52 protein-coding genes (1 of these 52 cut by a window edge) are annotated in these 56,557 nt (G+C 69.0%); 27 read left to right on the forward strand and 25 right to left on the reverse strand.

Annotated elements, in window-relative coordinates; translation table 11 throughout:
- Positions 1-111 precede the first annotated feature (111 nt).
- Positions 112-1,458, reverse strand: coding sequence for an APC family permease (locus tag ABIB15_RS08955; RefSeq protein WP_354477156.1), 1,347 nt, complete (start codon positions 1,456-1,458; stop codon positions 112-114).
- A 155-nt stretch (positions 1,459-1,613) separates the two neighbouring features.
- Here ABIB15_RS08955 and ABIB15_RS08960 point away from each other — a divergent pair, with 155 nt between their 5' ends.
- The 4 genes from ABIB15_RS08960 to ABIB15_RS08975 all read left to right on the forward strand — a co-directional run bounded on the left by ABIB15_RS08960 (position 1,614) and on the right by ABIB15_RS08975 (position 5,826).
- Positions 1,614-2,537: a 2-hydroxyacid dehydrogenase gene (locus tag ABIB15_RS08960; RefSeq protein WP_354477159.1), complete on the forward strand. Its 924-nt coding sequence runs from the start codon at positions 1,614-1,616 to the stop codon at positions 2,535-2,537.
- 76 nt (positions 2,538-2,613) lie between these two features.
- Positions 2,614-3,324, forward strand: a complete 711-nt coding sequence (locus tag ABIB15_RS08965; protein WP_354477162.1) for a FadR/GntR family transcriptional regulator — start codon at positions 2,614-2,616, stop codon at positions 3,322-3,324.
- 6 nt (positions 3,325-3,330) lie between these two features.
- A complete protein-coding gene (locus ABIB15_RS08970) occupies positions 3,331-4,713 on the forward strand; it encodes an alpha-hydroxy acid oxidase (protein ID WP_354477164.1) in 1,383 nt (460 codons plus the stop codon).
- 252 nt (positions 4,714-4,965) lie between these two features.
- Positions 4,966-5,826 (forward strand): fumarylacetoacetate hydrolase family protein, encoded by an 861-nt coding sequence (locus ABIB15_RS08975; RefSeq protein ID WP_354477167.1) that lies wholly within the window; start codon positions 4,966-4,968, stop codon positions 5,824-5,826.
- A 230-nt stretch (positions 5,827-6,056) separates the two neighbouring features.
- Here ABIB15_RS08975 and ABIB15_RS08980 read toward each other — a convergent pair whose 3' ends face one another.
- Positions 6,057-7,493, reverse strand: a complete 1,437-nt coding sequence (locus ABIB15_RS08980; RefSeq protein WP_354477170.1) for a helix-turn-helix domain-containing protein — start codon at positions 7,491-7,493, stop codon at positions 6,057-6,059.
- A 136-nt stretch (positions 7,494-7,629) separates the two neighbouring features.
- Here ABIB15_RS08980 and ABIB15_RS08985 point away from each other — a divergent pair, with 136 nt between their 5' ends.
- Both ABIB15_RS08985 and ABIB15_RS08990 read left to right on the forward strand, forming a co-directional pair.
- Positions 7,630-9,501, forward strand: coding sequence for a phosphoenolpyruvate carboxykinase (GTP) (locus ABIB15_RS08985; RefSeq protein WP_502908931.1), 1,872 nt, complete (start codon positions 7,630-7,632; stop codon positions 9,499-9,501).
- A 23-nt stretch (positions 9,502-9,524) separates the two neighbouring features.
- On the forward strand, positions 9,525-10,106 hold the full coding sequence (locus tag ABIB15_RS08990; RefSeq protein WP_354477173.1) for a dihydrofolate reductase family protein: 582 nt from the start codon (positions 9,525-9,527) through the stop codon (positions 10,104-10,106).
- Here the strand turns inward: ABIB15_RS08990 and ABIB15_RS08995 are convergent.
- From ABIB15_RS08995 to ABIB15_RS09010, 4 genes are read right to left on the reverse strand one after another with little or no spacing between them, the layout of a single operon-like run.
- Entirely contained in the window at positions 10,103-11,260 is a 1,158-nt protein-coding gene (locus ABIB15_RS08995; RefSeq protein ID WP_354477176.1) for a glycoside hydrolase family 1 protein, read from the reverse strand. The genes ABIB15_RS08990 and ABIB15_RS08995 overlap by 4 nt on opposite strands.
- A gap of 11 nt (positions 11,261-11,271) precedes the next feature.
- Positions 11,272-12,090, reverse strand: coding sequence for a carbohydrate ABC transporter permease (locus tag ABIB15_RS09000; RefSeq protein WP_354477178.1), 819 nt, complete (start codon positions 12,088-12,090; stop codon positions 11,272-11,274).
- Between the two features lie 2 nt (positions 12,091-12,092).
- Complete coding sequence (locus ABIB15_RS09005) at positions 12,093-13,043, reverse strand: carbohydrate ABC transporter permease (protein ID WP_502908932.1); 951 nt, start codon at positions 13,041-13,043, stop codon at positions 12,093-12,095.
- 2 nt (positions 13,044-13,045) lie between these two features.
- A complete protein-coding gene (locus tag ABIB15_RS09010; protein WP_354477180.1) occupies positions 13,046-14,314 on the reverse strand; it encodes a sugar ABC transporter substrate-binding protein in 1,269 nt (422 codons plus the stop codon).
- Positions 14,315-14,445: 131 nt separating this feature from the next.
- On the opposite strand from ABIB15_RS09010, the gene ABIB15_RS09015 reads away from it, so the two are divergent.
- The gene (locus ABIB15_RS09015; protein ID WP_354477183.1) at positions 14,446-15,057 is read left to right on the forward strand and encodes a TetR/AcrR family transcriptional regulator; all 612 of its coding nucleotides are present in this window, start codon (positions 14,446-14,448) and stop codon (positions 15,055-15,057) included.
- Positions 15,058-15,416: 359 nt separating this feature from the next.
- Here ABIB15_RS09015 and ABIB15_RS09020 read toward each other — a convergent pair whose 3' ends face one another.
- From ABIB15_RS09020 to aceA, 3 genes are all read right to left on the reverse strand, one after another.
- Positions 15,417-16,901 (reverse strand): HNH endonuclease signature motif containing protein, encoded by a 1,485-nt coding sequence (locus ABIB15_RS09020; protein WP_354477186.1) that lies wholly within the window; start codon positions 16,899-16,901, stop codon positions 15,417-15,419.
- A 205-nt stretch (positions 16,902-17,106) separates the two neighbouring features.
- A complete protein-coding gene (gene aceB / locus ABIB15_RS09025) occupies positions 17,107-18,726 on the reverse strand; it encodes a malate synthase A (RefSeq protein ID WP_354477189.1) in 1,620 nt (539 codons plus the stop codon).
- A gap of 52 nt (positions 18,727-18,778) precedes the next feature.
- On the reverse strand, positions 18,779-20,083 hold the full coding sequence (gene aceA / locus ABIB15_RS09030; protein WP_354477191.1) for an isocitrate lyase: 1,305 nt from the start codon (positions 20,081-20,083) through the stop codon (positions 18,779-18,781).
- A gap of 165 nt (positions 20,084-20,248) precedes the next feature.
- On the opposite strand from aceA, the gene ABIB15_RS09035 reads away from it, so the two are divergent.
- Both ABIB15_RS09035 and ABIB15_RS09040 read left to right on the forward strand, forming a co-directional pair.
- Positions 20,249-21,679 (forward strand): helix-turn-helix domain-containing protein, encoded by a 1,431-nt coding sequence (locus tag ABIB15_RS09035; protein WP_502908933.1) that lies wholly within the window; start codon positions 20,249-20,251, stop codon positions 21,677-21,679.
- A 49-nt stretch (positions 21,680-21,728) separates the two neighbouring features.
- On the forward strand, positions 21,729-22,655 hold the full coding sequence (locus ABIB15_RS09040) for an LLM class F420-dependent oxidoreductase (RefSeq protein ID WP_354477195.1): 927 nt from the start codon (positions 21,729-21,731) through the stop codon (positions 22,653-22,655).
- A 42-nt stretch (positions 22,656-22,697) separates the two neighbouring features.
- Here the strand turns inward: ABIB15_RS09040 and ABIB15_RS09045 are convergent, their stop codons facing one another.
- A complete protein-coding gene (locus tag ABIB15_RS09045; RefSeq protein WP_354477197.1) occupies positions 22,698-24,161 on the reverse strand; it encodes a dihydrolipoyl dehydrogenase family protein in 1,464 nt (487 codons plus the stop codon).
- A 110-nt stretch (positions 24,162-24,271) separates the two neighbouring features.
- Here ABIB15_RS09045 and ABIB15_RS09050 point away from each other — a divergent pair, with 110 nt between their 5' ends.
- The 3 genes from ABIB15_RS09050 to ABIB15_RS09060 are packed head-to-tail and all read left to right on the forward strand — an operon-like array spanning position 24,272 to position 26,534.
- Positions 24,272-25,252 carry an ATP-binding cassette domain-containing protein gene (locus tag ABIB15_RS09050; protein WP_354477200.1) on the forward strand — a complete coding sequence of 327 codons (981 nt, stop codon included), beginning with the start codon at positions 24,272-24,274 and terminating at the stop codon, positions 25,250-25,252.
- A complete protein-coding gene (locus tag ABIB15_RS09055) occupies positions 25,249-26,094 on the forward strand; it encodes an ABC transporter permease (protein WP_354477203.1) in 846 nt (281 codons plus the stop codon). Before ABIB15_RS09050 ends, ABIB15_RS09055 begins: the two co-directional genes overlap by 4 nt.
- Before the next feature lie 41 nt (positions 26,095-26,135).
- A complete protein-coding gene (locus ABIB15_RS09060; protein WP_354477206.1) occupies positions 26,136-26,534 on the forward strand; it encodes an SRPBCC family protein in 399 nt (132 codons plus the stop codon).
- A gap of 21 nt (positions 26,535-26,555) precedes the next feature.
- Here the strand turns inward: ABIB15_RS09060 and ABIB15_RS09065 are convergent, their stop codons facing one another.
- On the reverse strand, positions 26,556-27,065 hold the full coding sequence (locus tag ABIB15_RS09065; RefSeq protein ID WP_354477209.1) for a DUF3817 domain-containing protein: 510 nt from the start codon (positions 27,063-27,065) through the stop codon (positions 26,556-26,558).
- A 41-nt stretch (positions 27,066-27,106) separates the two neighbouring features.
- On the opposite strand from ABIB15_RS09065, the gene ABIB15_RS09070 reads away from it, so the two are divergent.
- From ABIB15_RS09070 to ABIB15_RS09095, 6 genes are all read left to right on the forward strand, one after another.
- On the forward strand, positions 27,107-27,538 hold the full coding sequence (locus ABIB15_RS09070; RefSeq protein WP_354477211.1) for a nitroreductase/quinone reductase family protein: 432 nt from the start codon (positions 27,107-27,109) through the stop codon (positions 27,536-27,538).
- Positions 27,539-27,652: 114 nt separating this feature from the next.
- Positions 27,653-28,378, forward strand: coding sequence for a flavodoxin family protein (locus ABIB15_RS09075; RefSeq protein WP_354477214.1), 726 nt, complete (start codon positions 27,653-27,655; stop codon positions 28,376-28,378).
- A 17-nt stretch (positions 28,379-28,395) separates the two neighbouring features.
- A complete protein-coding gene (locus ABIB15_RS09080; protein ID WP_354477217.1) occupies positions 28,396-28,713 on the forward strand; it encodes a hypothetical protein in 318 nt (105 codons plus the stop codon).
- Positions 28,710-29,579, forward strand: a complete 870-nt coding sequence (locus ABIB15_RS09085) for an alpha/beta hydrolase family protein (protein WP_354477220.1) — start codon at positions 28,710-28,712, stop codon at positions 29,577-29,579. The genes ABIB15_RS09080 and ABIB15_RS09085 overlap by 4 nt, the downstream gene beginning before the upstream one ends.
- The gene (locus tag ABIB15_RS09090; protein ID WP_354477223.1) at positions 29,576-31,396 is read left to right on the forward strand and encodes a glycoside hydrolase family 15 protein; all 1,821 of its coding nucleotides are present in this window, start codon (positions 29,576-29,578) and stop codon (positions 31,394-31,396) included. The genes ABIB15_RS09085 and ABIB15_RS09090 overlap by 4 nt, the downstream gene beginning before the upstream one ends.
- Positions 31,397-31,441: 45 nt before the next feature.
- Positions 31,442-32,386 carry a hypothetical protein gene (locus ABIB15_RS09095; RefSeq protein ID WP_354477226.1) on the forward strand — a complete coding sequence of 315 codons (945 nt, stop codon included), beginning with the start codon at positions 31,442-31,444 and terminating at the stop codon, positions 32,384-32,386.
- A 28-nt stretch (positions 32,387-32,414) separates the two neighbouring features.
- Here ABIB15_RS09095 and ABIB15_RS09100 read toward each other — a convergent pair whose 3' ends face one another.
- The 3 genes from ABIB15_RS09100 to ddaH form a co-directional block, all read right to left on the reverse strand.
- Positions 32,415-33,620: a kynureninase gene (locus ABIB15_RS09100; RefSeq protein ID WP_354477229.1), complete on the reverse strand. Its 1,206-nt coding sequence runs from the start codon at positions 33,618-33,620 to the stop codon at positions 32,415-32,417.
- A gap of 76 nt (positions 33,621-33,696) precedes the next feature.
- Positions 33,697-34,923 carry an ornithine--oxo-acid transaminase gene (gene rocD / locus ABIB15_RS09105; RefSeq protein ID WP_354477232.1) on the reverse strand — a complete coding sequence of 409 codons (1,227 nt, stop codon included), beginning with the start codon at positions 34,921-34,923 and terminating at the stop codon, positions 33,697-33,699.
- Positions 34,920-35,693, reverse strand: a complete 774-nt coding sequence (gene ddaH / locus ABIB15_RS09110; RefSeq protein ID WP_502908936.1) for a dimethylargininase — start codon at positions 35,691-35,693, stop codon at positions 34,920-34,922. The genes rocD and ddaH overlap by 4 nt, the downstream gene beginning before the upstream one ends.
- 213 nt (positions 35,694-35,906) lie before the next feature.
- Here ddaH and ABIB15_RS09115 point away from each other — a divergent pair, with 213 nt between their 5' ends.
- Entirely contained in the window at positions 35,907-36,344 is a 438-nt protein-coding gene (locus tag ABIB15_RS09115; RefSeq protein ID WP_161884852.1) for an Lrp/AsnC family transcriptional regulator, read from the forward strand.
- 6 nt (positions 36,345-36,350) lie between these two features.
- Here the strand turns inward: ABIB15_RS09115 and ABIB15_RS09120 are convergent, their stop codons facing one another.
- From ABIB15_RS09120 to ABIB15_RS09155, 8 genes are all read right to left on the reverse strand, one after another.
- Positions 36,351-37,199, reverse strand: a complete 849-nt coding sequence (locus ABIB15_RS09120; RefSeq protein WP_354477240.1) for an ABC transporter permease — start codon at positions 37,197-37,199, stop codon at positions 36,351-36,353.
- Positions 37,189-38,208 carry an ABC transporter ATP-binding protein gene (locus tag ABIB15_RS09125; protein ID WP_354477242.1) on the reverse strand — a complete coding sequence of 340 codons (1,020 nt, stop codon included), beginning with the start codon at positions 38,206-38,208 and terminating at the stop codon, positions 37,189-37,191. The genes ABIB15_RS09120 and ABIB15_RS09125 overlap by 11 nt, the downstream gene beginning before the upstream one ends.
- A complete protein-coding gene (locus ABIB15_RS09130; RefSeq protein WP_354477245.1) occupies positions 38,205-39,269 on the reverse strand; it encodes a LolA family protein in 1,065 nt (354 codons plus the stop codon). Before ABIB15_RS09130 ends, ABIB15_RS09125 begins: the two co-directional genes overlap by 4 nt.
- Before the next feature lie 94 nt (positions 39,270-39,363).
- Entirely contained in the window at positions 39,364-39,819 is a 456-nt protein-coding gene (locus tag ABIB15_RS09135) for an SRPBCC family protein (RefSeq protein ID WP_354477248.1), read from the reverse strand.
- A gap of 48 nt (positions 39,820-39,867) precedes the next feature.
- A complete protein-coding gene (locus ABIB15_RS09140) occupies positions 39,868-40,338 on the reverse strand; it encodes a Dps family protein (protein ID WP_354477251.1) in 471 nt (156 codons plus the stop codon).
- 63 nt (positions 40,339-40,401) lie between these two features.
- Positions 40,402-41,826: a DUF2252 domain-containing protein gene (locus tag ABIB15_RS09145; RefSeq protein ID WP_354477254.1), complete on the reverse strand. Its 1,425-nt coding sequence runs from the start codon at positions 41,824-41,826 to the stop codon at positions 40,402-40,404.
- Between the two features lie 35 nt (positions 41,827-41,861).
- The gene (locus ABIB15_RS09150; RefSeq protein ID WP_354477257.1) at positions 41,862-42,224 is read right to left on the reverse strand and encodes a GntR family transcriptional regulator; all 363 of its coding nucleotides are present in this window, start codon (positions 42,222-42,224) and stop codon (positions 41,862-41,864) included.
- Complete coding sequence (locus ABIB15_RS09155) at positions 42,221-43,060, reverse strand: endonuclease/exonuclease/phosphatase family protein (RefSeq protein WP_354477260.1); 840 nt, start codon at positions 43,058-43,060, stop codon at positions 42,221-42,223. Before ABIB15_RS09155 ends, ABIB15_RS09150 begins: the two co-directional genes overlap by 4 nt.
- A gap of 70 nt (positions 43,061-43,130) precedes the next feature.
- Here ABIB15_RS09155 and ABIB15_RS09160 point away from each other — a divergent pair, with 70 nt between their 5' ends.
- On the forward strand, positions 43,131-44,144 hold the full coding sequence (locus tag ABIB15_RS09160) for an isopenicillin N synthase family dioxygenase (protein ID WP_354477264.1): 1,014 nt from the start codon (positions 43,131-43,133) through the stop codon (positions 44,142-44,144).
- Positions 44,145-44,478: 334 nt separating this feature from the next.
- Here the strand turns inward: ABIB15_RS09160 and ABIB15_RS09165 are convergent, their stop codons facing one another.
- Positions 44,479-47,949 (reverse strand): proline dehydrogenase family protein, encoded by a 3,471-nt coding sequence (locus ABIB15_RS09165; RefSeq protein WP_354477267.1) that lies wholly within the window; start codon positions 47,947-47,949, stop codon positions 44,479-44,481.
- Between the two features lie 128 nt (positions 47,950-48,077).
- Between ABIB15_RS09165 and ABIB15_RS09170 the strand changes: the two genes are divergently transcribed.
- The 4 genes from ABIB15_RS09170 to ABIB15_RS09185 all read left to right on the forward strand — a co-directional run bounded on the left by ABIB15_RS09170 (position 48,078) and on the right by ABIB15_RS09185 (position 51,230).
- The gene (locus tag ABIB15_RS09170; RefSeq protein ID WP_354477270.1) at positions 48,078-48,992 is read left to right on the forward strand and encodes a LysR substrate-binding domain-containing protein; all 915 of its coding nucleotides are present in this window, start codon (positions 48,078-48,080) and stop codon (positions 48,990-48,992) included.
- Positions 48,993-49,001: 9 nt separating this feature from the next.
- Positions 49,002-50,567 carry a phytoene desaturase family protein gene (locus ABIB15_RS09175; RefSeq protein WP_354477273.1) on the forward strand — a complete coding sequence of 522 codons (1,566 nt, stop codon included), beginning with the start codon at positions 49,002-49,004 and terminating at the stop codon, positions 50,565-50,567.
- Positions 50,568-50,642: 75 nt separating this feature from the next.
- On the forward strand, positions 50,643-50,951 hold the full coding sequence (locus tag ABIB15_RS09180; protein WP_354477276.1) for a hypothetical protein: 309 nt from the start codon (positions 50,643-50,645) through the stop codon (positions 50,949-50,951).
- Positions 50,952-51,029: 78 nt separating this feature from the next.
- A complete protein-coding gene (locus tag ABIB15_RS09185; RefSeq protein WP_354477279.1) occupies positions 51,030-51,230 on the forward strand; it encodes a hypothetical protein in 201 nt (66 codons plus the stop codon).
- Between the two features lie 43 nt (positions 51,231-51,273).
- On the opposite strand, the gene ABIB15_RS09190 is transcribed toward ABIB15_RS09185, so the two are convergent.
- Positions 51,274-51,816 (reverse strand): thioesterase family protein, encoded by a 543-nt coding sequence (locus tag ABIB15_RS09190; protein WP_354477282.1) that lies wholly within the window; start codon positions 51,814-51,816, stop codon positions 51,274-51,276.
- A 431-nt stretch (positions 51,817-52,247) separates the two neighbouring features.
- Positions 52,248-53,165, reverse strand: a complete 918-nt coding sequence (locus ABIB15_RS09195; protein WP_354477284.1) for a DNA-3-methyladenine glycosylase family protein — start codon at positions 53,163-53,165, stop codon at positions 52,248-52,250.
- 129 nt (positions 53,166-53,294) lie between these two features.
- On the opposite strand from ABIB15_RS09195, the gene trhO reads away from it, so the two are divergent.
- The 3 genes from trhO to ABIB15_RS09210 form a co-directional block, all read left to right on the forward strand.
- Positions 53,295-54,158, forward strand: coding sequence for an oxygen-dependent tRNA uridine(34) hydroxylase TrhO (trhO, locus tag ABIB15_RS09200; RefSeq protein ID WP_354477287.1), 864 nt, complete (start codon positions 53,295-53,297; stop codon positions 54,156-54,158).
- A gap of 55 nt (positions 54,159-54,213) precedes the next feature.
- A complete protein-coding gene (locus tag ABIB15_RS09205; RefSeq protein ID WP_354477289.1) occupies positions 54,214-55,161 on the forward strand; it encodes an alpha/beta fold hydrolase in 948 nt (315 codons plus the stop codon).
- Positions 55,162-55,236: 75 nt separating this feature from the next.
- On the forward strand, positions 55,237-56,557 hold the 5' portion of the coding sequence (locus ABIB15_RS09210; protein WP_354477292.1) for a heavy metal translocating P-type ATPase. The gene runs 575 nt beyond the window's last position; only the first 1,321 of its 1,896 coding nucleotides appear in the window; it begins with the start codon at positions 55,237-55,239; its stop codon lies off the right edge, out of view.

Genomic DNA, 56,557 nt, shown 5'->3' on the forward strand with positions numbered 1-56,557 from the left:
CTGGGGCCTCCAAAGTTCGACTGTGGATAGGCCAACCTCCGCAGGCTGGTAACCCACGTCTACTCGAACGGGGGCCCCAGCCTCAAGAGGTAAGCGCCGTACTCATATCGTCTAGGGCGCGGCGGGGTCGACGGGGTCATCACCCTCGAGTTCCGCCGCCTCGAGCTCGGCTTCGGCCGCGACATTGCGCACCCCGCGGGGGCGGCCGACCCGCACCCACATCCCGAACAGGGCACCGGCGATGAGGAGCGTCGCTGCGAGGCTCACGAGCGGGTATCCGCGGGCAAGGTTTGCGATGAGAGTGAACCCGACCACAACTGCCCCGAACACGTTGAGCACGAAGTATCCCCGGCGTCCGTCCTGCTTCGAGAACCTGGCCATCGCGGCCAGGCCCGCGAGAAAGCTGATGAACACCGCCACGGCGTAGAAGAGCACCAGCACCTGGTCGCGCCCGCCGCCGACAACGACGATCAGCATGGCGAGAGCGCCGAACAGGGCGACTCCCCAGTAGGGGGTGCGCGCCCGATTGGTGCGGCCCAGCGCGCGGGGCAGGATGCCGATGTCGTGGCCGTTGCCGATCGAGCGCTCGGCGAGCGCGGCGAGCAGGCCGGGGCCCGCCTGGAACGACGAGCTCGCGGCGGCGAGCAGAAGCAACGCCGTGACGAGTTGGAAGGCCGCGAACACGGGCGCAGGCGCCGCGATCCTGGCCAGCTCGGCGACGAGGGTCGAGTCCGCCGACGGCAGCGCGATCTGCAGCCGGGAGATCTCGACCGCGAGACCGATCGTGATCGTGCCGACCACGCCCAGCGTGAGCCAGAGGGTAAGTTGGCCGAATCGGCGGCGGCCCTCGTTATCGAGCTGCCCGAGCTGGGCGATCGCCGACGACGGCGCCTCCACGCCCGTCGCGAGGGCCATTGCCACGGGGAATGCGAGCAGCACCGCAAAGATGCTGGCCCCGCCGGGAGCCGTCACCGCAGCATCCGTCGGCGGCTGGGGGTCGGCGCCGAGCCCGTAGACCAGCACAATGGCGGCGACGACAATGAACGAGATCGTCATGACCGCGAAGACGACCCGCCCGAGGTGCCCGAATAGCGTGATTCCGCCGACAACCACCACGAGCCCGAGGGCGAGCGCGAGCCGCATCGGCGCGAGCGCGGGGAGGTAGGCGATCACAGCCGACGCCCCCGCCGACACGCTGATCGCGATGGTGAGCACGAAGTCGACGATGAGCGCGCCGATCGGCAGGAAGGACCAGGCGTCGCCGAAGGCCTCGCCGACCGCGCCGGCCGCGCCGCCGCCACCGGGGTAGCGGGCGATGAGCTGGCGGTAGTTGACGATGACGACCGCGACGATGCCCACGACGAGCCCCATGGTCGGAACGAGCAGGGTCAGGTCGCCGTCGAGGGCGCGCAGGGCGGCCTCGACCGCATAGGCCACCGACGAGACGGGGTCCGCCATCACGGCGAACGCGAACGCAATAAACAAGATCGGGCGCGATTGCAGGCCTGGTCGCCGGCGCATCCGTGGCCCATCTCCAGCGGGCACGGGAGCCCTTTCGCTCGGACGAGGCGGGGCGGTCGCCTCATCGCGAGCCGAGAGGTAGCGTGACCGTCGTGGAGAGAACACTGACCATCGCCCTGCCCGACGCGGAGATCGCCCGGCGCCTGTCTCTGCCGCCGGACGGCGTGCGCACCATCGTCTGGGATCTCGGCGACCCCGACCCCGACGTAGCGATCGACCTGCTTGTTCTGCGCTACATGATCCCCCCAGCCGAGCTGCGCGGGTTGGATTCGGTGTCGGTGAGGGTCGTGCAGAGCCAGACTCTCGGCTTCGACGGGGTGAGCGAGTCACTGCCAGCAGGCATCGTCTACTGCAACGCGGTCGACGTGCACGAGGCCTCGACCGGCGAACTCGTCCTGGCGCTCATCCTCGCGAGCCAGCGCGGCATCGGCGAGGCCGTGACGGCGCAGTCGCGCGGCGAGTGGGCGCACGCGCAGCATCCGGGGCTCGCGGGCAAGACGGTGCTGCTGATCGGGGTCGGCGGGGTCGGCCGCGAGATCGAGACGCGCCTGGCACCGTTCGACGCGCGCATCGTGCGTGTCGGCAGGTCGGCGAGGACGGATGCCCGGGGCGAGGTGCACGGCATGGAGTCGCTTGCCGCGCTGGTGCCGGAGGCCGACATCGTGGTGCTCGCCGTCCCCCTTACCGACGACACGCGCCACCTGGTCGACGCGGAGTTCCTCGGGCGGCTGCGTCCCGGCGCGCTCGTGGTCAACGTCGCGCGCGGCCCCGTGGTCGACACCGCCGCCCTCATGGACTGGCTGGCCGCCAGCCGCGGTCGGGCGGCGCTCGACGTGACCGACCCGGAGCCGCTGCCCACCGACCACCCGCTGTGGAGCCTGCCGGGGGTCATCGTCACCCCGCATCTCGGGGGCCATACCGACGCCATGGCCGGCCGCGTCGACCGGGTCGTGCGCGAGCAGGTGCGCCGGCTGCAGGCGGGCGAGGCGCCGCTCAATCCGGTGCTGGGCGGGTAGCGCTCTCGACGGCACCCCATGTATGGTGTGGTCAGACCACATGACCGAACCATGCGGTCCGGAGCGAGGGAGCACCGTGCCGTCCACCGATCGCCGCGCCTGGCAGGACGTGCTCGCGCGCATCGAGGGCGACCTCGTCGCCGGCACCATCGGCCCGGGCGACCGCCTTCCCCCCGAGCGCACCCTCGCGACCGAGCTCGGCGTCGGCCGCTCATCGGTACGCGAGGCCCTGCGGGTGCTCGAGGTGCTCGGTCTGATCCGCACCCAGACCGGCTCGGGCCCGCGGGCCGGCGCGATCGTCGTTGCCCGTCCCTCCGGCGGCATGGCGGCGCTCATGCGACTTCACGTCGCCGCCGGAGGTTTCGATGTCGCGGATGTCGTCGCGACGAGGCTCGTGCTCGAAGCCGCCGTCGTGACCGCGCTGGCCGAGTCGAGAGCCGTTGACCTGACCGCACCCGCCGAGCTGCTCGCGGCCATGGACGGCGAACTCACGACCGCCGAGTTCCTCGCGATCGACGCCGCCTTCCACGTGTCCCTCGCCGCGGCATCCGGCAACGACGTCATCGCCGCGGTCATGACCGGGCTGCGCAGCTCGGTCGAGGGCTACGTGCTCGCCGGGGCGGCGTTCGTGCCGTCGTGGGAGCTGATGGCGCAGCGGCTGCGGGCGGAGCACCGCGGCATCGTCGCCGCCATCGCCTCGCACGACGCGCCCCGCGCCCGCACGCTCGTCCACGACCACATCACCGGCTACTACGCCGACAGCAAGCTCGCCCCTCTCGAAAGGTAGACCACCATGGTTCAACGTCGATTCCCGCGCTACAAGGATCTCGCGCCGCTCATGAACTTCCGGGCGCCCGAGTTCAACGCGAAGAAGCGTCGCCTCGCCCGGGCGCTCACGATCCAGGACCTGCAGAAGATCGCGCAGCGCCGCACCCCGAAGGCGGCCTTCGACTACACGGAGGGGGCCGCCGAGGCCGAGATCAGCCTCGCCCGCGCGCGCCAGGCTTTCCAAGACATCCAGTTCAACCCGGCGATCCTGCGCGACGTCTCCACGGTGTCGACCGGGTGGGACGTGCTCGGTGCGCCCGTCGCGCAGCCGTTCGGCATCGCCCCGACGGGCTTCACCCGCATGATGCAGACCGAGGGCGAGATCGCCGGGGCCGGGGCGGCCGGAGCGGCCGGCATCCCGTTCGCCCTCTCCACCATGGGCACGACCTCGATCGAGGACGTCAAGGCAGAGAACCCGAACGGCCGCAACTGGTTCCAGCTGTACATGTGGAAGGACCGCGACCGCTCCATGGCCCTCGTCGAGCGCGCCGCGGCCGCCGGCTACGACACGCTGCTGGTCACGGTCGACGTGCCGGTCGCGGGGGCGCGCCTGCGCGACAAGCGCAACGGATTCTCGATCCCGCCGCAGCTCACCGTCGGCACGGTGCTGAACGCACTGCCACGGCCGGAGTGGTGGATCAACTTTCTCACCACCGAGCCGCTCGCGTTCGCGTCGCTCGACCGCTGGTCGGGCACCGTCGGCGAGCTGCTCGACTCGATGTTCGACCCGACCGTGACCTTCGAGGACCTCGCCTGGATCACGGCGCAGTGGCCGGGCAAGGTTGTCGTCAAGGGCGTGCAGAGCCTCGACGACGCCCGCCGCCTCGCCGAGATGGGCGTCGACGGCATCACCCTCTCGAACCACGGCGGGCGCCAGCTCGACCGCGCGCCGATCCCGTTCCACCTGCTGCCGGATGTCGCCCGCGAGGTCGGCAACGACCTCGAGGTGCACCTCGACACGGGCATCATGTCGGGCGCCGACATCGTCGCATCCGTCGCCCTCGGCGCCCGGTTCACGATGATCGGGCGCGCGTACCTCTACGGCCTGATGGCCGGTGGCCGCGAGGGCGTCGACCGCACGATCGAGATCCTGTCGGAGCAGATCGCGCGCACCATGCGCCTGCTCGGCGTCAACTCGCTCGAGGAGCTGAACCCCGGCCACGTGCTGCAGCTCGAGCGGCTGGTGCCGCGAGCCGTCGCGCCGTCGATGGTCGCGGCGGCCGAGCCCGCTGCGTCGCGGGCGCGAAAGACTGCTCCCGCGGCGGCCGCGGCCGTATCGGGCACCCCCACGACGAAGCGAGCGCCGCGCGCGGCACCCGCGGCGAAGGCCCCGACCGCGCCGGCGTAGCCCGCGGATCGCGCCGCCGTAGCCCGCGGATCGCGCCTCCCGTGCCGAGGGTGCCCCCTTACGCCGAGTGCGCCCACTGCTGCAGGCACGCTCGGCGGAAGCAGGCACGCTCGGCGGCAACAGGCACACTCGGCGGCAACAGGCACGCTCGGCGGCAACAGGCACACTCGGCGGAAGCAGGCACGCTCGGCGGAAGCAGGCACACCTGTATCCGCGTTCGCGCTCCTCCGCGCGGACTGAGAAGCTGAACCCATGGAACTGATGCGCCTTGGGCCGGTCGGCCGCGAAATTCCCGTCGTCCGGATGCCGAACGGGGAGGTCTTCGATCTTTCGGGGATCACCGCCGACCTCGACGGCGCATTCTTCGAGGGCGGCGGAATCCAACGGGTGCGCGACGCGCTCGCCACGCCGGGTGCGCTCGGCCTCGTCGAGGACGCCGGCGGGCTCCGCATCGGCGCCCCGATCGCGAAGCCGGGCGCGGTGCTGTGCATCGGCCAGAACTACGCCGCCCATGCGGCCGAGTCGGGATCGGTGCCGCCGGAGGTCCCGATCCTGTTCTTCAAGCATCCGAACACCATCGTCGGCGCGTACGACGACGTGCTCATCCCGCCCGGCGCCGAGAAGGTCGACTGGGAGGTCGAGCTCGGGATCGTGATGGGCTCGCGGGCGAGCTACCTCGCCTCCCCCGAGGATGCGCTCGGCCACATCGCCGGGTTCACGGTGAGCAACGACGTGTCGGAGCGCGCCTTTCAGCGCGAGCAGTCCGGCGGCCAGTGGTCGAAGGGCAAATGCTGCGCCACCTTCAATCCGCTCGGGCCGGTGCTCGTGCCAGCTGACGAGATCGCCGACGTGCAGTCGCTGCGCATCTGGTCGCGCGTGAACGGCGAGAAGCGCCAGGACTCGAGCACTGCCGACATGATTTTCTCCGCCGCCTTCATCGTCTGGCACCTGTCTCAGTACCTGGTCCTCGACGCGGGCGACCTCATCAACACGGGCACGCCGGAGGGCGTGGCGCTATCGGGCCACTACCCCTATCTCACGGCGGACGATGTGCTCGAGCTCGGCATCGAGGGTCTCGGCCAGCAGCGGCAGCAACTCGTCCGGACCCCCTAGCGCCTGCTTTCATTATTCAGGAGTGACAGCCGACTGCGGCTTTCATCATTCAGGAGTTGATGTGGCCGAGGTGACGGATGAGCGGCGCAAATGTGTGTTTGGGCCGGAAAAGTGCTGATGGCGTGTCTCGCTCCGCAACGATGACGCCTGCCGGGCCGCCAGATTCCTGAATGATGACAGTCGCCCTTCCGGCAGACTCCTGAATAATGAAAGCAGACGCGCGGGCGGGGTCAGTGCTCCGGTGCCGCGTGCGCCTCGAGGAACTCGTACAGCTCGCGGTCGTCGACGCCAGGGAAGGTGCCCGAGGGCAGCGGTGCGAGGATGTGCGCGTGCAGCTTGGCGCTCGACCAGGCCTTGCCTGACCAGCGCGACGCGAGGCCTCCGGATGGCAGCATGCAGCAGTTCTTGTCCGGGCAGGTCGAGACGGCGCGGGCGGTCGTCTCGCGCCCGCGGAACCACTTGGAGTGGGCAAACGGCACCCCGATCGTGATGGAAAACTCCTCCGCCGAGGTCGTGCCCGTCTGGGTCGAGTCGAAGAATGTGCCCTCCGGGGTATCGGTGTACTGGTAGAACTCCGTCGTGCGGTTGGTGTGCCCGAAAGCCTTGCGCGCGCTCCACTCCCGACAGACGAGTTGCCCCTCCGTCGACCCGGTCACGTCGACCGGCAGCCGCAGCCCGTCGTTCTCGTAGGCCTTGTACACCGCGCCGTCACCGCCGACCCGCAGGAAATGCAGCTGCATGTCGAGGTGCGCCGTTCCGAGGTTCGTCAACCGCAGCGCGGCCGCCTCGTGCGTGACACCGAAGGCGTCGCGGAAGTCCTCGACGGCGATGTTGCGTTCCGTCTTGGCGGCTCGCAAGAACTCGACGGACTGGGTGAGCGGCATCAGGCACGCCGCCGCGAAGTAGTTGATCTCGAGGCGCTGGCGGAGAAAATCCGCGTAGCTCTCGGGCTCCGCGTGGCCGAGCAGCCGGTGCGCCATGGCCTGCAGAGCCATCGAGCGCAGTCCGTGCCCGCCGGGGATGGATGCCGGTGGCAGGTAGATACGGCCGTTCTCAAGATCCGTGACCGAACGAGCCGAGTGCGGAAGGTCTGCCACGTGGACAAGCTCGAAGCCCAACTGCTCAGCGATCCGGCTCACCGACCGGTGGGTGAGCGCGCCCGAGATGTGCCCAACACCGCGCAGGGTGTCTTCGGCCAGCTTCTCGATGTCGGGGAGGTAGTTGTCGAGTGCCCGCATCCGCTGGCGCAGTTCGGTGTTCGCCCGCCGGGCCTCCTCCGGCGTCGCGATCGCCTCCCGCTCGCGCCGGGCCAGCTCACGGTTGAGCCCGACGATCGCGGCGAGGGTCTCGTCGCTGATCGCACGCGACGGCTTGACCTGCGGAAGCCCGAGGGACGCATAGACGGATGAGCGCTGCAGCCGGTCGAGCTCGATCTCGAGGGCGGCCCGCGGGTTCGGCGCCGCATCGTCGAGCAGCGCGTTCACGTCGGTGCCGAGCGCCGAGGCGATGCGGGCGAGGAGCGAGAGACGAGGCTCTTTGCGGCCGTTCTCGATGAGGGAGAGCTGGCTTCCCGCGATGCTGACCTCGGCCCCGAGCTGGTCGAGGGTCAGCCCGGCCTGGTTGCGGAAGTGGCGAATTCTCTGTCCGAGAGTGGCAAGATCTTGCATCCAATCAGGATACCGAAAGAATTGCCGATCTTTCTACTCACTAGGGGCTGCAGACCACCGTTGGAGCGTCAATTATGGAAGAGAAGGGCGATTTTGACCGCCAGATCCCCGCCCCACACGTTCAGAGGAGAACCCCATGAGCAGCTCGACCCTCAACAGGCCCACCACGACCGGACCGACGAGAATTGTCCACGCCCGAGCCATGGCGCATACGCCCCCCGAAGGCACCGATCCCGGCGTCGTCGCGTGGGTCGCCCAGATCGCGGCCCTCACCCTTCCCGACGACGTCGTCTGGTGCGACGGCAGCCCCCAGGAGTTCGATGGCCTCATCCAGGTCATGCTCAAGCAGGGCACGATCGTGCGCGTCAACCCGGAGCACCGCCCCTACAGCTTCCTCGCCCGCAGCGACCCCAACGATGTGGCCCGCGTCGAGGACCGCACCTTCATCTGCTCCGAGTCGGAGGAGGACGCCGGGCCGACCAACAACTGGGCCGACCCGACCGAGATGCGTGCGACCCTCGACGGCCTGTTCGCCGGCGCCATGCGCGGACGCCGCATGTACGTGATGCCCTTCTCGATGGGACCGCTCGGCTCCCGCCTGTCCCGGCTCGGCGTGCAGGTCACCGACTCCCCGTACGTGGTCGCGAGCATGGCGGTCATGACCCGCATGGGATCCGCCGCGCTGAAGCTCATCGATGCCGACACGAACTGGGTTCCGGCCGTGCACAGCGTCGGCAAGCCGCTCGCGCAGGGCGAGACAGACGTGCCGTGGCCGTGCAATAACAACGAGAAGTACATCACCCACTTCCCCGAGACCCGCGAGATCTGGTCGTACGGCTCGGCATACGGCGGCAACGCGCTCCTGGCCAAGAAGTCCTTCGCTCTGCGAATCGCCTCGACCATGGCCCGCGACGAGGGCTGGATGGCCGAGCACATGCTCATCCTCAAGGTCACCAACCCGCGCGGCAAGGTCTTCCATGTCGTCGCGGCGTTCCCCTCCGCGTGCGGCAAGACGAACCTCGCGATGCTCAAACCGACCATCCCCGGATGGAAGGTCGAGACGATCGGCGATGACATCGCCTGGCTGCATCCCTCCGCCGACGGCACCCTGCGCGCGATCAACCCCGAGGCGGGCTTCTTCGGTGTCGCTCCCGGAACCGGAGCCTCGACCAACGCCACAGCGGTCGAGACGATCTGGGGCAACACCATCTTCACGAACGTCGCCCTGCGCGACGACGGCGACGTCTGGTGGGAGGGGCTCACCGACAAGGTCCCGGCCCACCTGACCGACTGGCAGGGCAAGGACTGGACCCCGGCCTCCGGGCGCCCCGCCGCGCATCCGAATTCCCGCTTCACGGTGGCCGCGCGCCAGTGCCCGACGATCTCGGACGACTGGGACGACCCGGAGGGCGTCGTCATCGACGCGATCATCTTCGGCGGCCGACGCGCGACCAACGTGCCGCTCGTCGTCGAGGCCCGCGATTGGGAGCACGGCGTCTACCTCGGTGCGACGATCTCCTCGGAGAAGACCGCCGCCGCGGAAGGCACCGTCGGCGAGCTGCGCCGCGACCCGTTCGCGATGCTCCCCTTCTGCGGCTACAACATGGCCGACTACTGGGCGAACTGGCTCAAGGTCGGCGACAAACTGCGTCCCGGCGGTCGGATGCCCCGAATCTTCCAGGTGAACTGGTTCCGCAAGGACGAGGACGGCGGATTCCTCTGGCCCGGGTTCGGCGAGAACTCCCGCGTCCTCGCGTGGATCCTCGAGCGCGCCGACGGCAAGGTTCCGGCAGCCGATGGGCCGCTCGGCCTCGTTCCCACCGCTGACGGCCTCAACGTCGACGGTCTCGATCTCCCCGAGGGTGACCTCGAGAAGCTGTTCAAGGTCGACCCGCAGTCATGGCTCGCCGAGGTGGAGTCCACGGAGGAGTACTTCGCGACGTTCGGCGAGAAGCTGCCGCAGGCCCTCGCGAAGCAGCTGGCGGCACTTCGGGCACGCCTCCGCTGACCGACCCCGGGTAGCGATGGTTTATGACACGGGTCGTCTACTACACCGCCGCGAGCCTCAACGGCCTTCTGGCTGACGAGAACAACTCTCTCGACTGGTTGTTTTCGGTGGAGCAGGATGCCGATCGCAACGAGGGTGACTTCTCGGGGTTCCTGGCCGGCATTGGCGTGCTCGTCGAGGGGTCAACGACCTACCATTGGGTACTGGAGCACGAGGGCCTGCTCGAACATCCGGAGCGCTGGCAGCAGCTGTACGGCCGCCGTGCGACCTTTGTCTTCACGTCGAGGACGCTGCCCGCGGTCGGGGGCGCCGACATCAGGTTCGTCTGTGGCGGTGTCGCCGAGGTCTACCCTGAGCTGATCCGTGCGGCAGGCGATGGCGATATCTGGGTTGTCGGCGGGGGCGATCTCGCCGGGCAGTTCGCTGATGCGGGACTGCTCGACGAGATCCAGGTCACCTTCGCACCAGCGTTCCTCACGGGCGGCGCTCCGCTGTTGCCTCGTCGAATCGATCCCGGTCGACTGCGCCTGCGCAGCGTCGAACAGCGCGGCCAGTTCGCCCACCTGGTTCTCGACGTGGTGAAGGCCGCGGTTCCGCGCCCCTAGAGTGCGCCCGCCCGAGCGACCCCGCCGAGCCACGCGAGGCTCGGCTTGGGGTGACGCTCGAACGTCTCGGAGTCCCAGCCGATGAGTCCGAAGGTGGGCGTGTAGCTGCCCCACTCGTAGTTGTCGAGTGCGCTCCAGTGCAGGTAGCCGCGCACGTCGATGCCGTCGGCGATGGCACTCAGAATCCCCTCGAGCGCGCCCGTCGTGTAGTCGATGCGGCGCGCGTCATCGGCAGTCGCAATGCCGTTTTCCGTCACGTAGATCGGGACGCCGCCGTTGCGCTCCCAGGAGCGACGGATGCCGAATTCGATCGCTCCGGGGTAGTACTCCCAGCCGGTGAGGGTGCGCTCCGCGGCATCCGGAATCGTGATCGGCCCATCCGCGCCGATCCTCGTGCGCGTGTACGCCTGAATGCCGATCCAGTCGTCACCGCGCGCGGCATCCATGAAGACGTCTTCTCGCGAGTACCCGTAGTCGTCGGCTGCCTGCTCGGCGCCCGGCTCGGGCTGGTAGGCCTGCGTCGCGACCGACCAGCCGGCGAGCTTGCCGGCGCCGCGCAGGATGTCGACCGCCTGCTTGTGGCCCGCGATGAGATTCTCGGTGACGACGGGGTCGCCCGCCGGGAGGCCGACGTGCGGGAACGCCTCGCTCGAGTTCGCCATGATCGCCACCATGTTCGGCTCGTTGATTGTGCACACGAGGTCGACGTCGGAGAGAATCGGCAGCGCCGTCTCGACGAATCTCGCGAACCGGTCGACCACGGCGGGGTTGCGCCAGTCGCCATCCCGCGCGAGCCACGCCGGGTTGGTGAAGTGGTGAAGCGTGACCATGGGCGTGAGCCCGAGTGCGAGCGCCGTGTCGATCATCCTGCGGTAGTGATCGAGCTGGGCGCGGGAGACAAAGCCCTCCTCCGGCTCGATCCTGGCCCACTCGATGCCGAACCGGTAGCTCGTGAGGCCGGCGTCGGCGAGCAGGCGCATGTCTACCGGGTAGCGGTGGTAGCTGTCCGCGGCATCACCGCTCGGCGACTCGACCGGATGCGGGCTCGGCAGCTGCCCGTGCTCGCGCAGCCACCAGTCGCTGGAGGTGTTGTTGCCCTCGACCTGGTGCGGCGCGGTGGCGGCACCCCACAGGAATCCGTTGGGAAATGTCATTGCGTTCCTTACTATTTGATTCCGGTCAGGGCGATGCCCTGAACGAAGTAGCGCTGCAGGGCAATGAAGATCGCGAGCACCGGCACGACGACCACGACGGCGCCCGCCATCATCAGGCCGTACTGCGAGGCGTTCTGCCCGACCGAATACAGTGCGAGGGCGACCGGGAGCGTGTACTTGTCTTCGCTCGTGGCGACGACGAGCGGCCAGAGGAAGTTGTTCCAGCTGCCCAGGAAGGTCAGGATCGCGAGGGTTGCCACGGCCGGCCCGCACAGCGGCATGATCACCCGAAGGAAGATCCGCCACTCGCTGGCGCCATCGATCCTGGCGGCCTCGATGATGTCGTCAGGAAGGCTCAGAATGAACTGCCGCATGAGGAAGACGCCGAGCGGCGTGATCAGGAACGGCAGGATGAGGCCGGGATACGAGTTCACGAGGCCGAGGTTCGAGGTGAGCACGAACAACGGCACGAAGGTCACAACACCCGGCACCATGAGCGTGCCGAGCACGAGGCCGAACAGCACCTTTTTGCCGGCGAACTCGAGCTTGGCGAGCGCGTAGCCCAGCATCGACGAGAACGCGATATTGCCGAGCGTCACGAAGACCGCCACGACAACGCTGTTGGTGAAGTAGGTCGTGAAGTCGAGCCGCCCGAACAGCTGCACGTAGTTCTCGAGCGTCGGGTCTTCCGGAAGGAAGTTCAGGGGGGCACGGCGGATCTCGGCGTTCGTCTTGAACGAGCCGAGCAGCATCCAGATGAACGGGAAGATCATCGCGACGAACCCCGTGACGAGCACGACGTAGAGCCACCATCTCGGTTTGCGTTGCATGGTCAGTCCTTCTGTCGGAGGAATCGGAACTGCACGAGCGACAGGACGACGATGCCGAGGAACAGCACGTAGCTGGCCGCCGAGGCATAGGAGTAGTTGCCGAATCCGAACTGGTTGAACGTGTACATCGCGGTGGAGAGGGTCGCGTCGAGCGGACCGCCCCTGGTCATCACGAAGGGCTCCTCGAAGAACTGCAGGAACCCGATGCCGGTGATGACCGCCGCGAACAGCAGGGTTGGCCGGAGGGCGGGCACGACGACGTTGAAGAATCGCTTGACGGGCCCGGCGCCGTCCATCATTGCCGCCTCAAGCTGCTCCTGCGACACACCCTGGAGTCCCGCGAGGAAGATCACCATGAGGGTTCCAATGTTGCGCCAAATCGCCATCGCAATGAGCGACGGGAGGGCGAACGTCGTGTTCTCGAGCCAGTTGGGGCCGGAGATTCCGAAGATCGCCAGGAAGCCATTGAGCAATCCGTCCGGTTGGAGGATGAACTTCCACACGATCGCGATCGCCACGATGCTCGTGACGACGGGGGCGTAGTAGCCCACGCGGAACACGGTGCGGAACTTGTTGATGCCGTTGTTGAGGGCGAGGGCCACGAGCAGCGCCAGCACGATCGTGAGCGGCACGCCAGCGATCACGAAGACCGCGGTGTTCGAGAGCGCTTTGATGAACCGCGGGTCGTTGAGGAGGTTGATGTAGTTCTCGACACCGACGAAGTTCACGTTGAACGGCGATCGAAGGTCGCGGGTCGTGAGGTCGGTGAAGCTCATCGCGAAGGACGCGAGGATGGGGCCCGCCATGAACACCACGAAGAGGATCATGAATGGGGCGGCGAAGCCCCATGCGACCCAGGTCATCTTGCGCCGGCCGGGCGAGCGCCGCTGCGCCGTCGGCGCGGGCGGGCGCGGTGAGGGCGCCCGCCCGGTCTCTCGTGCGAGGACGGCCATGATTAGTTGCCGGTGCCGATCGTCTCCGCCTGCTGCTGGATTGCCTTGAGTGCGGCGTCGACCGTCTGGTCGCCGCGCGTGACCTTCTCGAGCTCCTGGTCGATGACGGCGGACACCTGCGCCCAGGTCGGGATCGCGGGCGGAGCCTTCGAGTCGGCGAGCTGCTCGGCGAACACGCTCAGGTACGGGTCGTCGGCGAAGATCGGATCCTCGAACGCGGCCTGCACCGAGGGGAGGTCGGTCGAGATGTCGTACCACTCGAGCTGCGTCTCGGGCTGGCTCAGCCAGCGCACGAACTTCCACGACGCATCACGGTTCTCGCTGTCGCCGAAGACGGCGAGGTTTCCGCCGCCGGTGAAGCTCGTGCGGGTGTCGGCTCCGGGAACCTGAGCGACGGCGAACTTCTCGGCGAAGTCGGGGCCGCCCTGCTCGCGGAGTAGCCCAACGTGGAACGGGCCGCTGAAGAACGAGCCGACCGATCCGTCGATGAACTTCTGCTCGATTTCGCCGCCCTCGAGGCGAACTGCCTCGGAGGCACCCTCGTCGAAGAAGCTCTTGTAGAACTCGAACGCCTCGGCCCACTCGGGGGTGTCGAAGGTGAACTCGGTGCCATCCTCGTTCAGGATGTCGCCGCCGGCCTGCCAGGCGAGCGGAGCGACATATTGCCAGGAGTCGAAGCCGCCCGGCGGGAGCGAGACACCGGAGGTGGCGCCGCCGTCCTTGAGCGCGAGAGCGAAGGCTTTGTACTCGTCCCACGTGGTCGGCGCCTCAACGCCCGCAGCCTCGGCGAGGTCGGTGCGGTAGTAGAGAACACGCGAGTCGACGTACCACGGCACACCGTATGCGACGTCGTCGACGACCGCCGTGCCCCACGAGCCCTCGAAGAAGGATGACTCGTCCACGAGGCCTTCCGGGGTGGGCTCGAGAGCGCCGGTCGCCGCGAACTCGCCGACCCAGGTCGTACCGAGCATCGAGATGTCCGGGGTTTCGCCGCCGGCGATCGACGTGGCGATACGATCGTGCGCGGAATCCCACGGCACCGCCGTCACATTGATCGTGACGTCGGGATTCTCGTCCTCGAACTTGCCCGCGAGCTCGTCGAGCACTTCGCCCTCGTTGCCCATCGCCCAGATCGTGATCTCGCCCGTCGCGGGCTTGTCGTCGATGGCCTCACCGCTCGTGGCGGTGCTCCCGCCGTCGGTGCGCCCGCAGCCGGTCAGGGCGATAACGCCCACCAGGCCCAGTGCCGCGATTGATCCCCATCGATTCATGTCGTGCCTCCATTGGTTCGACCCCTGCCGCGTGGCAGAGTTGCGACTGCTCGAAACGGCCGCCGAGAGGTGAAGCCCCCCGTTGGATTCCGACCCTAGCCCAAAAACCTTACACACGATAGGTTTCTTCTATGACAGACGCTCAGGACCGCAAGCGCGGCAGCTATCCCAAGGGGCAGGCCCGACGCCAGGAAATTCTGGATGCCGCGCTTCTCGTATTCGGTAAGGGCGGGTTCCACAGCGGGTCCCTGCGCGAGATCGCCAAACGCGTAGAGCTCACACCGGCAGGGGTGCTGCACCATTTCGCGTCGAAGGAGGAGCTGTTCACCGAGGTGCTGCGGCAGCGCGACGAGCGCGTGCGCGCCGCCGCCGGCGATGTCAGCGAGAACACGCTTTTCGAGCAGATGCGCAAGGTCGTCGCCTACAACCAGACCACGCGCGGGCTGACCTCGCTCTACACGGTCATCGCTGCCGAGGCCACCGACGACGGGCATCCGGCGCACGAGTACTTCGTCGAGCGGTACGCGGCGGGTGCCGCCCATACCGAGCGAGTGCTCACGGAAGCAAAGACCGACGGACTCGTGCGCAGCGACCTCGACGTGCGGCATGCCTCGCGGCTCATCACGGCCGTAATGGACGGCCTCCAGCAGCAGTGGCTGCTCGACGAGAGCGTTGACATGCCCGCTGCATTCGACGAGTTCCTACGTGGCTACCTGCTGCCGCCGGCGACTACCGCTGGTTGAGTAGGTCGCGTCGCGACCGTGTCGAAACCCGCCTGCCGCCAGCGGGATGGGCGGTAGGCGCACCGGTTGCGCCTGTCGTGGCGGGAGGAAAAGACGGCATGGATGGATGAGGTGACCGGGCCGTGTGCGTCGGCTCGCGACCGGCGCTGGCGATGGAATTGCTGCGGGTTAGGGCCGCGCAGCTGTTTCGGCGGGTTTCGCGGCGTTTGCGCTGGTTGAGCAGGTCGCGCAGGTCGCGCAGGTCGCGCAGGTCGCGCGGCGACCCCGTCGAAACACGTCCGTCTCTGGCCACTCTGTCCGGCCCTGCCCCGCCCCGCCCCGCCCTGCCCCGCCCTGCCCGGCCCAGCCGTGCACCTGGGTTACGTCAGTGTCGGTGTGGGCAGTTTGCCGCCGCGTCTGGGTGTGCGTGTCGGGTCGATGCTCGCGGGTGGAATGAACCAGGGCACGTTGTCGATGACCTGCACTGTCCATCCTTGGTGGATGACATGGTGGTGCCCGGTGCACAAAAGGATCCCGTTGTTGAGGTTCGTTGTGCCGCCGTGGGACCACCAGTGGATGTGGTGGGCTTCGGTGTAGGAGGGTGGCCTGCCGCAGTCGGTGATGGCGCAGCCGCCGTCGCGTTCGGCGAACGCGATCCGCTGGGCCCTCGTGAACAGTCTCCGTCCGACGCCGAGGTCGAGGATTTGGCTGTTCCCGCCGAGGACCGCCGGGATCAGCTCCGCATCCGCGGCAAGCCGGCGGGCGGCACCGGCGCTGATGGGGTCCTCGACCCCGTCCAGCTGCGCCGCACCGAGCCCTGATTGGAGTTGCTCCAAAGTCATCCGAATCACAAGGGTGGTGTGTGGGAGGGGTCCGGGTGAGGTGCTGCAGCCCATCATGTGTCGGGCGACATCGATGAGGGCGTCGGCGGCGATTCGCGGGATGGTGCGCGGGTCGGGAAGCTCGACATGATCTGCCCCGCAGGCGTCACGGTCCTCGCCCACTGCGCCGTCGCCCTGGAACCGGACGGCACGGAGGGCGTCGCCGACCATCGCGTCGATCATGGTGCGCACATACCCGGCGCCGAGTGGGTCGAGGTCGATCGTGCACCGTTCGAGGCCGTTGCCCTGTTTGGACCAGCGCAGCGACCGGGCCGCGATCAGCGCCTCCTCCCGCGGTGCGATCCCGTCGGTATCCAGCGCGTCACGCCAGGAGATCGACAGCTTCCGCACGGTGTCGGCCGGATGGTGGGCCGCGAACTCGACCAACTCCTCCTCCGCGGCGACCACATGCTCCGGCAGTGCGCGCGGGGTCGCCTGCGTCAGGGCGGTGATGATCGACTGGGCCGCATCCACTTGCACGACACCAGTGTTGACCGCGTCGGCGACCAGTTCGAACGGGGCGGGGAGGCGTTCCCCGAGCAGTGACACCGGTGCGGTGGTCGCCTCGCCCAGCCGCACCGTTTTCCCGGCCTCGGCGAGGGTCACCCGACCCAGCTCGGTGATCAGCGATGCCGGCGAGGTGTGCCCGGACGATTTCGCGAGCCCGCCCTGGCCCAGCGAGGGGCGGGAGCGCACACTGAGCTCCCCCGCGGCACGCACCAGCAGCGCATCAACCTGCCGCTTCAGGGTGTACCCCGCCCGGAGCGCCCGGAGCAGACCCGCATCGGACATCGTCTCCACATCCAGCTGGGCGGGGGCGACACTGATTGTCCCAAACGAAGTGCCGGCTGCCGCGCCGGGAGCACCGGGCGCGCCAGTGGCCGGGTGTTCGCCGACCTGGTCGCCGAACCCGGTGAGCGCACCAGCCCACACCGACGCGAACGCAGAAGCGCTGTCGATGAGCGGATCGGTTGTCTTGCACATACCCACATACTGACAGGCACCACCGACATTCCCGCAGACATCAAACAACACCCTGATCTGGGGTATTGCCTGTGGACAACCCTCCCGGAACAGGCCCTGTGGAGGAGTAGTGGAAGGCACCCCGTGCGGGCTTTCGACCCGACGGCGGACGGCCTGCTCAATCAACTGATCTTGATGATTGAGCAGGCCGCTCGATTTCGACGGGTCAGGCGACCGCGAGCACCGGCCGCTCCTCGATGAGGTACCGGGCGTAGGCGCCGAGGGTCAGGAAGGTCGGGAAGTCCTCCTCGAGGGTCACCTCGCGGAACACCTCGATCGCCGCATCGAGCCGGTCGCCCGTCGACCGCTCCAGGCCCACGACGACCTCGGCCAGGATCGCTTCCACCGACTTCACGGTGATGCGATTGCCCTCGGCCGTGACGACCCGCTGGTGAATCCACTGCCAGAGCTGCGACCGGCTGATCTCGGCCGTCGCGGCATCCTCCATGAGGTTGTCGATTGCCGCGGCGCCCACACCGCGCAGCCAGCTCTCGAGGTAACGCACGGCGATCGAGACGTTGGCGCGCACGCCGGCATCCGTCACCTCGCCCTGGATCCTCAGGTCGAGCAGGTCCTCGGCGCTCACTGACACGTCCTCACGCATCCGGTCGAGTTGGTTCGGGCGATCGCCGAGCACGGCGTCGAATTCGGAGCGCGCGGCGTCGATGAGCCCCGGATGCGCGACCCAGGTTCCGTCGAAGCCGTCCGTGGCCTCGCGGCGCTTATCGTCGCGCACCTGCGCGAGGGCACGTTCGGTGACCTCGGGGTCGCGCCGGTTGGGGATGAACGCGCTCATGCCGCCGATGGCATATGCGCCCCGTTTGTGGCAGGTCGACACGAGGAGCTCGGTGTAGGCACGCATGAAGGGCACCGTCATCGTTATCCGCGAGCGGTCCGGCAACACGAAGGAGGCCCCGCGGCCGCGGAAGTTCTTGATGATGCTGAAGATGTAGTCCCAGCGGCCGGCGTTGAGGCCCGCGCAGTGGTCCTTGAGCTCGAACAGGATCTCCTCCATCTCGAAGGCGGCGGGGATGGTCTCGATCAGCACCGTCGCCCGGATCGTGCCCTGCGGGATGCCGAGCGCGTTCTCGGAGAACGTGAACACGTCGTCCCAGAGCCTGGCCTCGAGGTGGTTCTCGAGCTTCGGCAGGTAGAAGTACGGTCCGGTGCCGCCGGCGATGAGCTCCTTCGCGTTGTGGAAGAAGTAGAGCCCGAAGTCGACGAGGGATCCGGATGCCGGAGCGCGCAGCCCCGCCCGGTCGGTGAACCGGAGGTGCTTCTCGACGAGGTGCCAGCCGCGCGGGCGCATCACGATCGTGGGGGTGCTCTCGCCGACCTTGTACTCCTTGCCGTCGTCCGAGATGTAATCGATCTGGCCGCGGATCGCGTCGAAGAGGCTGAGCTGGCCGCCGATGACGTTCGCCCAGGTCGGGCTGGTGGCGTCCTCCTGGTCGGCGAGCCACACCTTGGCGCCCGAGTTGAGCGCGTTGATGGTCATCTTGCGGTCCGTCGGGCCGGTGATCTCGACCCGGCGGTCCTCCAAACCGGGACCGGCCCCCGCGACTCGCCAGGAGGCATCCTCACGAATGGCGGATGTCTCGGGCAGGAACTTGAGATTGCGCCCGTTATCGATCGCCTTGCGCTGGTGCATCCGCGCGGCGAGGCGCTCGTGCCGGCGCCCGGCGAACTGGTCGTGCAGGCGGGTGAGGAAGTGGAGGGCCTCAGGGGTGAGGATCTCGTCGTACCGATCGCCGCCGTCGGCGGTGATCTCCATTCGGTTGTTCATGGTGTGTCCTTCGGTCTGGGCGAATGTGCGGTGGGCCCGTTGTGCGGGCGGTTTAGTGGAACTGGGCGGACTCGGTGGAGCCCACCAGAGCGAGGGTGGAGCTGTCGGGGTTGAGGGCCGTGGCGATGCGGTCGAAGTAACCGGTGCCGACCTCGCGCTGGTGCTTCGTGGCGGTGTACCCGTCGGCCTCCGACGCGAACTCGGCCTCCTGCAGCTCCACGTAGGCGCTCATGTGGCGCTCGGCGTAGCCACGCGCGAGGGTGTACATCGAGTGGTTGAGCGAGTGGAAGCCGGCGAGGGTGATGAACTGGAACGCGTAGCCCATCTCCGACAGCTCCCGCTGGAAGGAGGCAACCTGGGCGTCGTCGAGGTGGCGCTTCCAGTTGAACGACGGCGAGCAGTTGTAGGCGAGCTTCTTGCCGGGGAACTCCTTGTGGATGCTCTCGGCGAAGGTGCGGGCGAGCTCGAGGTCCGGCTCGGCGCTCTCGACCCAGAGCAGGTCGGCGTAGGGGGCGTAGGCGTGACCACGAGAGAGCACGGTCTCGATTCCGGGACGCGTCTCGTAGAAGCCGTCGGCGGTGCGGCCGCCGGTGAGGAACGGGCGGTCGCGCTCGTCAACGTCGCTCGTCACCAGGTTCGCGGCGAGCGAGTCGGTGCGGGCAATGACGAGGGTCGAGGTTCCGGCCACGTCGGCCGCGAGGCGGGCGGCGTTGAGGGTGCGGATGTGCTGGCCGGTCGGCACGAGCACCTTGCCGCCCATGTGTCCGCACTTCTTCTCGCTCGCGAGCTGGTCCTCCCAGTGCACTCCGGCCGCCCCCGCGGCGATCATCGAGGCCATGAGCTCGTAGGCGTTGAGGGGGCCGCCGAAGCCGGCCTCGGCATCCGCGACGATCGGGGCGAGCCAGTCGGTCGCCTCGCCGTCTGCCAAAACCCCTTCGGCGTGCTCGATCTGGTCGGCCCGCAGCAGTGCGTTGTTGATGCGGCGCACGACGCTCGGCACCGAGTTTGCGGGGTAGAGGCTCTGGTCGGGGTAGGTCTGTCCAGACAGGTTCGCGTCGGCGGCCACCTGCCATCCACTCAGGTAGATCGCCTTGAGGCCGGCGCGCACCTGCTGCACGGCCTGGTTGCCGGTGAGGGCACCGAGCGCCGGAACCCACGGCTCGTCGTGGATGAGCTGCCAGAGCTTCTCGGCCCCGCGCTTGGCGAGGGTCTGCTCTTCCCGCACCGAGCCGCGCAGGGCGATGACATCATCGGCGCTGTAGTCACGCACGACTCCGTTCCAGCGCGCGTCGGTCTTCCACTGCGTTTCGAGCTCGGCGGCGGTCTGGGTCTGGTCGCCGGGGCGGATGCTGGTCATGGGGGACTCCTTCGTCGGTGGTTCTTCGACTCTGGGCCACCTTGAAAGGTTCTTCACCGGAAAGGCTGGCAGAAGATTCGACGTTCTTCTATTCCACGGAAGAAGGATCGATGGCAGGCTGGCAAGATGACAACGACGCCGCTCGATCCAACCGAGGATGAAGGCATGCTCGATTCATTGACGATCGGCCGCCGCATCCGTCAGCTCCGCACCGAGCGGGGCTTCACCCTCGACAGCCTCGGTGCCGCGCTCGGCCGTGCGCCCTCGCAGATCTCGGTGATCGAGAATGGCAAGCGCGAGCTCAAGCTCGGCGAGGTGCAGCGTCTCGCGCGCATTCTCGGCGTGAGTCTCGACGAACTGATGAGCCAGGAGCCCCCGTCGAAGCGGGCGGCCCTCGAGATCGCACTCGAGCGCGCCCAGCGGGGACCCCTCTATGCGTCGCTCCCGCTGCCGTCGCTTCCCGTGCGCAAGTCGCTGAGCGACGAGGCGATCGAGACGATCCTCGCCCTGCATGACGAGCTGCAGCGTCTGCACCGCGAGCGCGCCGCGACGCCGGAGGAGGCGAGGCGGGTCAACACCGAGCTGCGTCGGTCGATGCGGCAGCGCAACAACTACTTCCCCGAGCTCGAGGCAGCCGCGAAGACCCTGCTCGACGCCGTGGGGCACGCGGGCGGCCCGCTCTCGCAGCGCGTCGCATCCGACCTCGCATCGCACCTCGGCTTCACGCTGCACTATGTCGGCGACCTGCCCACGTCGACCCGCAGCGTCACCGACCTCAAGAACGGCCGCATCTACCTCCCGGTCGGGCAGGCGAGCGGCAGCGACGCCCGCACCACCCTGCTCCAGGCGCTCGCGAGCCACGTGCTCGGCGTCACCGAGCCGCGCGACTACGCGGACTTCCTGCGCCAGCGCGTCGAGACGAACTACCTCGCCGCGGCGCTGCTCGTGCCCGAACACTCGGCCGTCGAGTTCCTCCAGGCGGCCAAGGAGAAGCGGGAGCTCTCGGTCGAGGACCTTCGGGATGCCTTCGCGGTGAGCTACGAAACGGCGGCACACCGCTTCACGAACCTCGCGACCGAGCACCTCGGCATCCCGGTGCACTTCCTCAAGGTGCACGAGAGCGGCACTATCTCGAAGGCCTACGAGAACGACCGCGTGCTCTTCCCGACGGATGCGCTCGGCGCGGTCGAGGGACAGCTGGTCTGCCGCAACTGGAGCGCCCGCCGGGTCTTCGACATCGCCGACCGCTTCAGCCCGTATCACCAGTACACCGACAAGCCCACGGGAACCTACTGGTGCACCTCCCGCATCCAGTCGACCCCGAGGGGCGAGTTCTCGGTGAGCGTCGGCACGCCGTTCGCCCACGTGAAGTGGTTCCGCGGGCGGGACACCACGAATCGGTCGACGTCGACCTGCCCGGACGAGGGATGCTGCCGACGCCCGCCAGCCGGTCTCGCGAGCCGCTGGGAGCAGCACTCGTTCCCGAGCGCGCGACTCAACAGCTCGCTGCTGGCGGCGATGCCCGCGGGGGTGTTCCCCGGGGTGGACAGCACCGAGGTGTACGAGTTCCTCGATGCGCACGCGCCGCAGGAGTAGCCGGCCGCTCTCAGGGAATCCACGCCGTCGGCCGTGACAGGCTGGTCCGATGGAAATCTGCATCTTCACCGAACCCCAGCAGGGCGCGACGTACACCGAGCTGCTCGCCTTCGCCCGCGCCGCCGAGGATGCCGGCTTCGACGGCTTCTTCCGCTCCGACCACTACCTGCGCATGGGCGATGCGTGGGATGGCCTGCCCGGCCCGACGGATGCCTGGACGACGCTCGCGGGACTTGCCCGCGAGACGCGCAGCATCCGCCTCGGCACGCTCGTGTCGGCGGCGACGTTCCGCCATCCGGGCATCCTCGCGATCCAGGTCGCGCAGGTCGACGAGATGTCCGGCGGCAGGGTCGAGCTCGGTCTCGGAACCGGCTGGTACGCGGAAGAGCACGAGGCCTACGGCATCCCCTTCCCCGACAAGCGGTTCGGGCTGCTCGAGGAGCAGCTCGAGATCATCACCGGATCCTGGTCGACACCGATCGGCCAGACCTTCAGTTTCGACGGGGCTCACTACACGCTGACGGACTCTCCCGCGTTGCCCAAGCCCGTGCAGTCGCCGGTGCCCGTGATCGTGGGCGGCGGCGGGCGCAAGCGCACCCCCGCGATCGCGGCGCGTTTCGCGACGGAGTTCAACATCGGCTTCGTCGCCGAAGACGTCATCGCCGAGAAGTTCGCGGGCGTGCGCGCAGCCGCGACCGAGATCGGTCGCGACCCCGACTCCCTCAAGTACTCGGTCGCGCTGCCGACGATCGTCGCGCGCACCGACGCCGAGTTCCGCGCCCGGGCGCAGGCCATCCACACCGACCCGGATGACTTCCGGCTCATCAACTTCGCCGGTAGCCCCGCCGCTGTCGTCGACAAGATCGGGCGGATGCGGGAGCTGGGCGCCGACCGCGTCTATCTGCAGCTCATCGACGTGCGCGACTTCGGCCACGTCGACCTCATCGCCTCCGAGGTACTGTCGCAGCTGGGCTGAGAGGGCCGTGCTGCCTTCCGCTCCGCGGAGTTGGGCCTGGTGCTACTCCTGAACTCCGGGCTCCGCAGCGGAGTGTTGTGCACCTGAGGGAGTGGCGGACGCGGGGTCCGCCGCCGGCGGATGCAGCAGCCCACGCGCTGCCATGCCGATCACGGCACTGTAAGTGGGATACGCGAACTTCACGTTCGCAAGGGTCGCCACGTCGATGCCCGCCGCCATCGCGGTCGTCACCGACTGGATGACCTCCACCGCGTTCTCGCCGACGGCGTGCGCGCCGAGGATGAGCTCGCGCCGCCGGTCGGTGATGAGCTTGAGGAACCCCCGCTCCCGGTCGTCGATGACAGCGCGATCCAGCGCGGAGTACGGCACCATCGAGACGACGCACTGGGCATCACGTTCGCGCGCCTGCTCCTCGGTCAGCCCGACGCCCGCGTAATCGGGGTCGGTAAATCCACCGGCGGGGAGGAGGTGGTGCGGGGTGCGGCGGTTGGCGCCGAGCACGGCGTTCTCGGCCGCCGCCTCGCCCTCGAACTGCGCCGCCTGCACGAGCATGTCCTTGCCGTTCGCGTCGCCAACCCCGAAGATGTGCGAGACGGAGCTGCGAAAGTACCCGTCGACGGGGATCGCCGAGCGCACGACCTCGATGCCGGCGTTCTCGAGGCCGAGGTCGCCGACATCCGCTGGCCACCCTGTCGCCATCACGATGGCGTCGAAGCTCGACGACTGCGGGCGGCCGTCCTTGCGCCAGAGCAGCGTGATGGATCCGTCGGATGCCCGCACAAGAGCCTCGATCGTGTCGATTCCGGTGTGCACGCTGACACCCTGCTCGGTGAAGGCAGTCGCTACGCCGTCGGAGATCGAAGCGTCCGAGGCTACAAGGATGCGCGGGGCAACGTCGAGAAGCGTGACTTCGCTGCCGAAGGAGCTGAACACCGTGACAAGCTGCGCGCCGGTATTGCCCGCACCGATGACGGCGATGCGACGGGGCAGTTCGGGCAGGTCGAGAATGTGCTCCGGAACGATCGCAAGCTCGGCACCGTGCACGGGAAGCCGGCGGGAATGCCCGCCGACGCAGACGAGGATCGAGTCGGCGCTGATGCGGCGGCCGCTGTCGAGCACCAGCGTGTGCGGGTCGGCGAACCTGGCCCGGCCCTCGAGGATGAGCTCGATCCCCGCCTCGGCGAACCGCTCCGCCTCACGCTTGATCGAACGCACGCGGTCGACGGTCTCGCGAACGCGGGCGACCGTAGCGTTCCAATCGAGCTCGAGAGCGTCGCCACCGATGCCCCAGTCGCTGGCAGTGCGCATCTCGCGCATGATCCGCGCCGTCTTCGCGAGCACCCGAGTGGGCACGCAGCCCGTGTTGACGCAGGTGCCGCCGGTGCGGTCGGCCTCGGCGACGGCGACTCGCGCTCCGAGCTCGGCGGCCCGGAGCGCTGCGGCCGTTCCGGCCGGCCCTGCGCCGATGACGATGACGTCGAAGTGGTCTGAAACGGTGGTGGTCATGGCGCATCCTTCGGCAGTAACAGGGGCGTTCCGACTGTGCCAGTACCTGCTGGGAATTACGCTCGTTCACGGGGTGTGGCGATGTCACCGGCATCCGCTATCGTCACCGCATGGCCTTTATCGAAGCGCGTGACCTGGTCAAGACCTACACACCCAAGGGGGCGCCGATCGTGCGTGCCCTCGACGGGCTGAGCCTGTCGGTGCCGCAGGGCACGGTGACCGCGCTGCTCGGTCCGAACGGGGCGGGCAAGACCACAGCGGTGAAGGTGCTCACGACTCTGATCCGCGCCGACTCCGGCCGCGCGTCGATCGACGGCATCGACGTCGGGGAACGGGGCGACGAGGTGCGCCGCATGATCGGCGTCTCCGGCCAGTATGCCGCCGTCGATGAGAACCTCACCGGTTTCGAGAACCTCGACATGGTCGGCCGGCTCTACCACCTCGGCGCGAGGGAGTCCCGGCGCCGGGCGAAGGAGCTCATCGACGTGTTCGACCTCACCGAGGCGATGAACCGTCCCGTCAAGGGATTCTCGGGCGGGATGCGGCGCCGGATCGACCTCGCCGGCGCGCTCGTCATCAATCCCCGGGTGCTCTTCCTCGACGAGCCGACCACGGGACTCGACCCGCGCAGCAGGCTCGGCCTGTGGGAGATCATCACAAACCTGGTGAGCGAGGGCACCACGGTTCTGCTCACCACCCAGTACCTCGAGGAGGCCGACCGACTCGCCGACGACATCGCCGTGATCGACCACGGCAAGGTCATCGCGCAGGGCACCTCGGACGAGCTGAAATCGTCGATCGGCGGGCAGCGGGTCGCCCTGAGCCTCGTGACGGAAAACGACAGCGATGCAGCCGTCGAGATCCTCCGCGCCGTCGGCTCGGCCGCCCCCGACGTGTCGAGCGACCGGCGCTCGGTGGCCGTGACGGTCGCGAACGGCCCCGCAGCGCTGCGCGCCGTGCTCGCGCAGACGGAGGAGAAAAACATCCGGCTCCATGACGCCGGAATGCAGCGCCCCACCCTCGACGACGTGTTCCTGCAGCTCACGGGCCACGCCGCCAGCCTGAACGACGAGAAGGACAAGGCATCATGACGACAACTGTGCCCGTGAAGGTGCCCACCACGCCCTCCGCCTCCGGAGCGGCATCCTGGTTCTCCGACGGCTGGATCACCACGCGCCGCAACCTGATCAAGATCAAGCGAGTTCCCGACATCCTCGTGTTCACGACACTGCAGCCGATCATGTTCGTGCTGCTGTTCAGCTACGTCTACGCGGGCAGCATCGATATCCCCGGCAGCAACTACAAAGAATTCATCATGGCCGGCATCTTCGCCCAGACGGTCGTCTTCGGGTCGACCTACTCGGGCTCGGCGATGGCGCAAGACCTCAAGGAAGGCATCATCGACCGGTTCCGCACCCTGCCGATGAGCCCGTCCGCCGTTCTGGTCGGACGCACGAACGGCGACCTGCTGATCAACGGCATCTCGATGCTCGTGATGATGGCGACCGGGTTCATCGTCGGATGGCGCGTGCGCTCGAGCTTCCTCGAGGCCCTCGCCGCGGTCGTGCTGTTGTTGCTGTTCGCCTATGCCCTCTCGTGGGTTATGGCGTTCCTCGGCATGATCGTGCGCAGTCCCGAGGTCATCAACAATGTGTCGTTCCTCGTGCTGTTCCCCCTCACCTTCATTTCGAACGCCTTCGTGCCGAGCGAGAACCTGCCTACTCCGTTGCGCATCTTCGCCGAGTACAACCCCGTTTCCGCCCTGGTGCAGTCGGCACGCGAGCTTTTCGGCAACATCCCGCCCGGCGCCCCGGTCGGCGACTCGTGGATGCAGCAGAACCCGATCCCGACGGTGCTCATCGGCATCGTGGTGGTGCTCGCCGTGTTCGTGCCGCTGTCGATCCGCAAGTTCTCGCAGATCAGCTCGCGCTGAGCGACACTTGTTGGCACAGACCCCAACCGGAAGGACCTGCCATGGCAACCGAAACCCGGCACATCATCGTGTGGATCGATCGTCCGGCGGCCGACGTCTACCGATTCGTTGCCAACCCCGAGAACCTGCCCGCCTGGGCATCGGGACTCGGCCACGGCATCGAGAAAGTCGACGGGACCTGGATGGTCGATACGCCGATGGGGCGCGTGCAGGTCTCCTTCGTCGGGTCGAACGTTCTCGGCGTGCTCGACCATCTGGTGACCCTCCCCTCGGGCGAGAGCTTCTGCAACCCGATGCGCGTGCTTGCCGACGACGAGGGGTCCGAAGTGGTCTTCACCCTGCGGCGGCGAGACGCACAGAGCTACGAGGAGTTCTGCGCCGATGTCGAGACGGTCGAGGCCGACCTCGCGCGTCTCAAGCTCACGCTCGAGTCAGCCTGACGCCCTGGCCAGCGCCCGGCCTCAGCGCCCGGGAGGCCCCAGCGCGAGCAGCGTCGCGAAGAGCGCGACGAGCGCGACGGCCGACCCGGCGGCGAGCAGCCCCGGATGGCGCAGCACGCCGCGCAACATCCGATCGACCGCGGTGCCGTCGCGAGGATCGTCGGATGCCGCCCGGCGCCACGCCCCGTCGAGGAGGTGCCTGCGCTCGAGCCAACGGTCGAACGGCACGGTCGCGTACGGGACGACCGCGGTGAGCAGCGAACCGGCGATCAGCCCCACGCTCCACCGCTGGTTGAGCCCGACGAGAACGGCCGTCATGCCATAGGCGAGGAAGACAAACCCGTGCAGGAACCCGCCCACCCGAACGCCGACATCGCCCGCGTCGAGCACGTACTTGAGGATCATCCCGGTGATGAGCAGTGTCCAGGTCACGGCCTCGGCGATCGCGACCGTGCGGTACAGGCGACGTGGCGAGAGCCGGGAGGGGGCCGCGACGGTTGTCAGATCGGTGGTCGGATCGGATTCGGGCATGCTCCATTATCCTTCGAGGCGCCCGGCCGTAGACTCGCACCGTGCCCACAGACTCCGCCCTCCGAGCAATGAACACTGTGCACCGCCTGCTGCTGAAGCTCAGTGGCGGACGGGTCGGCTGGCACGCCATGGGCATGCCTGTGATCGAACTCACGACCACGGGCCGCAAGAGCGGCGAGGCCCGCACGGCGATGCTGACGGCGCCGCTCGTCGAGGGCGACACCTACGTGATCGTCGCCTCCCGCGGCGGCGACGACACGCATCCGGCCTGGTTTCTCAACCTGCGCGACGAGCCGCGCGTCGGCGTCGTCATCAAGGGCGGCGCCCCCGAGACCCGAATCGCGCGGGTCGCCACCCCCGACGAGCGTGCCCGCATGTGGCCGCTCGTCACGAGCCGGTACCGCAACTACGCCGGCTACCAGCGCCGCACGGAGCGGGAGATCCCGCTCGTGCTCCTTGAGCCGCTGCCTTAACTGCCTACGTGGGGCAATCTGTCCCGGGTCACCGTCAACAGTCACCTGGCACGTTTAGGGTGTCACCACGGCGGGTGCGCTCGTGCTCGCGATCCCCGATGAAGGAGAAGCCCATTGCCTGACGAGACCCCCACGACCTATAGCGACCTCAAGGCGGTCTTCATCAACTGCACCCTCAAGAAGAGCCCGGAGCAGAGCCATACCCAGGGCCTCATCGACAAGAGTGCCGCCCTCATGCGGGCCCAGGGCGTGACCGTCGACAACGTGCGCTTCATCGACCACGACATCGCCACCGGGATCTACCCCGACATGCGCGAACACGGCTGGGCCACTGACGGGTGGTTCGACGAGGTGTGGCCCATCGTCGTCGCCGCCGACATCCTCGTCATCGGCGGGCCGATCTGGCTCGGCGACAACTCCTCGGTCACCCGTCAGCTCATCGAGCGCCTCTACGCGATGAGCGGGCTGTTCAACGAGAAGGGCCAGTACACCTTCTACGGCAAGACGGCGGGCGCGCTCCTCACAGGTAACGAGGATGGCGTGAAGCATGCCGCCATGTCGATCCTGTACAGCCTCCAGCACATCGGCTACACGATTCCGCCTGCTGCCGATGCCGGCTGGATCGGCGAGGTCGGCCCCGGGCCGAGCTACCTCGATTCCGGCTCCGGCGGCCCCGAGAACGACTTCACCAATCGCAACACCACGTTCATGACCTGGAACCTCCTCCACCTGGCGCGGATGCTCAAGGACGCCGGCGGTATTCCCGCCTACGGCAACATCCAGCAGGCGTGGGACGACGGAAAACGCTCCGGGTTCGAGGCCAACCCGGAATACCGCTGACGAGGTGAAGGCGTTTCGTGAAGGTTGAGATACTCCACATCGACGAATGCCCGAACTGGGAGGAGGCCGGCCGGCGAGTGCGGATTGCGCTCGACGAGGCTGGCGTTTCGGGTGCACGAATCGACTTTCGGCTCCTCGCCTCGCCGGAGGATGCTGCCCAGGTGCCCTTCTCCGGCTCACCCACCATTCTGATCGACGGGGTCGACGCGTTCCCCGGCGGAGGACGCACGACCGATCTCGCCTGCCGGGTTTATTACACAGAGAATGGTCTGGCGGGGCTCCCGTCGATCGATCGACTCCGTCTCGCGGTCACCGGTGGAACCGGGCCGGCATGATCGGGCGGAGCGAGCACCTGGAGTTCCCCGGGTCGCACGGCGCCCTTCTGGCGGCCCGCCTCGACCTCCCTGAGGCCCCGCCGCGCGCCTACGCGCTGCTCGCACACTGCTTCACCTGCGGCAAGGACGCACTTGCCTCCGCCCGGATCTCGCGGGCGTTGACCGAATTCGGAATCGCGGTCCTGCGATTCGACTTCACCGGGCTGGGCAAGTCCGGTGGGGAATTCGCCAACACGAACTTCAGCTCCAATATGGAGGACCTGGAGTTCGCCGCCGATTTCCTCCGCGAGAGGTACGCCGCCCCGTCCATCCTGATCGGGCACTCGTTGGGCGGCACCGCCGTACTGGCCGTCACACATCGGATACCCGAGGTCCGAGCTGTCGTCACGATCGGTGCTCCGGCCGATCCGGATCATCTCTCGCATCTGCTCCGCGAGAGCCGGGCCGAGATCGAGGCGAGCGGCGAAGCCGAGGTCGTCCTCGCCGGCCGCACCTTCCGCGTGCGCCGGCAGTTCCTGACCGACATCGCCGCGCAGCCGCAGGCCGAACGCATCCGCGAGCTGGGCGCAGCACTGCTCGTGATGCACTCCCCCGCCGACTCCATCGTCGCCGTGGACAACGCACGGCGCATCTACGAGGCTGCCCGGCATCCGAAGTCCTTCGTCGCCCTCGACGGGGCGGACCATCTTCTGACCAGCCCCGCCGACGCGGCATACGCGGCCGCGATACTCGCGACGTGGGCAGGGCGCTACGCCCTGACCGCCGACGAGCCGCTGCCCATCGGCACCGATACGGGCCCCTCGACAATCCTCGGCCCGGCTGATCCGGAGTCCACCGGCGACGTCGACCTGGGGGTACCGGCGTGAGCTCTCTACCGATCGCCGACCACGCGATGCTGTCCGACCGGCATTCCGCCGCCCTCGTGACGCGCGACGGCTCAGTGGTCTGGCTCTGCTTCCCCCGGTTCGACAGCGAGTCCGTCTTCGCCTCCCTGCTGGACGACGACGCCGGCCACTGGGCCATCGGGCCGACCGAAACGGCGACCTCGACGCGGGAGTACGTGGAGGGGACGATGGCACTGCGCACGACCTTCCACACGGTCAACGGCACCCTCGAACTGCTCGATGCTCTCGACCTGGGGGACTCCTCCGACCCGCACCGCATGGGCGAGAACGCCTCGCACACCCTGCTTCGCAGCGTGCGCTGCACGAGCGGGCGGGTCACCGTCGAGACGACGTGCCGGCCTCGCCCCGAATACGGGTTGGTCGTGCCCGCGTTCAGCGAGATCGAGTCCGGGTTCGTGGCCACCGGCGGCTCGGGCCGGCTCACCCTGACCATCCCGGTGCCGGCCACCGCGTCGAACGGGGAGATCCGGGTGCGGTTCACGCTCGAGGCGGGCGAGAGCCGCAATTTCGCCCTGCAGCGCACCAGGCTCGGCCATCCTCTACCCGGGGCGTTGAGCCAAGACCAGATCGGGGCCGCGCTGGACACGACGATTGCGGCGTGGCGGGACTGGTCGGAGATCCACCAGACCTATGACGGTCCCTGGCAGGGCCTCGTCCGCCACTCGGGGCGGGTGCTTCACTCACTGAGCTACCAGCCCACCGGCGCGATCATCGCCGCCGCCACGACCTCGCTGCCGGAGGAGGTCGGCGGTGAGCGCAACTGGGACTACCGGTACTCCTGGGTGCGCGACGCGAGCTTCACGATGAAGGCGCTATGGGTCGCCGCGTGCCCCGACGAGGCTCACGAATTCTTCGACTTCATGACGGCCGCCGCCGCGCACTCCCGGCCGGAGCGTCATCTGCAGATCATGTTCGGCATCGGCGGGGAGCACGACCTCTCCGAACGCATCCTCCCGCAGCTGTCCGGATGGCGCGGGAGCGGCCCGGTGCGGGTCGGGAACGGAGCATGGGCGCAACCGCAACTCGACGTCTACGGCGAACTGCTCGACGCAGCCTTCCAGCTCCGGCACCAGCTGGGCAAGATGGAACCCGCGACCCGCGAGTTTCTGGCTGCTCTGGCCGACGCCGCCGCGAGCCACTGGGAGCGGCCGGACAACGGCATCTGGGAGATCCGCGGCGAGCCCCGACACTTTCTCTACTCGAAGCTCATGTGCTGGGTCGCGCTCGATCGCGCGGTGCGGATGGCTGACCAGCTGCACGCCGGCCATCGAGTCGACGAGTGGTCCGCGACAGCGGCGACGATCCGGACCGCCATTCTCGACCAGGGGTGGAACGCGCAGATCGGAGCCTTCACGCAATCGTTCGGCTCGCCCGAGCTCGACGCTGCGGCACTCATGCTGCCGATCGTGGGGTTCCTCCCTGCATCCGATCCGCGCGTGGCATCAACGGTGGACGCGATCATCCACGGACTCTCCGATGCGCGCGGGCTCGTCTACCGCTACAAGCCCGAGTCGGGTGTCGACGGGGTCAGCGGGAGCGAGGGAACATTCCTCCTCTGCACCTTCTGGCTGGCGCGCGTCTTGGCGGATGCAGGACGACTGGCCGAGGCCCGTGCGGTGTTCGAGAACGCGGTGAGCCACGTCAACGACGTCGGCTTGCTCGCCGAGGAGATCGACTCAGCCACCGGGGAGCAGCTCGGCAATTTTCCGCAGGCTTTCAGCCACGTCGGGCTCGTGAATGCGGCCTGGTCGATCCAGCAGGCGGAACGCTCCAACTGACCCGTGCCGGGCGGGGCGGGAACGAGCCCCCTGTACGCTCGCACCATGGCGACAGGCAGAGCAGCCAGGGAGCGCGTCGAGCGAGCGCGGGCCGTCTCGGCGCTGATCGACACGGAGGCAGCGGCGCGCGACGCCTTCGACGGGGCGTACACCGGGCGCGGTGCCGCGACCGACGCACTGGCTGCGCTGCTGCGAGGGGATGTCGCCGACCCGGAGCGGAACGCACGCCTCGACCGGCACCGCCGCTCGGCGTTCGCCCGTCCGGACGGCCCCGCCGCCGAGGCCGCTGCCGCAGTCGCGCTCGTGGCCCTGCGCCGGGAGGTGGAGAGCGCGGGTGCCGATTCGGCCGCGCTCGACCGCGCGATCGCGGTCGTCCTCGAGCGGGATGCCGAGGGGCGAGCCGCGTCGGGAGCCGCCGCCGAGAGCGCCGCCGCGGCGACGGCCGAGGACAGGAGCACAGTCGGCGCCCCCACCTCTCCGGCAGTCGCACCGGTATCTCGGCAGTTCCCGCGCTGGGTGCGCCCCGCGCTGGCCGTCGTGGTCATCGTCGCCGCAATAGCCGTGGGCGCTGGCGGCGACAACCTCATCGCGGGTGCGCCGCCCGCGCCCGTCGACGCCGGCCCAAGCCCGATCACATACTTTCGCGATCCTGCCGTGCGTGACGGGGAGGCCACGGGCGACATCTCGCCCGCCGACCGATGGTTCCGGGGCGAGCAGACGGCCGAGGACGCCTATCCGCTGCCCTTCGAGGGCATCGACCCCGAATCGACACGACTCGTGCACACGGGGACCGACGGCAGACGCGTCTGGGTCGGCCGCACCCTCAACGCTGACTTTTGCCTGCTGTCGTATTCGGGTCAGGATGGGTCGGGCGGGTCGTCCTGTATCGGCGCGGAGGACTTCGCCCAGGCCGGTGTGACGATGGGCACCGGCAACATCACGGTCACCTGGACGGGGGCGGAGCTGACCTTGCAGATCAGCAGGGACTGAACAAAACGGGCGGCGGCGGCCCCGGGCCTCAGGCCCCCGGGTGCCGGATGGCCCAGATGCCGAGCTCGACCTCGGCGAAGCTCGTCGACAGCGGCGAGAGCCCGATGCGGATGCCGTTCGGCTCGCGGTAGTCGGGGATGATGCCCTGCGCCCACAGCTTCGGCACGACCTGGTCGAAGCCGTCACGGTCGAGCGTGATGTGCGATCCGCGACGGGCCGGGTCCTTCGGTGAGGCCAGGCGGGCGTCCGGGAGCAACTCGGCGGAGAGTTGCACGGCGTAGCGGGTGAGCGCGACCGACTTGGTGCGGATCGCATCGATGCCGACCTCCTCGATGAGGGCGATCATGTCCTGCATCGCGAGCATTCCGATGATCGGCGGCGTGCCGCTCGTGAACCCGCGGATGCCGTCGGCCGGCGCGTAGCCCTGGCCCATCTCGAACGGGCTCCGCGAGCCGATCCAGCCCTGGATCGGCTGGCGCAGCTCGGCCTGCAGGTCGGCACGCACGTAGGCGAATGCGGGCGCGCCCGGTCCGCCGTTGAGGTACTTGTAGCTGCAGCCGGTGGCGAGGTCGACGCCCCACGCGTCGAGCTGCGTCGGCACGACGCCGACCGAGTGGCTGAGGTCCCAGACGACCAGGGCGCCGGCGGCGTGGACGAGCTCGGTGAGTGCGGGCACCTCGGCCAGGTAGCCGGAGCGGTAGGCGACGTGGCTCAGCACGACGACGGCGGTCTTGTCGCTGAGCTTCTTGCTGAGCCGCTTGGCCGTGACGCCGGCGTCGGATTCCGGGTCGGACTCGCCGCCGATCCAGCTGACGGTGAGGCCGCGCTCGGCCGCGATGCCCTCGACTACGTAGCGGTCGGTCGGGAAGTTCTCGCGATCGATGATGATCTCGGTGCGGTCTTGTCGGGCATCGACCGCCGCGCGGATGAGCTTGTAGAGCAGTACCGTCGTGGAGTCTCCGACGACGACCTGCCCGGGCGCCGCACCGAGCGCGACCCGCCCGAGATCGTCGCCGATTCGGGTGGGAAGCTCGAGCCAGCGCTCGCCCCAGCCGCGAATGAGGCGCGAGCCCCACTGCTCGGTCATGAACCGCTGCACTCGCTCGATGCTCGCCGTGAGCGGCCGGCCGAGCGAGTTGCCATCGAGGTAGGACACGACGCCGGCGTCACGAAGAAAGAGTCCGCGGTAACGCGCGAGGGGATCGGCGGAATCGAGGGATTCTGAGGAGTTCATTCGCCCAGCCTAAACGCGCACCCCCCATCGGGGGCATCGGCAGGCCGCGCAAGCCCTCTACTCCGTCGCGGGCGGGTCAGCCGCGCAGTTCGAGGAGCACTGCCTCGAGCTGGTCGACCGCGAAATCGAGGTCCTGCGGCTCGACGACGATCGGCGGCGCCAGGCGGATGGTCGAGCCATGGGTGTCCTTCACGAGAACGCCGCACTCGAGCAGCCGCTCGCAGACCTCGCGCCCGGTGGCCAGCGCCGGGTCGATGTCGATCCCGGCCCACAGCCCGGAGGCGCGGACGGCGACGACGCCGTGTCCGATCAGGCGCCGCAGGCCGGCTTCGAGGCGGGCTCCCAGCATCCTGGCCCGCTCCTGGTACTCGCCCGTCGCGAGCAGGCCGACGACCGCGGTGCCGACGGCAGCGGCGAGCGGATTGCCGCCGAAGGTCGAGCCGTGCTCGCCCGCGCTCAGCACGCCAAGCACGTCGCGGTTGCCGACGACAGCCGAGACGGGCACGATGCCGCCGCCGAGCGCCTTGCCGAGAAGGTAGAGGTCGGGCACGACGCCGACGTTGTCGCACTCGAACGTGGCTCCCGTGCGGCCGAGGCCGGATTGGATCTCGTCCGCGATGAACAGCACGTTTCGGCGGGTGGTGATCTCGCGCACCCGCGGCAGGTAATCGGCGGGCGGGATGATGATGCCGGCCTCCCCCTGGATGGGCTCGACGAGCACGGCGACGGTGTTCTCGTCGATCGCGGCCTCGATTGCCTCGGCATCGCCGTAGGGGACGCTGATGAAGCCCGGGGTGAACGGACCGAAGTCGGTCGTCGCGACCGCGTCGCCGGAGAAGCTGATGATCGTGGTGGTGCGCCCGTGGAAGTTGCCGTCCGCCACGATGATGTTCGCCTTGTCCTGCGCTACGCCCTTCACCCGGTAGCCCCACGCGCGGGCGACTTTGATGCCGGACTCGACCGCCTCGGCGCCGGTATTCATCGGGATGATCATGTCCTTGCCGGCGAGTTCTGCGAGCGCCGCGGCGAACAGGCCGAGCTGGTCGTTGTGGAACGCCCGGCTCGTCAGGGTGATCCGGTCGAGCTGGGCCTTCGCCGCGGCGACCAGCACCGGGTGGGAGTGGCCGAAGTTCACGGCGGAGTACGCGGCGAGGCAGTCGAGGTACCGGCGTCCGGTGACGTCGGTCACCCAGGCGCCCTCGCCACTCTCGACGACGACATCGAGCGGGTGGTAGGTGTGCGCGAGGTGCTCGTCCTCGAGTCGGACGAGGTCCGCTCCGCTCGGATGCGTGGTGGCCGTCATCGTCGGAGCTCGAGGGTGCAGCACTTGACCCCGCCGCCGCCGAGCAGCAGCTCGGAGAGGTCGACGCCAATGGGGTTGTAGCCGCGTTCGCGCAGCTGGCGCTCGAAGTCGGTCGCCCGTGATGCAATCACGACGTTGTATCCGTCGCTGAAGGAGTTGAGCCCGAGCACGGACGCGTCCTCCTCGTTCACGAGCACCGCATCCGGGAACCGTGCGCGCAATGTCGCGAGGCCCTCCTCGTCGAAGGCGCTCGGCAGGTACGCGATGTTCTCGTCGTCGAGCACGGCGATCGCCGTGTCGAGGTGGTAGAAGCTCGGGTTGACGAGGTTGAGGGTGACGACCTCGCGGCCGTAGATGCTCGCGATCTCCTCGTGGCTGTTCGAGGCGCTGCGGAAACCGGTCCCGGCGAGGATCACGCCGCCGACGAGAAGGAAGTCGCCTTCGCCCTCGTTGACGTTCTCGGGAACGCGCACATCGAAGTCGTTGGCGCCGAACCAGTCCATGTATGCGGGGCCTTCGGGCTGGCGCTCCAGATAGGTGAAGCTCGCGCCGTAGGCGATGTTGTCGATGACGAAGCCGCCGTTCGCCGCGTAGACCATGTCGGGCAGCCCGTCGATGGGGTCGATCAGGTGCACGTCGAAGCCGAGGCCAATGTAGGTGTCGTAGAGCGACTGCCACTGCCGCACGGCGAGAGATGTGTCGGTCGGCAGCGCCGGGTCCATCCACGGGTTGATCCGGTAGACGACCGTGAAGAACTCTGGCTTGCACATGAGCACTGTGCGCTTGGTTGCGATGCGGGCGGGGGTGGCGGGGGCGACGTCTGTCGCGGGGCTTGTGGCCGACACGGAAGGCTCCTTCGTGAGTCTGGATGTGCGGGGGTCGCTCCAGTCTCGCACGCACACATCCGATTTTTTCGGCAGAAGAGCGCACGAAATCACCATCATGCTCGTGGTGTGCACAAGTATTCCGCGTAGAGTCGCCTAATGGACAGTCTCGACCACGGCATCATCGATCTTCTCCGCCAGAATGCCCGCGCCGGGTACGGCGACATCGGGGAGGTCATCGGCCTCTCCGCCTCCGCCGTCAAACGTCGCGTCGACCGTCTCGTGGCAGACCGGGTCATCCGCGGCTTCACGATCCAGGTCGACCCGGCGGTCGACGGGCTCGCGACCGAGGCCTACGTCGAGCTGTTCTGCCGCGGCACGGTCGCCCCCGACGAGTTGCGCCGCATCCTGTCCGGGGTACCGGAGGTCGTGGATGCCGGAACCGTCACGGGGTCGGCGGATGCGATCGTGCACATGCGCTCACGCGACATCCCGTCGCTTGAACTCGCTCTGGAGAAGGTGCGGATCGCCCCCAACGTCGACCACACGCGCAGCGCGATCGTGCTCTCCCGGCTCATCCACCGACAGCACGACTGACCCGCCTCAGGACAGGATGTCCTTCGTGAGGAAACGTGCGTAGGCGAACGCCCCGAATACTGCGATGTACCCGGCCTGGAGCAGGGCGTTGTCGCCGAATGACGCCCAGGAGATCGGATCCCGCAGCAGGTCGACGAACCCCAACCAGTAGTGGCTGAACAGCCACGGGTGCAGCCACTCCAGTTGCGGCAGCGCCCCCACGATCTGCGCCGCGACAGCGAGCGTTATGGTGGCCGCCATCGCGCCCACCGGCACATCCGTGACGGTGGAGAAGAACAGGCCGATGGCGGAGAGCCCGAGCAGCGAGACCGTGACGTAGCCGGCGATGGCGAGGAACCGCACGAGCGCCTCGCCGACGCCGATCGTCGTGCCCGACAGAAGTGTGACAGGTCCGACCGGGAAGAGCAGCGCGCCGACGACGGTTCCGGCGACGACGACGGTCAGCGCCGCCGCGACGCAGAACGCCGCCGCGCCGATGTACTTCACGACGAGCAGCCGCACCCGCCCGGAGGGCGCGATCAGCAGGTAGCGGAGGGTACAGTGGCTGGCCTCGCCGGCGATCGTGTCGCCCGCGACGACGCCGATCGTGAGCGGCAGGAAGAGTGGGATCGCCACGATCAGCGCCGTCACACCGACAAACAGCCCATTCTGGCTGACCTGGTCGAGGAAGGCGGGTCCGCGGCCGGGACGCGGCGACGACGACAGCCGGATGGCGGCGGCGATCAGGATCGGGATGGCGGCGAGCGCAAGAAGCAGCGCCCAGGTGCGCCGGCGACGGAACAGCACCCACAGCTCCGAGCGCAGCAGCGCCCCGCCCGACTCCCCGCGGGGCGCTGCCGACACGTCACTGGGCAATGTCGAACCCCTCGCCGGTCAGCGCGACAAAGCGCTCCTCGAGGCTGGCCCGCTGCACCGAGAAGCCGCGCACCCGCACACCGTCGACGACGAGCGCCGCGACGATGGCCTCCGGGGCGGGGAGTCCACCCGGCCCGCCACCCGGGGCCGAGGCTCCCTCCGCAGCATCCGCTCCGCTCGATGGCGCCAGCGTCGCGGTGACGAGGAAGCCGGCGTCGGGCTCCGGGGCGGTCCTCGACTCGAGGCCGAGCCGCGCGAGAACGCGCATCGCCCCCGCGCCGTCGGGGGTGAGCAGGCGGATGCGTGCCTCCCCCACCCGGCGGAGCTCGTCGAGGGTGCCCTGCGCGACGAGTCCGCCGACGCTCATCACCGCCGCATGGGTGCACATCTGCTCGATCTCGGCCAGCAGGTGGCTCGAGACGAAGACGGTCGTGCCGCCGTCGGTCAGCGTGCGGATGAGATGGCGCACCTCCCGGGTGCCCTGCGGGTCCAGTCCGTTCGTCGGCTCGTCGAGCACGAGGAGTTCGCGTGGGACCAGCAAGGCATTCGCGATGCCGAGGCGCTGCTTCATGCCGAGCGAATAGGCCCCGACCTTCTTGCCCGCCGCGTGGCTGAGCCCGACCCGGTCGAGGGCCGCGTCGACCCGCGCGCGGCGGGTGGCCGAGGGCGCGCCCCGATCGGCGCTGTCGAGTCGGCGCAGGTTTGCCGAGCCCGACAGGAAGGGGTAGAAGCCGGGTCCCTCGACGAGAGCCCCGACGCGGGGGAGCACCTCCGGCAGATGCCGGGGCACCTCGCTGCCCAGCACGCGCACCTCGCCGCTCGAGGGGGCGACCAGGCCGAGCATCATGCGGATGCTCGTGGTCTTGCCAGAGCCGTTGGGCCCGAGGAATCCGAACACCGAGCCGCGCGGGACGGCGAGGTCGATCTGGTTCACGGCCGTCTGGCTGCCGAAACGCTTGGTCAGCCCACTCGTCTCGATCGCGAGCTCACGGTCGCCGGTGGTCGTCACCGACCGATGGCCGCATCCAGCAGTTGCTCGGGCGACACCGCCCCCGCGAACACGCGTCCGTCGTCGGTCAGCAGAACATTCACGAGGGCCGTGCTCAGGAGCCGGCCGCCGTCCACCGGCTCGGTCGCTGCGGTGTAGACCGGCGACTCGACGAGGCCAGCGGGCAGGTCCGCCGCCGGCAGCTCGACTATTGAGCTCCATCCCTCGCCCGACACGGTGTGGTCGGGGGCCTCCGCGGTGTCGGCGTCGGGCTTCGGCCCCGCGCGCACGGTGTACTCGGTGACGGTGGCGCCGGGCGGAGGCGCGAACGCAAACAAGTCGTCGTCGGGGCTCTCCAGCGTCAGCTGCGTGAACGCCACGCGAAACGCGGGGGCGTCCTGCCCGCTCGCCACGATTTCGAACGCCAGCGGGAGGCCGGTCCCGGAATCGACCGCGATTGACACGGAGCCGACGAGCGTCTGCGTGTCCCGCGGGGTGAGGACGAGCTCGTAGGCGGGGCGCCCGGCGACCGTCGCGTCGGTGCCGACGGTGACGACCGTGGTCGGATCAAGTTCGGCGAGCACCCGGTCGGCGAGCTCTCCCGGGGTCGGCGCCGCACCGGCATCCGGCATCGACTTCGCGGCGCCCTCGGCGTAGTCGGCGGGGAGCAGGACGTGCGTCGCGGTGCGGTCGCTCGAGTCGTAGACCCAAAGCTCGCCGCCGTTGCGGACGACGTTGCGCTCGGCGAGCTGGTCGAAGACCTGCACCCGGGCGAGGTCCGGGCCGTTGACGAAGACGCGTGCGGTGTGCGATCCCGTGAGGAGTTCGAGGGCCGAGGAAATGTCCGGCTCGGACCCGGTCCGCGGGCCGGAGACGCCCGACAGGTCCGGGAGGCCGAGGGCGGATTTCTGCTCCATCGTGCCGGAGAAGGCATCGACGTCGGAGGTGGCGACGAGCTCGAGGAGCTCGCCGGGAGAGACGTCGGGAAGGTCAACGGCGGCCGTGGCACCGAGCGGCGCGAGGATGGCCCCGCCGACGATGACGGCGGGAATGATCGCAGCGGGCAGCCACCGGGAATTCATCCCATTAGGCTACGCCCGGGCCACAGACGGCGACAGGCCCAGAAGCAACCCGAAGTTACGCCCCTGGGGCCCGTCGGACGGTGACCGCTGGTGGTCAGCGCGCCACGTCGCCGCGCCACGCGCCCGTCGGGGCGCTGCGGTCCTCGATGAACTTCTTGAAGTGCTTCAGGTCGGACTTGATGACGTGGTCGTCGACTCCGAAGACAGCGCCGACTTTCTCGAGGAACCCCTCGGCCTCCCAGTCGAGCTGCACGGTGACGCGTGAGCTCGTGTCGCTGAGCTTGTGGAAGGTGACAACGCCCGCGTGGTCCTCGTCGCCGCCGGTGCTGTTCCACGCGACACGCTCGTCCGCGTGCTGCTCGGTGATCGTCGCGTCGAATTCGCGCTCCACGCCGGCGATCTTGACCTTCCAGTGCGTGTGCGTGTCGTCGATCTGCTTGATTGACTCGACGAAGCTCAGGAACTGCGGGAAGGACTCGAATTGGGTCCACTGGTTGTAGGCGATGCCCACGGGAACGTCGACGTCGATTGCTTCGATAACCTGGGTCATTTCATGCTCCTTCGGTTGTTGGTGCCGGTAGATCTGGAGGGGGCGCTGCTACTTCTTGCTGGCGCGCGTGCGCGGCTTCGCGTTCTCGGCACTGACCATCCAGGCGAACTGCTCGAGCTTCTCGATGATCGCGTGCAGGATGTCGGCACTTGTCGGGTCTTCTTCATCGATCTCGTCGTGCACGCCGCGAATGGTTGCCACGGTCGCCTCGAGCCGCTCGGTGATGAGGTCCACGACCTTCGCCGTGTCCACCTCGTCTCCGGGGAACTTCGGCAGGGTCGTCCGGGCGACGACGGTTTCGCTGCGCCCATCCGGCATCCCGTGCAGGGCGCGCATGCGCTCGGCGACCTGGTCGGAGAACTCGCGGGCCGCGTCGATGATCTCGTCGAGCTGCAGGTGGAGGTCGCGGAAGTTCTTGCCGACGACGCTCCAGTGGGCCTGCTTGCCCTGCAGGTGGAGCTCGATCAGGTCGACGAGGACCTTCTGGAGATTGTCATCGAGCGTTTGTGACGCTTTCATGCGTGTTCCTTCCGGTTGGTAGTCCACCAAAGCAAGCGGAATTGGGTGTTACCTGTGAGGCGCTTAGACGCCGCGGTCGACGGGGAGCCGCCCGCGACGCACGGCGACGACCAGGCTCGCGTGGTCCGCCTCGGTCTGGTCGGCGTAGGCGCGCGCGAAGCTGGCGAACGCGAGATCGAGGTTGTCGCCCTTGCCCGCGTAGCCCGCGATCATCGAGGCGCCGCTCGTGCGCGCGTGGCCCTTCGCGAGCAGTCGGCCGCACACCGTGACGTAGTCGGCCATCGCCGCCGCCCCGATCGCGTCGAGCGGGATCGTGCCCTTCATGTTGCGAAATTGCCGCACGTAGTACTGGCGGCCCTCCACGGTCGCCCAGCCCAGCAGCGGGTCGCTCACGGTCTGCAGTGCCTGCTGGTACTCGACGACCCTTTGGCCCTGGTGCGCGTGCCAGGCGGAGCCGCCGTGCACAAATGGCGCGATGACCGAGCGCCTGGCCTGCTTCAACTGAAGGAAGAGCACGTCGTCGGGGCTCGAGCCCTCGCACAGCGCCACGAAGGCGCGCAGGCCGACGCTGCCGACGCCGACGACCTTGTTGGCGATGTCGAGCAGCGTGTAGCCGCCGAGCACGCGCCGCCAGTGCGGCGCGAGGGTTTCGAGGTACCCGTCGAGCGCCTCGGCGACCAGCTCCGACTCGTCGTCGCTCAGATGCGAGATGAGCGGCGGCTCCTCGACGATGCGCCGTCTGCCGTTCTCCTCGGTCGCGAATCGCGGAACCGCGCGGTCGCTCGTGCGACGTCTGGCACGCTCCGCTGCCTTGTCGATGCCCTTGTGCAGGGACAGATCGGTCGTCACGGCGTGCAGCCGGTCGACGTCGAGCCGTTGGAAGGAGCGGTCGAGCAACGACTGCTCCGCGAGTTCGCACACGTGCTCGCGATAGGCGCGCACGCAGGACTCCACGGCCGTGCGGCACTGCTCCTCGGTGAACGCATTCTGCCGTCCGGCCACCCAGATGCTCGCGACGAGGCGACGCAGGTCCCACTCCCAGGCCCCGGGATGCGCCTCGTCGAAGTCGTTGAGGTCGATGACGAGGTCACGCTCGGGCGAAGCGTAGAAGCCGAAGTTGCCCACGTGGGCGTCGCCGCAGATCACCGGGGTGATGCCCGTCGCCGGCAGGGCCGCGAAATCGTTCGCCATGACGATCGCCGTGCCGCGCAGGAATCCGTAGGGCGAGGCAATCATCCGTCCGACCCGCAGGGGGATCAGCCGCTCCTGCCGCCCTTCATGGGACTGGAGCACGAGGTCGATCGGATCAATTCGGTCGACGGTCGGCTCCCAGTCGGCAAGGGAGGACCGTGGCACTGCCTTCCGCATGCGCTTGCCGAGCGCATACCGCTCGGTTCGCGGGGTCGGGGTGCGCCGGAGTGAGCCGTAGTCGTCACCGCTTACTGCGGCATGCACGACGTGGCCGTTCGGATCCCCATTCTTTGCCATGGCACCATGGTGCCACCCCGACAGCGACCCGCGGGTCAGCGGTCGGCGCTCAACGCCGCCCTGGCCAGGTCGAGGGCGGCATCCGGCTCCACCCTCAGCTCGCGGATGCGCTGCGCGAACACGGTCGCCGCCGCTTGCGCTTGGCGCTGGGTGGCGTCGCCCGTTGCGGCGATGAAGGTGCCCCGTCGTCCGCGCGTCTCGATGACCTCGTCGCGCTCAAGCTCACGGTAGCTGCGGGCCACGGTGTTGGGTGCGATGCCGAGTTCGTCGGCGAGACCCCTCACGGTCGGCAGCTTCGCCCCTGGCACGAGCGTCCCGGCGCGCACCGCCTGGATGATCTGCACCCGGATCTGCTCGAACGGCGGCATGCTCGACGCGGCGTCGATCGCGAGATTCATGGTTCTCTCCGTTCCTCGATTACCCTGATCAGGGCCTGCACTGGTGCGTGATCCGACGGCCACGACCCGTCGTACCGGGTCACATTGATGGCCGCCTTCACAACCTCGAAGGCGCCTCCGACGAGGATCCAGTCGATGCGCTTCCCGCCCCGCGTCGGTGCGTGATAATGCGGAGCGGTGCCCCACTCGTCGCTGAGCCTCTCGTGGGCGGCCCGCCAGGAGTCGCGCAGCAGCCCCTTCGCGACGAGCACGCGGTGTTCCGCGCCGCCGGCATCCGCATTGAAATCCCCGATGACCACGGCTGGCACCGTGCTGCGTTTGACGAGCTCCCTGATGGCCTCGGCGGAACGCTCCCTCGACCGGGCATGGACGTGGTCGAAGTGGGTGTTGATGGAGAGGAACACCGTGCCGGTGGCGGTGTCGCGGAAGGTCGCGCGCACGACCACGCGGGGAATCTGATTGCCCCAGGTGACCGAGCCGGCCAGCGCGGGGGTGTCGGACAGCGCCCTCTGGCTCCAGTGGAGCAGCTCCAGCCGGCGCGTGTCGTAGAAGATCACGGAGTGCTCGCCACTGTGGTCTGCCCGGCGGCCGTGCCCGACGAAACGGTAGTCGGTGCCGAGCGTGTCGGCGAGGAACAGCAGCTGGTCGGGCAGCGCCTCCTGGATGCCGAGGAGCGTCGGCCGCTCGCTCAGCAGGAGCCGCTGCACCAGTCCCATCCGGTGGGACCAGTTGTCGCTGCTGCGGGGGTTCACGTGCGGCATCCGCCGGCGAATGTTATAGCTCATCACGTGCAGATCGGGGGCCTCGGCCGGGCCCACCAGCGGAGCATCCGTCATCGTCCAAGAGTACGGTCGGCAGCGGCGTAACAATTCCGTTCCTCACATCCAGCCGGGTGATGATGGAGTCATGGACTCCTCCGCGCCGACGCTGACCCTGCCAATTCTCGATCTCTCCCGCCTTGGGGGCGGCGAAACCGAGGCTGAGGCGTTCCGTGCCGAGCTGCGCGAGGCCACCCACGAGTACGGGTTCTTCTATCTCACCGGGCATGGGGTGCCGGCCGAGCTCATCGAGCGGGTCATGACGACCTCGCGGGCCTTCTTTGACCTGCCCGAGGCCGACAAGATGGCGATCGAGAACCTCAACAGCCCGCACTTCCGCGGCTACACGCGCGTGGGCGGCGAACTGACCCTGGGCCAGGTCGACTGGCGCGAGCAGATCGACATCGGGCCCGAGCGCCCGGCCGTGCCGAAGGGCGAGGGTGTTCCGGACTACTACGTGCTCGACGGGCCGAACCAGTGGCCGTCGGCGCTGCCCGAGTTGCAGGAGGTCATCACCGCCTGGCACGACGAGCTGAGCGGAGTCGCGCTCACCCTCATGCAGGCCTGGGCGAAATCACTCGGCGCCGACGAGCACGTCTTCGACGAGGCGTTTGCGACCGACTCCTCGACCCTCATCAAGATTGTGCGCTACCCGGGCAAGTCCGACCCCGAGCCCAAGCAGGGTGTGGGGGCGCACAAGGACTCGGGCGTTCTGACCCTGCTGTTTGTCGAGCCCGGCAAGGGCGGCCTGCAGGTCGAGAAGGACGGCCAGTGGATCGATGCTCCTCCGGTCGACGGTGCGTTCGTGGTCAACATCGGCGAGCTGCTGGAGGTCGCCACCGACGGCTACCTCAAGGCCACCGTGCACCGCGTCATCTCGCCGCGCATCGGCGACGACCGCATCTCGATTCCGTTCTTCTACAGCCCGGCCCTCGGCGGGACCATCCCCCTGCTCACCCTGCCGGACTCCCTCGAGGCGCCCGGCATCACGGTCGATCCGGCGAACCCGATCTTCCGCACCTACGGCGAGAACGCCCTCAAGAGCCGGCTGCGCGCGCACCCCGACGTGGCCGCGATCCACCACCCCGAGCTGCTTTCGTAATTCAGGAGTTGGGGGCTGCCAGCGGCTGATGTGGCGCCGGCACTGCTGTCATTATTCAGGAGTCTGGCCTCATTGCCGGTGGCAACATTCAGGAGTTTGCTGCCGCCGCACGCTCAGAATTCGGGAGTCTGGCGGGCGGATGCGGCCAGGACCGGCCACTTCGCAGCATCCGCCCACTCGATCGCCTGCTCATCGTCCCTTGGCTGGGGCAAGTTCCTGAATTCTGAAAGCCGCGCCGGCCACCACTCCTGAATTCTGAAAGCCGCGCCGGGCCACTACTCCTGAATAATGACAGCCCGCGCCGGCCACTACTCCTGAATAATGACAGCGCCGGCTACAGGGTGCGGATCCGCGACGCCGGATCGGGGTTGCCGAAGCGGTGCGACGTGATGCTGATCGCCTGCTCGCGCACGAACGGCAGCAGCTCGACCCGGCCCTCGGTCGTGACCGGTCCGGCGTAGATCGCGACATCCGGGTCGCCGCCGAGGGCACCGGCGAGAAGCGCTGCACTGCCGCCGATGAGCCGGATGCGCTCTGGCCGCGTATCGGACGCCGCGACACGAGCGGCGAACGCCGCATCCGTCTCCACGACCGGGGCGCTTGCCGCGAGTGGGCTCTTCTCACTGCGCAAGAGCGCGACGAGACCGGCCGCGACCGGAACCGCGGTGCTGATCGACACGGGCGACCCCGCGATCGTCGCGGCGACGAACAGCCGTACCAGTTGCGCCTGCGAGGCGCCCTCGGAGAGTCTGATGGTGACCGGCATCGGCCGGTAGCGGAACACGTTGCGCTCCGCCGCGAGGCCCGACACGTCGCGGGCGACACCGAACTCGGCCTCCCAGGCGGCCTGGTCGCTCACGGCGGCCGCGCGCACCCGGTCGAACTCGTCGAAGGCGATTCCGGCCTGCGACGACTCGATGACCTTCTTGACCTTTGGGCTGATGCCCTTGAGCCGCACAGAACCGCGGGGCTTCTCGAAGACAGGCTCGATGCTGCCGAGCGTGAACAGGTAGTTCGGTCCGCCCGCCTTCGTGCTCGTGCCGACGCTCGAGCGCTTCCAGCCCCCGAAGGGCTGGCGGCGCACGACCGCGCCGGTGATTCCCCGGTTGACGTAGAGGTTGCCGGCCTCGACCTCGTCGATCCACTGCTCGATCTCGGCCGGGTCGAGCGAGTGGATTCCCGCTGTGAGCCCGTAGTCCGGTGCGTTCTGCAGGGCGATCGCCTCGTCGAGGGTCTCGGCGTGCATGATGCCCAGCACCGGGCCGAAGTACTCGGTGAGGTGGAACTCGCTGCCGGCCACGACGCCGTCGCGCACCCCTGGCGACCAGAGCCGTCCGGTGTCGTCGAGCTGGCCCGGCTTCACCAGCCAGCTCTCCCCCTCGGCGAGCACGGTGAGCCCGCGCTGCAGCTTGCCGGCGGCGGGCTCGACGATCGGACCCATCTGCGTGGTCGGGTCCTGTGGCCAGCCGACTCGGAGTGTGCGCACCGCATCCTCGAGCTGGCGGCGGAACCGCTCCGACTTCGAGACGCTGCCGACGAGGATCACGAGTGAGGCAGCGGAGCACTTCTGCCCGGCGTGCCCGAACGCGCTCTTCACGACGTCGGCAGCGGCGAGGTCGAGGTCGGCGCTCGGGGTCACGATGATCGCGTTCTTGCCGCTCGTCTCGGCGAGCAACGGGAGGTCGGAGCGCCAACTGCGGAACAGCGCGGCCGTCTCCCAGGCTCCGGTGAGGATGACGCGGCCGACGCTCGGGTGGGTGATCAGCTGGGTGCCGAGCTCGCCCTCCTCGACGTCGACGAGTGCGAGCACGTCGCGGGGCACGCCGCCGTCCCAGAGGGCCTGGACCATGATGGCGGCGCTGCGCCTGGCCTGCGGGGCCGGCTTGATGATCACGCCGGCACCGGAGGCGAGGGCGGCGAGCACCCCGCCGGCCGGGATGGCGACCGGGAAGTTCCACGGCGGCGTCACGACGATGAGCTTCGAGGGCACGAACAGCGCCCGCTCGAGCTTCTCGAGGTCGAGCGCGCGCTCGGCGTAGTAGAGGGCGAAGTCGATGGCCTCGCTCACCTCGACGTCACCCTCGGCGATCGTCTTGCCGGTCTCGCTCGCCATGACCTCGATGAGCTCGGCGCGGGCTGCCTCGAGGGCGTTCCCGGCCCCGTGCAGCACCTTCGCCCGCGACTCGGCCCCACGCTCGCCCCATGCGGTTCCGGCCGCGGCGGTGCTGCGCACGATGACCTCGAGAGTCTGGGCGTCGGTGACCTGCGCGTCGGCGAGCTGGCTGGCGCCGAGCGTGGATGTCGCGGAGCGCTGCAGGATGCGACGACCCCAGTCGCGGTTGGCGTCGATAGCGGGGTCGGTGTCGGCGGTGTTCTCGAACTTCTCGCGTGCCGCGTCCGCGGCGGGGGCGTCACGGTTCTGCACCCGGTTCGACCGGGGCACGGTCTGGTCGAGCTGCGCGAGTGACGCGAGGAACCGCTCGGCCTCGCGGTCGAAGACCTTCTCCGAGGTCGCAAGCTCGAACACTCCCGACATGAAGTTCTCCGGGCTCGCGTTCTCCTCGAGCCGGCGGATCAGGTAGGAGATCGCCGAGTCGAACTCGGTGGGACGCACCACGGGGGTGTACAGCAGCAGCCCGCCGACGTCGCGGCGCACCGCATCCGCCTGTCCGGTCGCCATGCCGAGGAGCATCTCGAATTCGATCCGCGATTCGACCTTGCGGTCCTTCGCGAGCAGCCAGGCGAAGGCGAGGTCGAAGAGGTTGTGTCCGGCGACGCCGATCCGCACGGCATCCGTCCGCTCGGGGGTCAGGGCCCAGTCGAGCACGCGCTTGTAGTTCGTGTCGGTGTCCTGCTTCGTGGAGTAGGTCGCGAGCGGCCAGTGGTGCAGCTCGGAGTCGACGTGCTCCATGGCGAGGTTCGCGCCCTTGACGACGCGCACCTTGATTCCAGCACCGCCGGCGACCCGGCGCTCGGTCGCCCACGCGGTCAGCCGCTGCAGCGCGCCGAGCGCATCAGGCAGGTAGGCCTGCAGCACGATGCCGGCCTCGAGGTTCTTGAGCTTGGGGTTCTCGAGAATCCGCTCGAAGACCGCGATCGTGAGGTCGAGATCGCGGAACTCCTCCATGTCGAGGTTGATGAACTTGGTGGCCCCGGATGCGGCGGCGAGCTCGTAGAGCGGGGTGAGTCGGGTCGCGACGCGCTCGACGGTCTCGTCGAAGGCCCACATCGAGAGCTGGCTCGCGACGGAGGAGACCTTGATCGAGACGTAGTCGACGTCGCCGCGCTCGAGCAGGGCCCGGGTTCCCTCGAGCCGCCGGTCGGCCTCACCGTCGCCGAGCACGGCCTCGCCGAGCAGGTTGAGGTTGAGCCGGATGCCCTGGCTGCGGAGCTCCTGCATGCTCTTGTCGAGCTTTTCCGGGCGCGCGTCGAGAATGAGGTGGCCAACCATCCCGCGGAGCACGGCGCGGGAGATCGGAACGATCGGCCACGGAAGGATCGGGGCGAATCCGCCGCCGAGCTGAATCGCGACGCGCATGTACCACGGCAGGAACGCCGGGATATTGCGGGAGAGCGTCTCGAGGTTCTTTCCGGCGACCTTCAGGTCCTCGGGGCGAACGACCCTGTCGACGAACCCGATCGTGAAGTCGAGGCCCACCGGGTCCTTGAGCACCCCGGCCAGCCGCTCCGCCGACGTGTCGGGCGCGACATCCGCGCTCTCGGCAAGCCATCGCCGCACCGTCGCAATGGTTTCGGAAGAGATGTTGTGCGGTCGCACGGGAGTACCAGCGAGCTCATTCGACATAGTCACGAGGGTAAACCTTTGAACGGGGGTCGGTCGGATGTTCCCAGTGTGACGGCCGCAAACGATAAGGTGAAGTGACCTTTGTTTATCGATACCAATCGGGATTGCTTACTGTTTGAGGGGACCGGATGCTGGATCTGCGCCGCTTGCGACTTCTCCGCGAGCTGAGCATCCGCGGCACGCTCGCGGCCGTCGCCGAGGCCCTGTCGTACTCCCCCTCGGCGGTCTCGCAGCAGCTCGCACTGCTCGAGGCCGAGGCGGGGGTAAAGCTGCTGCAGAAGAGCGGGCGCCGGGTGCTGCTCACCCCGCAGGGCCAGGTGCTCGTGCGCCACGCAACCGTGCTGCTTGAGCGGATGGAGCTCGCCGAGGCCGACCTCACCGGCTCGCTCCAGGCCGTCGCGGGAACAGTGCGCATCGCGGTGTTCCAGTCGGCGGCGCTCGCGATCGTGCCCCAGGCGCTCACCCTGCTCGCGGCCGAGCACCCGGCGCTGCGGGTGGAGGTTGTGCAGCGCGAGCCAGAGGCCGCGCTTTCGGCGGTCTGGGCCCGCGACTTCGACCTCGTGGTCGCGGAGCAGTATCCCGGCCACGCCGCGCCGATCGTCGGCGACCTCGACCGCATCGCGCTGTGCACGGATGCCCTGCGGCTCGGCACACCGCCCGGCGTCGGCATCCGCTCGCTCTCAGGCGCGAGCGCCCACGCCTGGGTGATGGAACCGCGCGGCACGGCGTCGCGGCACTGGGCCGAGCAGGCCTGCCGCCAAGCCGGGTTCGAGCCCGACGTGCGGTTCGAGACGGCCGACCTCATGGCGCACATCCGTCTCATCGAATCGGGCAATGCCGTGGCGATCCTGCCCGACCTCGTCTGGGCCGGCCGGACACCGTCGGTCGAGACGGTCGAGCTCGACGGCGCACCCCACCGCACGGTGTTCACCTCGGCGCGCGCGGCGAGCGCGAGCCGGCCGGCGATCCGCGCGGTGCGCCGTGTGCTCTCCCGCTCGGTCGAATTCGTGGCGCCCGAGGGAGAGCCCGCAGCCACGAACTAGGCTCTCGGCATGAACAGCGATACCACGACCGCCCGCACCATTGTGATCGTGGGCGGAGGCCACAACGGCCTCGTCGCCGCGGCCTACCTGGCCGCCGCCGGCCGCACGGTCACCGTCCTCGAGAGGCTCGACCACGTCGGCGGCGCGGCCGTCTCGGCCCAGGCCTTCGAGGGGATCGACGCCCGCCTCTCCCGCTACTCCTACCTCGTCAGCATGCTGCCGACCCGCATCATCCGCGAGCTCGGCCTCGATATCTCCCTCATCCGCCGCCGCTACTCCTCCTACACACCCGAGCCGGGCACCGACCGCGGGCTCCTCGTCGACAACGGCGACCCGGCGGCCACAGTGCGGTCGTTCGAGTCGATCGGGGCGGGAGCGGATGCCGCGGCCTGGGCCGACTTCTACGACGGCACGAGCCGAGTTGCCCACGCCCTGTTCCCGACCGTCTGCGATCCGCTGCTGACGAGGGACGAGGCCAAGCGCGCGCTCGACGACGACCGACTGTGGGCATCGATCGTGGAGGAGCCGATCGGGCGGCACGTCGAGGCATCCTTCCGGCACGACCTCGTGCGCGGGGTCGCCCTCACCGACGGCCTCATCGGCACCTTCGCGCCCGCCGACGACGAGACCCTCGCGGCGAACCGCTGCTTCCTCTATCACGTGATCGGAAACGAGACCGGCGACTGGGACGTTCCCGTCGGCGGTATGGGTGCCGTGAGCGGCGCCCTCGAGCGCGCCGCCCGGCAAGCGGGCGCGAGCATCGTCACCGGCGCCCTCGTCACCTCGATCACCCCGGACGGCGAGGTGCGCTACCGCCGCGGCGAAACCGAGCACACCCTCGCCGCCGGCACCGTGCTCGCCGGGGTCGCCCCGCACGTGCTCGCGGGCCTCCTCGGCGAGGCGCCGCCGGAGAAGCCGGAGGGCTCCCAGGTCAAGGTGAACCTGCTGCTGACGCGGTTGCCCGCCCTGCGCGAGTCGGGTGTCGACCCGGCCGCCGCCTTCGGAGGAACCTTCCATATCAACGAGACCTACTCCCAGCTCGAGACCGCGTACCGCGCGGCGAGCGCCGGCGACGTGCCGGACCCTCTTCCGGCCGAGATCTACTGCCACTCGCTCAGCGATCCGAGCATCCTGTCGCCCGAGCTCGCCGCGACGGGCGCTCACACGCTCACGGTGTTCGCGCTGCACACCCCCGACCGGATGATCACCGCGGAGAACGCCGACGCGATGCGCGCGCGGCTGCAAGCCTCGGTGCTCGCGTCGCTCAACAGCGTGCTCGCCGAGCCGATCGAGCCGCTGCTGCTGGCGGATGCCGATGGTGCTCCCACGATCGAGACGAAGACGACCCGCGACATCGAGACGGCGCTCAACATGCCCGGCGGCAACATCTTCCACGGCCCGCTCGACTGGCCGTTCGCGGAGAGCGCCGACGACCTGGTGAGCGCGGCTCAGCGGTGGGGCGTCGCGACGCGGCATCCGCGAATCCTGCTGTGCGGCTCGGGCGCGCGGCGTGGGGGCGCCGTGAGCGGCATCGGCGGGCATAACGCGGCGATGGCCGTGCTCGAGGGCGACTAACCGGCTGTCGGGTCTCGCGAGTCGCCCACGCGCCGCCGCGCCTGTGGTTTGATGTCCCCAACCCGGGAGGCCAGCATGACCAGCACCACCTCGACGAGCCCCACCCGCCCGCTCCTCGGCATCGCGCTCGCGATCGCGGGCATCTCGCTCATGTCCTGGGGATTCGTTGCCGGCATCGACGCCGCACTCGATGCCAGCGGGAGCGGCCCCGGGTTCTTCGTCGCGGTCTTCTTCGCCGGCGCCGCACTCGTGATCACGACAGCCGTGCTCGCCACGATCGGACTGTCTCGCGGTGAGCACCGGGGGCTGTGGGCCGGCTCCCTTGTGCTGTCGGCGCTGCCCGCCGTCGCGATCATCGTGCTCCTTGTGCGTGCCCGGGGCTGACCACCGGTTCTCTTTGCCTTTTCTACCGGGTGCTCGCTAGGCTCAGAGGCCAAGCACCACCGCGGAAAAGAGAAGATAATGGGTCAGTTCGACCAGTTCGCCAACCAGGGTGGCGCCGCCGCGTGGGATCCGGACGAAACTGCCGAGGCCCAGCGCGTCGCCGAGGAACAGCTGAAGAACGCCGACTATGCCGGCGACCTGCCCGAGCCTCTCTCCCAGGGCGCGGAGCCGGCTGCTGGTATCGCCGATGACACTACGGACGAGTCGGTCGACTCCTAGCCCCGGCCCCTCTCAGGACCACGCGCTCAGGCATCCATCGATCTCACGGCCACTCGCTCGGCGCGCTCGTCCGTGACGGCGGCATCGCCACATCGGCCGCCCAGCGCGCGAGCCACTCCGGCAGCTCGACCTCGCTCGGGTCGGCCCCGGTCACCTCGGCCAGCTCGGCCACGGTGACCGTGCCCCCCGTGCGCTTCAGGAACTTCGCCCGGACGAAACCCGTCGCGTAGAGCTCGCCGTCGACCACGAAGCGCTGCTCGATGTAGACGGCGCGCTCGTCGTAGCCGACGATGCGGGTCTCGAGAACGAAGCGCTGCCACGGCTTCAGGGACCGGCGAAAGCTGATTGTCTCGCTCGCCGCGACCGGATAGAAGCCGGCCGCCGAGATCGCGGCCCAGGCGCCAGAGCGCTGCATCGCATCCATCCGGCCCAGGTCCATGATCGACAGGTAGACGCCGTTGTTCATGTGCCCGAGCACGTCGAGGTCGGTCGGGACGACGCGCAGCGGCAGGCGGCCGACATCGTGGACGCCGAGCTTCGGACCGCGATGACGGCGCAGCCAGACGAGGAAGGTTCTGAAGATCATGTGCACCGGGGCCACGTTACCGTCGGTCGGGGAACACGGATGCTGCCTTGTGGGCCTTCCACAATCGGGCCCAGCTTCGTTCGGGCACCGGGGGAGCGGTATCCGCCAACGCGCCCGGCTCCACTTTCATCATTCAGGAGGTGAGGGCCGGGTCTGGTTTCATCATTCAGGAGGTGAGGGCCGGGTCTGGTTTCATCATTCAGAAGGTGAGGCGGACGGATGCTGCGGGGCGCGCGATTTCGCCCGATTTCGGCAGCATCCGGCCCTCAACTCCCCGCCCAGGAGGGCAGCGCCGAACGCCGCTCCTGAATGATGAAAGGGGCGATTACCCCCGGATCCTGAATCGTGCGGCTGGCGAGAACCCCCAACTCCTGAATAATGAAAGGGGACATCGACGGGAGACCGGATCGAGGGAGGGGCGTGTCGCCCACTCAGTGCCCGCGATGGTCCTGGATGGTCGCCCGCGGCCCGAACCGCGGCTTCTGGAACCCGCTGCCCTCGATGATGCGCATGACCCGCTGGCGATGCCCGCGCCACGGCTCGAGCAGCTCGAGCATTCCGTCGTCGTCGACCGGCCGGCCCACGAGCGCCCACCCGACCACGGCGGGCAGGTGGTAGTCGCCGACGCTCACCGCGTCGGGGTCGCCGTGCGCGCGCTGGCTCGTCTCGGCCGCCGTCCAGACCCCGACACCCGGCACCGAACGCAGCCCGCGGGCAATATCTGCGCCACCCCGCCCGAGGCGGAGGGTGCGCTCGAGCCCGGTCGCGACGGATGCCGCGGCGAGCGCCGTGCGGGACCGCTGCGGGTCGACGCCGGCCTGATGCCAGTCCCACGACGGCACAAGCCGCCACGTCGAGGGCGCGGGGACCACCCGCATCCCCTCCGGCGCAGGTCCGGGCGGCGGATCCCCGTGCTTGCGGATGAGCCAGGCCCAAGCGCGCCTGGCCTCCTTGCCGGTGACCTTCTGCTCGAGGATCGCCGCGAGCATCGCCTCGAACACGAGGTTGGTGCGCAGTAGGCGCTGCCCCGTGAGCCGCCGCTGTGCCTCACGCAGGAAGGCGTTGCCGCTCACATCGAACCCTGACGTGTCGTCGCCGTGACCGAGCAGCTCCGGCACCCCGGCGATCGCCCATTCCGCCCCCTCGCCCCACGCGGTCGCCTCGACGGCCGAGCCGTGCACCTCGAGGCGGAGCGTCGCGGTGCCGGCGGGAGTGCGCAGCGCGCGCCAGACGGAATCTCCGGCCCACCGCATCGTCGGGTCGGCCGCCCCGCGACCGAGCGGCCGCAGCGTCTGCCGCAGGCTCACGGGTGCCCGGGGCGCCCAGACGGTGGACAGCGGCGCGCTCACGCGGCAGGTCGTCTTCTCGAGCGCGCCAGCGGTGCTGGCCGCTCGTCGATCGTCATGTGGACATTCTGGCCGAGCACGGCGGCATCCGCATGTCCGCGCGAGGATCCGCCCCCGACGTAGGGTGGTGCGGTGGCCGTTCCGAAGATCCTGCTCTACTACGCGTTCACCCCGCTCGCCGACCCGGACGCCGTGCGCCTGTGGCAGCGCGAGCTGTGCGAGGCGCTCGGCCTGAAGGGCCGAATCCTCCTCTCGAAGGACGGCATCAACGGCACGGTCGGCGGCGACCTGCCGAACGTGAAGAAGTACCTGCGGCGCACCCGCGAGTACCCCGCGTTCGCGCACATGGACGTGAAGTGGAGCGAGGGCGACGGCGACGACTTCCCGCGGCTGAGCGTGAAGGTGCGCGAGGAGATCGTGAGCTTCGGGGCGCCGGGCGAGCTCGTCGTCGATGCCGGCGGGGTCGTCGGTGGCGGCACGAAGCTCACCCCGGAGCAGCTGCACGACCTCGTCGCGGCGAAGGACGTGACCTTCTTCGACGGCCGCAACCGCATCGAGGCGGAGATCGGCCGGTTCGAGGGGGCCGTGGTTCCGGATGTCTCCAACACGCGCGAATTCGTCGCCGATCTCGACAGCGGCCGCTACGACCATCTCAAGACGCAGCCCGTCGTGACGTACTGCACGGGCGGCATCCGCTGCGAGGTGCTGAGCTCGCTCATGGTCAACCGCGGGTTCACCGAGGTGTACCAGCTCGACGGCGGCATCGCCCGCTACGGCGAGACGTTCGGCGATGGCGGCCTCTGGCACGGCTCGCTCTATGTCTTCGACGAGCGCCTCTCGATCGATTTCAGCGACCACGCCGAGGTCGTCGGGCGCTGCTATGCGTGTGGGGCACCGAGCAGCACGACCGCGAACTGCGGCGACCGCTCCTGCCGGGAGCAGCGTGTCGTGTGTGCCGAGCACGAGGCGACGACCGCCTGTGCCGCCCACGCCTGACCGTCGGCGCTGACCCGCCGCAGGCCCTCGTGAGTCGCGCCGTAGAGTGAGCAGCATGGGCAATCGACGAATCAGCGCGGCCACGGTCGCGGCCGTGCTGCTCGCGGCATCCGCCTGGCCCGCACTGCACTTCTACTCCGGCCGGGTGCGCCGCTGGCGGCGGGGCGCGGGGGCGACGCGGCATGCCGGGCGCCTCGGCGTGCGCGTGTTCGGCCGGGGCAACCCCGTGCTCGTGCTGCTGCCGGGCATCGCGGCGAGCGAGTCCTACTTCGGCGCGGCGTACGACCGGCTCGGCGAGGTCGCGACGGTGGTCGTGATCGACCCCCTCGGCTTCGGCTCCTCGATGGATGCCGGTGTCAGCAACGACTCGTTCGCCCTCGGGGAGCACATCGCCGCCATCACGGGCGCCCTCCACGCTCTCGACCTCGACCTCGACGAGCGCCCGCTGCACGTGGCCGGCCACTCGATGGGCGCGTCGCTCGCGATCCAGTGGGCGGCGGCGAGCGAGGGCGACATCCGCTCCGTGGTCGCGTTCGACGCTCCCCTGTTCCTCACCCGGGCGGAGACGGACGAGCGCGTGCGGCACATGGGCTGGTTCGAGGCGCTGCTGTCGACCGGCCCACTCGCCCACGCCGTGTGTGCATGGATGTGCCGGCACCGATCCGCCGCCTCCCTCATCGCCGTCGCGCTCAACCCGACGATGCCGGCCCCCATTGCCAGGGACGGCGTCAAGCACACCTGGTTCTCCTACATCCAGAGCTTCGAGGCGCTTGTCGCGGCCGACACCTGGACCGGAGCCGTCGCCGAGCTGTCCGGCCGGGGCGTGCCGCTGCTGCTCGTCGACGGGGAGACCGACCCGGTGCCGGTTCCCGGGCGCGCCCGCACCCTCGCCGGCGAGTTCGCCTGCGTCAGCGCGAGCACCCATCGCGGCGGCCACGGCCTGCCTCTCTCCTCGCCCGGCTGGTGCAGCGACCTGCTCTACCGGCAGATCTCCGGCGGCTGAACCCACTGGCCCGCGTCGCCGATCAGCGAGAGGAATGAACGATGAGACCGGCGAAGCCATGAACTCGATAGAACCATGAGCTGGATCACGATTCGGGTGCGCCGCTACCCTGTCGTCGCGGTGACGCTTGGCGTCGGGCTGGTCGGGCTGCTGCTGGAGGTCGTCGGGCCGGCCGACTCGGCCCGCTGGGTGATCAGCGCGTACGCGCTCGTAATCGCCGCCGTCGACGCGTGGTCGATGGTCAAGAAGCTGCTCAAGGGGCACGCGGGGCTCGACGTGCTCGCGGTCGCCGCGATCCTCGCCACGGTCGCCGTCGCGGAGTACTGGGCGAGCCTCGTGATCGTGCTCATGCTGTCGGGGGGCGAGGCGCTCGAGCAGTACGCGGGCTACCGGGCCCGGCGCGAACTGCGTGCCCTGCTCGATCGCGCACCCCAGTCGGCGCACCGCCTCGTCGGCGGCGACGTTGTCGCCGACGTGCCGATCGACGAGGTGGGGGTCGGCGACCGGCTCGTCGTGCACCCCGGCGAGGTGGTGCCGGTCGACGGCATCCTGCTCTCGGGTGCCGCCGCGTTCGATGAGTCTCAACTGACCGGCGAGAGCCTGCCGGTCGAGCGCCGGAGCGGCGACGCCCTGCTGAGCGGGTCGGTCAACGGCGAGCGGGCCGTCACGATGGAGGCGACGGCGATCGCCGCCGAAAGCCAGTACCAGCGAGTCGTGCAGCTCGTGCGTGAGGCCTCGGAGTCGCGCGCGCCGCTCGTGCGGCTTGCCGACCGTTACGCCGTGCCGTTCACCCTCGTCTCGTTCGCGATAGCGGGTTTCGCCTGGTACATCAGCGGCGATCCGAGCCGGTTCGCGGAGGTACTCGTCGTCGCGACGCCCTGCCCCCTGCTGATCGCCGCCCCGGTCGCCTTCATCTCTGGTATCAGCCGCGCCGCGAAGTCCGGCATCATCGTCAAGGGCGGAGGCACCCTCGAGCAGCTCTCGCGTGTGCGTACCGTCGCGTTCGACAAGACCGGCACGCTCACCCACGGCACGCCCGAGGTGACCGCCGTCCGGCCGGCGACCGGATTCACCGGCGACGACCTGCTCTCCCTCGCGGCGAGCGCGGAGCAGTACTCCGGCCACGTGCTCGCCGCGGCGGTCGTGACTGCCGCAGCCGCGCGGGGCCTGCCACCGGTGCCCGTGACCAGCGCGGACGAGACGACCGCCAGCGGGGTCAGCGCGATCGTCGGCGGGCGCGACGTCTGCGTGGGCAAGCGCTCGTTCATCGAGTCGGCGGGAATCCCGATCGGCTCGCCTGCGCCGGAGAGCGGCCAGATGGCGATCTACGTCGCGGTCGACGGCCGTTATGCCGGCGACGTGATCCTCGCCGACCGCATCCGGGACAACGCGAAGG

Origin of the sequence: Marisediminicola sp. UYEF4 (assembly GCF_040546025.1) — a bacterium.
Lineage (GTDB): Bacteria > Actinomycetota > Actinomycetes > Actinomycetales > Microbacteriaceae > Marisediminicola.

Bases quoted from the DNA above. Each gene is read 5' to 3' on its own strand.
- ABIB15_RS09005 (WP_502908932.1), bottom strand. From the start codon at position 13,043: ATGGCCGTCCTCGCACGAGAGACCGGGCGGGCGCCCTCACCGCGCCCG.
- ddaH (WP_502908936.1), bottom strand. From the start codon at position 35,693: ATGTGCAAGCCAGAGTTCTTCACGGTCGTCTACCGGATCAACCCGTGG.
- ABIB15_RS09165 (WP_354477267.1), bottom strand. From the start codon at position 47,949: ATGTCGAATGAGCTCGCTGGTACTCCCGTGCGACCGCACAACATCTCT.
- ABIB15_RS09185 (WP_354477279.1), top strand. From the start codon at position 51,030: ATGGGTCAGTTCGACCAGTTCGCCAACCAGGGTGGCGCCGCCGCGTGG.
- ABIB15_RS08970 (WP_354477164.1), top strand. From the start codon at position 3,331: ATGGTTCAACGTCGATTCCCGCGCTACAAGGATCTCGCGCCGCTCATG.
- ABIB15_RS09040 (WP_354477195.1), top strand. From the start codon at position 21,729: ATGGAAATCTGCATCTTCACCGAACCCCAGCAGGGCGCGACGTACACC.
- aceB (WP_354477189.1), bottom strand. From the start codon at position 18,726: ATGAACAACCGAATGGAGATCACCGCCGACGGCGGCGATCGGTACGAC.
- ABIB15_RS09100 (WP_354477229.1), bottom strand. From the start codon at position 33,620: ATGAACTCCTCAGAATCCCTCGATTCCGCCGATCCCCTCGCGCGTTAC.
- ABIB15_RS09145 (WP_354477254.1), bottom strand. From the start codon at position 41,826: ATGGCAAAGAATGGGGATCCGAACGGCCACGTCGTGCATGCCGCAGTA.
- ABIB15_RS09060 (WP_354477206.1), top strand. From the start codon at position 26,136: ATGGCAACCGAAACCCGGCACATCATCGTGTGGATCGATCGTCCGGCG.
- ABIB15_RS09020 (WP_354477186.1), bottom strand. From the start codon at position 16,901: ATGTGCAAGACAACCGATCCGCTCATCGACAGCGCTTCTGCGTTCGCG.
- ABIB15_RS09170 (WP_354477270.1), top strand. From the start codon at position 48,078: ATGCTGGATCTGCGCCGCTTGCGACTTCTCCGCGAGCTGAGCATCCGC.
- ABIB15_RS09055 (WP_354477203.1), top strand. From the start codon at position 25,249: ATGACGACAACTGTGCCCGTGAAGGTGCCCACCACGCCCTCCGCCTCC.
- ABIB15_RS08955 (WP_354477156.1), bottom strand. From the start codon at position 1,458: ATGGCGGACCCCGTCTCGTCGGTGGCCTATGCGGTCGAGGCCGCCCTG.
- ABIB15_RS09065 (WP_354477209.1), bottom strand. From the start codon at position 27,065: ATGCCCGAATCCGATCCGACCACCGATCTGACAACCGTCGCGGCCCCC.
- ABIB15_RS08985 (WP_502908931.1), top strand. From the start codon at position 7,630: ATGAGCAGCTCGACCCTCAACAGGCCCACCACGACCGGACCGACGAGA.
- ABIB15_RS09180 (WP_354477276.1), top strand. From the start codon at position 50,643: ATGACCAGCACCACCTCGACGAGCCCCACCCGCCCGCTCCTCGGCATC.
- ABIB15_RS09045 (WP_354477197.1), bottom strand. From the start codon at position 24,161: ATGACCACCACCGTTTCAGACCACTTCGACGTCATCGTCATCGGCGCA.
- ABIB15_RS09115 (WP_161884852.1), top strand. From the start codon at position 35,907: ATGGACAGTCTCGACCACGGCATCATCGATCTTCTCCGCCAGAATGCC.
- ABIB15_RS09155 (WP_354477260.1), bottom strand. From the start codon at position 43,060: ATGACGGATGCTCCGCTGGTGGGCCCGGCCGAGGCCCCCGATCTGCAC.
- ABIB15_RS09000 (WP_354477178.1), bottom strand. From the start codon at position 12,090: ATGCAACGCAAACCGAGATGGTGGCTCTACGTCGTGCTCGTCACGGGG.
- ABIB15_RS08990 (WP_354477173.1), top strand. From the start codon at position 9,525: ATGACACGGGTCGTCTACTACACCGCCGCGAGCCTCAACGGCCTTCTG.
- ABIB15_RS09175 (WP_354477273.1), top strand. From the start codon at position 49,002: ATGAACAGCGATACCACGACCGCCCGCACCATTGTGATCGTGGGCGGA.
- ABIB15_RS08980 (WP_354477170.1), bottom strand. From the start codon at position 7,493: ATGCAAGATCTTGCCACTCTCGGACAGAGAATTCGCCACTTCCGCAAC.
- ABIB15_RS09135 (WP_354477248.1), bottom strand. From the start codon at position 39,819: ATGACCCAGGTTATCGAAGCAATCGACGTCGACGTTCCCGTGGGCATC.
- ABIB15_RS08975 (WP_354477167.1), top strand. From the start codon at position 4,966: ATGGAACTGATGCGCCTTGGGCCGGTCGGCCGCGAAATTCCCGTCGTC.
- ABIB15_RS09190 (WP_354477282.1), bottom strand. From the start codon at position 51,816: ATGATCTTCAGAACCTTCCTCGTCTGGCTGCGCCGTCATCGCGGTCCG.
- rocD (WP_354477232.1), bottom strand. From the start codon at position 34,923: ATGACGGCCACCACGCATCCGAGCGGAGCGGACCTCGTCCGACTCGAG.
- ABIB15_RS09140 (WP_354477251.1), bottom strand. From the start codon at position 40,338: ATGAAAGCGTCACAAACGCTCGATGACAATCTCCAGAAGGTCCTCGTC.
- ABIB15_RS09095 (WP_354477226.1), top strand. From the start codon at position 31,442: ATGGCGACAGGCAGAGCAGCCAGGGAGCGCGTCGAGCGAGCGCGGGCC.
- ABIB15_RS09050 (WP_354477200.1), top strand. From the start codon at position 24,272: ATGGCCTTTATCGAAGCGCGTGACCTGGTCAAGACCTACACACCCAAG.
- ABIB15_RS09130 (WP_354477245.1), bottom strand. From the start codon at position 39,269: ATGAATTCCCGGTGGCTGCCCGCTGCGATCATTCCCGCCGTCATCGTC.
- ABIB15_RS09150 (WP_354477257.1), bottom strand. From the start codon at position 42,224: ATGAATCTCGCGATCGACGCCGCGTCGAGCATGCCGCCGTTCGAGCAG.
- ABIB15_RS09015 (WP_354477183.1), top strand. From the start codon at position 14,446: ATGACAGACGCTCAGGACCGCAAGCGCGGCAGCTATCCCAAGGGGCAG.
- ABIB15_RS09205 (WP_354477289.1), top strand. From the start codon at position 54,214: ATGGGCAATCGACGAATCAGCGCGGCCACGGTCGCGGCCGTGCTGCTC.
- ABIB15_RS09035 (WP_502908933.1), top strand. From the start codon at position 20,249: ATGCTCGATTCATTGACGATCGGCCGCCGCATCCGTCAGCTCCGCACC.
- ABIB15_RS09085 (WP_354477220.1), top strand. From the start codon at position 28,710: ATGATCGGGCGGAGCGAGCACCTGGAGTTCCCCGGGTCGCACGGCGCC.
- ABIB15_RS09010 (WP_354477180.1), bottom strand. From the start codon at position 14,314: ATGAATCGATGGGGATCAATCGCGGCACTGGGCCTGGTGGGCGTTATC.
- aceA (WP_354477191.1), bottom strand. From the start codon at position 20,083: ATGACCAGCATCCGCCCCGGCGACCAGACCCAGACCGCCGCCGAGCTC.
- ABIB15_RS08995 (WP_354477176.1), bottom strand. From the start codon at position 11,260: ATGACATTTCCCAACGGATTCCTGTGGGGTGCCGCCACCGCGCCGCAC.
- ABIB15_RS09160 (WP_354477264.1), top strand. From the start codon at position 43,131: ATGGACTCCTCCGCGCCGACGCTGACCCTGCCAATTCTCGATCTCTCC.